Here is a 42,631-nt window from a genome sequence, read left to right as displayed (position 1 = left end):
CGCGCGGGCGAGCATCGCATCCGTCATGCCCTCGGAGAGGATGTTGAGGCAGAGGACGGTGATCAGGATCAGCAGGCCGGGGAAGAAGGTCGCCCACCAGTAGCCGCTCATGACCAGGTTGCGGCCGGCGGCGATGACGTTGCCCCACGACGGCTCGGGGTCGGGGACTCCGGCCTGGATGAACGACAGCGAGGCCTCGAACACGATCGCGTCGGCCACGAGGACGGTCGAGAAGACGAGCACCGGCGCGATGCTGTTGCGGGCGACGTGCCGCACGATGATGCGCGGCGTCGAGGCGCCCATGACCCGGACTGCCGAGACGTAGTCCTCGCCGTACTGATCGAGGATGTTCGCGCGGACGATCCGTGTGAGCTGCGGCGTGTAGAGGAACGCGATCACGAAGACGAGCACCGAAAGCGACTGGCCGAACACCGCGACGAACACGGCGGCGAGTGCGATGCCGGGGAACGACATGACGATGTCGAGAACGCGCATGAGGGTCTCGGAGATCCAGCGGGGGGCGGTCGCGGCGATCGTTCCGAGCACTGCTGCCGCGGCGAGCGCCGCGAGCGTCGCCGCGAGTCCAATGACGAGCGAGTACCGGGCACCGTGGATCAGCCGGGAGAGGATGTCGCGGCCTTGGCGGTCGGTGCCGAACCAGTGCTCGGCGCTCGGCGGGAGCACCGGGGTGCCCGACGCGAGAGGGTCGTATGGGGCGAGGACGGGAGCGAAGACCGCAGCGAGCGCGACGACGGCGAAAATCGCGAGGGCGATGCGGGATCCGAGCGGGAGGGCGCGGAGGCGGAGCCCGGGGGCGGAGAGTCGTTCAGTCAGTGAGCGTCGCATGTCATACCGATCGGATGCGCGGGTTGATGAGGACGTAGAGGAGGTCGACGATGACGTTGATCACGACGAAGGCGAGGGCCACGACGAGAGTCACGCCCTGCACGAGGTTCGGCTCGTTGTTCGTCACGCCGTTGAGGATGAGCGTGCCCATCCCGGGGAGGGCGAAGATGATCTCGATCACGACGGCGCCGCCGATGAGGTAGCCGATGCGGAGGCCGAGCACGGTGACGGGGGTGATGAGCGCGTTGCGGAGAACGTTGCGGCCGATCACGATGACGCGGGGCACACCAGCACCGAGGGCGGTGCGGACGTAGTCGCGATCGAGTTCCTCGACCATCGCGCTGCGCACCACCCGGGAGAGCTGCCCGATCACGGGCACTGCGAGCGCCAGTGCGGGGAGGGCCATGCGGGCGAGCCAGCCGCCCGGATCCTCCGTGAGCGGCGGCAGGGCGCCGGACGCCGGGAGGACGTTCAGCTGCAGCGTGAAGAGCTGGATGAGCAGGACGGCGAGCCAGAAGGACGGGGTCGACAGCGAAGCAATAGACACGAGCCGGATGAGCTGGTCGGGCCAGCGGTCGCGGAAGACCGCGGCGATGATGCCGAGGAGCGTGGCGCCGAGGACTGCGATGAGCAGGCCGAGGAAGGTGAGCTGGATGGTGATCGGGAAGGCGCGTGCGACCTCGTCGAGCACGGGGAGCTGGCGGGCCGAGTAGGTGCCGATGTCGCCCTGGAGGAGACCGCCGAGAAACGCGATGTAGCGGACGAGCAGCGGGTCGTCGAGTCCGAGGGCGTCGCGGTAGGCCTGGCGGTCTTCGAGGGAGGAGCTCTCGCCGAGCGCGGTGATCGCGGGGTCGACCTTCGAGAAAGACATGACGACGAAGACGAGGAACGTGATGCCCAGCACCATCACGGGGAGCTGGAGCAGTCGTCGCCCGACCAGCTGGAACGTGGCAGTCATCGTCGACTCCTTTCAGATGCGATCCGGTAGCGGATCAGCGAAGGGGACCCGGGGAGGACGGCGCTGCCGCCCTCCCCGGGGAGGTGCCTAGTCCGTGACGCCGACGTCGAGGAACGACAGTCCGGTTGTCGGGACCGGAGCGAAGCCGACGAGCCGTTCGGCATCCCACGCGGCGGGGAGCTGACGGTGGAACAGGGGGTAGAGCACCGCCTGCTCCGCGAGGATGTCGAAGGCCTCGCCCCACGCGGCCTTCTGCTCGTCGCCGGTCAGGCGGACGGCCTCATCGAGGGTCGCCGAGAGGGTGGCGTACTCATCGGAGCCCGCCCATTGCGTGCGGGTGTTGCTCCAGATGTTGTCGCCGTACCACCAGCGCATGAGGAGGTCGGGGTCGTTGCCGAACACCGAGGGGTCACCGGGGGCGACCATGACCTGGAAGTCGCCGGCGTCGACCTTCGCGTACTGGGCGGACGACTGGGCGATGTCGAGCGTCGTGTTCACGCCGACCGCGTCGAGCGACTCCTTGATGAGCGGGGCGACCTCGCGGACCCAGCCGGTGTCGGTCGTGAGCAGCGTGATGTCGATCTCACCGACGCCCGCCTCGTCGAGCAGCTCGCGCGCCCGCTCGGGGTCGTACTCGTAGACCGTCGACGCCTCCTGGTAATCGGGGTGCGTCTCCGGAAGGAACGAGGAGGCCGCGGTCGCGTTGCCGAGCATGCCCGTGTTGATGATCGTCTCCATGTCGAGCGCGTAGTGCAGCGCCTGACGCACGCGCGGGTCATCGAACGGAGCGAGCTGCGTGTTGAACATCATGAACAGGAGGCCGAAAGACTGGATGCTCTCCACCTCGGCCGAGGCGGCGAGGCTGTCGACGTCGATGTAGGGGACGTCCTCCATCGCGACGATCGAGCCCGAGCTCATCGCCGTGACGCGGGCGGCAGGGTCGGAGAGGAGGTTCCAGTTCATGCCAGCGGCAAGCGCGGGGCGCGCCCCGTTGTATTCGTCGAAGCGCTCGAAGACGAGTGAGTCATCGGGAACAGCCGAGATGAGGCGGTACGGACCCGATCCAATCGGAAGCGTGCCGAAGGCCTCGGCGTCGGCCTCCACCTCGGCCTGCGGGACGATCTTCACGACGCCGAGCCTCTCGTTGACGAGCGAGAAGGGGTAGTCGGTGGTGATGCGGACGGTGTCCTCATCGACGGCCTCGACGGTGTCGATGAAGTCGATGAAGCTCGTGAAGAATCCGCCGGTGTCGGGGTTCAGGACGCGCTCGAAGCTGAAGACCACGTCGTCGGTCGTGACGGGCTTGCCGTTGTGGAAGGTCGCGCCCTCACGGATGTCGATCTCGTAGGTGACGTCATCGATCTGCGCGGGCAGTTCGCTCGCGAGCGCGGCATACGGCTCGCGTGTCACGGGATCGAGGTCGACGAGGCCCTCGAAGATGTGCCAGTTGGCGGCGACCGTAACGGCTCCGGAGGCGACGAGCGGGTCGAAGCTGCCTCCGAGCGTGTAGGAGATGCCAGCCTCGATGATGGCGTCTGAATCGATGGCACCTGCATCGATGTCGGCGCCGTCGGTCGGACCGGCGGCGGGCTGACCGGAACACGCGGCGAGGAGCATCGCAGCAGCGGCCGAACCGGCCATCACCGCGGTAGCGCGACGTCGCTGTGCGCGCTGAGGGGTGTGTCGAATCATGGTTTCTCCATTCGGTGAAAGGGAGTCTGTCAGAGTGGGCAACTCATCGGACGTCTGACGTACTATAACCAGACACGAACCTCGGGCACAATAGGCTCGAGCGCCACGATGGAGTCTCAGTAATGGAGCGTCATGACCAGCACCCCGCCGCCCGCCCGGCCCCACAAGATGCGCCGCACGACCGTGGCGGACCAGATCAAGAACCTGATTCTCACCAACGGGCTGCGGTCGGGCGATGCCCTGCCTACCGAGGCGGAACTCTGCGCGACCCTCGACGTCTCGCGATCCTCCGTGCGCGAGGCGATCCGGAACCTCTCCACCCTCGACATCGTGGATGTGCGTCACGGCCACGGCACCTTCGTGAGCGGGATGTCGCTCGCGCCCATGGTTGAGGTTCTGGTCTTCCGAGGCGCGCTATCCCCCGGCGACTCTCTCCAGGCGCTGCGTGAGGTCGTGGAGATCCGCCGCGCGCTCGACCTTTCGATGTCGGAGAGGGTCGTCCAGGCGAACCACGGCGTCGAGTCGCCCGAGCTCGACGCGCTCGTCGCCGATATGGAGGAGCGTGCTCAGCGCGGGGAGTCCTTCCTCGAAGCCGACCGCGCCTTTCACGCCATGCTGCTGGACTCCACTGGGAACCGGCTCGCGGGGCAGTTGGTCGCCGCCTTCTGGGACGTACACACCGCGGTGATCCCGCAGCTGGGGCTGCCGGTGCCCGCGGAGATCCTCAAGACGGTGACGGCGCATGGCGACATGCTCGCCGCAGCACGCGCGGGTGACGCCGAGTCGTACCGCCGCGCAGTGGTCGAGCACTACGAGCCGCTCCAGCGCGTCCTCGACGAGCACCGCTGACGGCGAAGGAATCACCGGCTGTGAGGGACACCCTCATCCATTCGGCACGCCTGGTGACGGCCGCGAACGGTGACGGCATCATCGACCGACCGGATGCGTGGATCCATCTTCGCCACGGTCGAATCGCAGCCACGGGCTCGGGCTCGATGTGGCGCGATCGAATCGGCCCGCAGGTCGATGTCATCGATGCTGAGGCAGCTGTCGGCGAGAACGCGCTTCTCACCTCGGGCCTTATCGACATCCACTGCCATGGGGGCGGTGGAGCGTCATTCGATGGGTCGCTCGCCGAGATCGAGCGAGCGGTGGATCTGCACCGTCGCCACGGCGTGACGGGAATCGTCCTGTCTCTCGTCAGCGCCCCGTTCGAAGAACTCGAGGCGAGACTCGCCCGGATTCAGCACGCAATGGTCACGGTCCCCGGCGTGCTTGGGGCTCACCTCGAAGGCCCGTTCATCGCGGCCGGTCGCCGCGGCGCCCATGATCCGAGTGCCTTGCGGCTCCCCAGCGACGAGCATCTCCGCAGGTTGCTCTCACTCGGCGTCGTTCGGCAGGTGACCCTTGCTCCTGAGCTTCCCGGCGGAATGCGCGCCATCGAGCAGGTCGTGCGGGAGGGCGCGATCGCGGCGATCGGGCACACCGAAGCCGACTCGGCCGTCGTCGCCGAGGCGTTCGAGCAAGGCGCGACGCTTCTCACGCACGCCTTCAACGCGATGCACGGCTTGCACCACCGCGCCCCAGGGCCAGTCGGAGCGGCCATCGGCGATGATCGAGTGACCCTGGAGGTGATCCCCGACGGCGTGCACGTGGACGGCCAGCTCGTCCGCATCCTGTTCGCCGCGGCACCCGGGCGAGTCGCGATCGTCAGCGACGCCATGGCCGCTGCTGGCGCCCCCGATGGCAGGTACTCGCTCGGCGACGTCGCGGTCGTGGTGGCCAACGGTGCGGCGAAGGTCGAGGGGACCGACTCGCTCGCCGGCTCGACGCTGACGCTCGACGAAGGGATGCGCCGCTGCGTGGCGTTCGGCATACCTCTGGCTGATGCCGTGTTCGCGGCGACCGCGGCACCGGCGAGCGCCATCGGCCGCAGAGATCTCGGGTCGCTCGCTCCGGGCATGCCGGCGGACGTCGTCCTCTGGGACGACGACCTCGTCGTCTCGCACGTCTGGCAGAGCGGTGCTCTCATCGTGCCTGATTAACCCCAGAACAGGCCAGACAGCGCGGCGACTGACACGAGACGAGCGGGCGTTCGACTGGAGGTTCCCAGCCGAACGCCCACGCGGGCGGCTTGCGTGTTTCCCTTGAGTGCCTCGATCGCGTCGAACAGCGCGTGGGGCGCCCACCAGCTCGCGCCGGCGCCCTCGCGAGTCAGCGGGTCGCCAGACGCTCACGGTGAGTGCCGGATGCTCGTTGCGAGTCGGTGGCGTCCTCCTGCAGGGGGAGGAGTTCGACGACCGACGTCGTCGCCCCCGCCTCCAGTAGGCCGATAATGACGGCGCCGAGGCACACGTACGTGAGTCGCACGCTCCCGCTGGAGAATCGGTTAGGAACCGAATCGCCGACCCCCTACGGGCCCGTGACCACATCCCGACCGTCATCGCCCCGGGTCCCACCGATCGTCGCCGACAACACGCCGTCGCGCAGCGCGACGGCCGCACCGCGGTGCGAGAAGGTCGTTGTCGAGGACGTGCTGCTCATGGGCGCCGTCGTCATCGCGAACTCGGGGACGAACCACCCCCTGTCGATGTCCTCCTGCGTGAGGGTCACCCGTGGGGTGGTGCAGTTGTAGGCGCCGAACGCGGGCAGGTTGTTCCACCGGCACGCGGTGGGGAGGAACCCGCTCGTGAAGTTGGCCGAGAGCGGGGTCACCAGCGTCGGGAATCCCGACGTGCTGGTGACGCGGATCGTGTAGCTCAGCACGTCGCCCGCCGTGTACGGATTGACCGTCACGTCGCGCGCCGCGGAGGTCAGCGTCGAGGTGAGTGTGAGCCCCGCGGACGCGACCGGCAGGTCAACGACCGCGGTGGTCTGGCTCACCCGACCGTCCGCAGCCGTGAATGCGAGCTGCAGACGCTGCTGGCCCTGCAGACCGGCGGGTACGTTGAGTGCGAGGTCCACGACCGTGCTGCCTCCCGGCTGGATGGCCGGAACAGCGGTGGGCGTCGTCGTCCAGTCGGCTGGGCTGATCACCTCGAGCGACCCGGACAGCGTCGCCGACTCCTGGTTGGCGATCGTCACAGGCAGCGTGGCGGGTTGCCCCGCCTCAGCCGTCATGGGCTGCGCGGAGAGCGGGGCGCAAAGGTAGTTGATCCATTTCTCGTCGAAGGTCGTGAACTGCATGTCGTTGGTGTAGTTGCGCTCCCACAGCACGCCGAAGAGCCCGCCGTCGAGAACGGTCGCGCTCGAGTAGGCGAAGAAGCCCGGATCGATCGTGCGAAGCCCGGGCCAGGTCGCTCCGTCGTCGCATGACACGCGGACGGCGCCGTTCACGCGGTTGCCGTTCGCGCCGTTGTTGGAGTTGGTGAAGAGGAGCTTGCGGGCCTCCGCGGACCCGGCGGGAGCGTCGGGGTGCATCCGGATGATCGAGGCGTTGTTGGTCGGATCGGGCAGCTCGGCGTCCCGCGTGACGGGGCCGTAGCTGCGGCCTCCATCGGTCGAGATGGCCACCTTGCGCTGGCGCCCGTTGTCGCTGTCGCGCGAGTTCATCATGACGCGCCCGTCGGAGAGCTCGACGACCTTGTTCTCGTCCATCCCGGTACCCACCGGAACGCCTTTCTGCCAGGTAGTCCCGTTGTCGTCCGAGTAGACGGAGTACGCCTGGATGCGGGTCGTCCCGTCGGGCTGGAGGATCGATCCCGCGTACTGCTGAATGAGTCGGCCGGCGTACTGCCCGTAGCGGAGCTGGATGCCTTCGCCGGAGGTCGCGAAATTGGCGCGCACGTCGCCCGCGATGGGCTGGTAGACGCCCTGGGCATCCACGCTGCCGGCGGCCGTCTTCGTGACATCGGTGATGAGACGGGGCTCGCTCCAGGTCAGGCCGCCGTCGGTCGAGGAGATCACCGCCGAACTGATCACCTGACGGTTCTCGTCATCGTTGCCGTAGGCGCTGCCGAAGAAGCCCTGGTCCTTCGAGTAGACGAAGAAGTTGAACACGGTGCCCGTCTCGCGATCGACGACGTAGCTGGGGTCTGAGTACCCGAAGCGCGGTCCAGAGGCGTGCGCCTGCTTCCCAGCGGCGACAATGCGCGCCGGGCCCCAGGTGCGGCCGTTGTCGGTCGAGCGCCGTTCCATGATCGAGTTCGGGTTCGGCGCATCGGCGGCGCTGCCGGGCCGAGCGTCCCACGACGCGAGCACCACCCCGTTTCCGAGGTGCGCGAGCGCGGGAATGCGGTAGAAGAAGTTGTCCGCCGTTCTGTCGGCGGCGAGGTTGACGCTGGAGAAGGTGCCTGGCGGGTCGGTCGGCGCCGGCACGGCTAGCGCGACGGAGGTAGTGGGCGGGAGAGCGACGCCAGCGACCACGGCGGCCGCGAGAACGAGACGCCAGCGGCTCGCTCGTCGGACGGGCAACGGTCGTTGCGCAAGGAGGAGGGACATGGGAGACCTTTCGTCGTTCCTGGACACCAGACATCTGATGTAAGACATGACGATAGGCGGAGGGGCCGCGGCGATCAATACTTTTCGAAGGGTTCCGGGCTGAGAGAGCCCGCGACGCCACGTGGGCGGCGCCCGCGAGCAGCGCGATCGAGCGCGGAGAGCGCCTCGTCCACGATCGCGACGCGCACGTCGAGCGTTGCGGACCGGTCCGCGCACCCGACCTTGACTCCCGACCACGACCACGCGCGGGCGGCATCGAGGGCGGCCCCGACGGCCTCTTCGGTCAGGAGCGATGTCGGCTCGCCGTGCGGAGCAGACGTGCTCCGCTGAAGGGGGAGGTGGGCGTCCGTCCAGGCATCGCCGAACGCGGAGGGCTCGGCTGCGGCGCCCGAGAACATGAGGCCCCGAAGCCGGCCGGCTTCGCGCGCCGCCACGATGTGCTCGACCACTCGATCCCCATCGCGCAGCTCGAGCGCCGATCGACCCCAGTTGAGCGAGACCCCCCAGGATGCGGGCGCGTCCGCGAGCGCGCGGAGCTCGGCGTCAAGGCCGAGGAAGCCTTTCTCCCGCGGCCGCCCGGCGACCGCCGCGTCGCAGTGCTCGATCACGATCTCGGCCCCGTCCCACTCCGCCCGTGCGAGCTCGTCGAGCGACCGGGCCAGTGCGCCCGCGTCCGCACGATCGGCTCGCGGCCCAGCGTGCAGCTCGACCGCGGAGACGACGCGGCGCCCTTCGCGGTCGTTCCAGCGCCGGGCCGCCTCTCCGATCCGCCGCGCCTCGGCGACGGCCGCGCGGCGTCCCGACTCGTTCATCGACGCGAGTCCGTGATCAGGGTCGCCGGCGATCCGCGACATGAGACCCGGAATGCTCGTGATGATCCCCGTGAACCGCTCCGGGAAGTGCGCCGCGAGCCAGTCATCGTCATGGGGGTGGAGCCGACCCAGCCACGGCAGCTCGAGCCCGGCGATCCGGTCGTCGGTCGCAAGCCGGTCGTAGAGCGCCTCCTCCTCGCGCGCATCCCAGACGGAATGGGCGCGGGAGACGGCGTAGGCGCCGACGACGTAGCCGGGCGATTCGACGAGGTGGGGCATGCCTGCATTCTAGAGATAGGACGTCTTATGTCTAGAGTTCTCTCGGATCGCGTGCCGAGCGGCATTCCGAATCGTCTCCAGAGACGGGAAAAGCCCCCGCCGAAGCGAGGGCCTTCCGATCTGCGCGCCCGAAGGGACTCGAACCCCTAACCTTCTGAGAGGGGTTCGCCATGCTATTCACTGACAGAAAAGTCCCCAATGGACCCGCTGATCAGGGAGTTTCGGGTGAGCGGCGTTCCCGTCACATCCCGAATGTTCCCCCGCTTTCCCGAGCAATCCGTGTCGTATGCGTGACCTCCGCAATGGCTCGCGGTCGCGCGGTCCCGCCCACTCGAGCCGCAAGGCATCACTTGGGTGTGGCGGGATGCCTCCGGGTCGCGTCGGCCACGTCGGCATGGACGAGGTCGGTGAAAGGACTGCGCGGGCGTCAAATGCTTTCTCGGAGATGCCGCTTCCCAACCGGAACGCAAAATATGCCTCAGCAAAGACAGCAACTGCATCGCGTGGTCTGTCAGGATGCACCCATGACCGGGGCGAGGGCGATCTAACGTGTCGTTCCCCATTCCTCTTGCTTCCAAAATGAGTGGCGCCTCGATCCACCAGCTCGCGTACTGGCGAAACACGGGTGTGCTGGTCCCAGAGATCGAATCTGCAAAGCCGCCCTTCTTGTACTCCTTCCGCGACATCGTCGCGCTCCGCACCCTCGCTTGGCTCCGTGGGGACCACCCCCTGCAGTTGATTCGGCGGTCTCTGGACACGCTCCGTGAACTGGATATGGTCGAGCATCCATCCAGCTACAAGCTGATCAAGCTTGGGAAGAGCATCGGCGTCCATCTCGAGGGCGAGCATGCCGTCGACATTGCGAAACAACCCGGCCAGAGCACCGTTGGCACGCTCGCTGACGTGTTCGCTGAGTTCGAAACGATCCGCCAGCGCAAAGTGGACCCTCTTCTCAGGCCGCGAGAAGGGGTCGAGGTCAACCCCTCGCGCCTCGGCGGATGGCCAACAATCACCGGTACCCGTATTCCGTACGACCTTGTTGCAGCCCTCGTTGGGGACGGCTCGGTGCTGCCAGAGGACGTGGGCGACTTCTACCCTGGCGTGTCTGCACAGGCAGCCCGCGACGCCCTTGACTTCGATCAGTCCGTGAAGGGCAGTGTGGCTTGAAGGTCTATTTGGACGAGAACCTTCCGCCATTCGTGGTGGAACCGCTCCGAGTGGTGTACTCGCAGCACGTATTCAGAACCTGTGATGAGGAGCGACTACGGGGCATGGAGGACGTTCCGCTCCTCTCGACTCTCCGCGCCCGTGCGTTCGACGCCATCGTGACGCGTGACCGGGCGCAGCTGAAGAATCCCGAGGAACGTGAAGCTGTAGCAGCGTCAGGTCTGCGCTGGATCGGCGTGGCGGACAAAAAGCTACGAGGTCTCGAGCAGCTGACGATCACCGTCTCAACCCTCATCGCGGGCATGCGTTTCGTGTTTGAGCATGATCCGCAGGGCCCCACGTCCTATGCATTGCAGACGGTGCCACACGGCGAGACCCAAAGGATCAAGATCCGACTCCTGGCCGCCTGACAGGCGCTCGACGCTAGCGCGGTCGAGCTCAGCCACTCCATCGCCGTCAGCCAGCTACCATGACGCTTCAGCTCATCGCCGGAGTGCGGGTTGACCGACGGCGTGACGGAGTCCGCGACGGCGTCCTCGACGATGCTCACCGACGTCGATCAGCCATGCCCCTTTGGCGCCGGCCGCGACGCGGCCTACCGCCATCAGAGCGCCTGCAGGTCGCGGACGTCGATGTCGAGCATCACGAATGCGTTCTCGCCGGCGCGCCCGATGCGGGGACGACACGGATGGCGATGCCGTCGTCGAAATCTTCGCGGCCGAATCTCCTTGTCACCCTCGATGCGAGGTAGCGCGGAAAGGAGCAGGCGAAGTGCCGCATCGGGCTTCGTCTCACCAACGAGTTTGTTCTTCGCTACGGGAGCGTGCATTGTGGCCGTCTTTCGCGAGTAGACGCGGTGAAGGGCGACGTGGTGTGAGGATTGCTTCATGGACCTCCCCGCGAAACTGCTGGCCGAAATGAAGCGCCGCGTGCGCCCTCCGTTCAACGTCGTGATTGTGGTCGACGACTACGACGGGGTGGAGTTGGCTCACATCGGTGAGCTGCTCAGTGTGCGATTCACGGAGCCGAGCGTGGGCAAGGTTGACCACCGCGGCCAGCCAGGAGTGGAGGTGCGGGTGTCGTTCGGGGACGGTGAGACGTTCTTGGGCGAAACGGGTTGGACTCTCTACGCGCCGAAGAACGGATGGGTAGACGCTGCTATGACCACCCTCGGCCGCGACATCGTCCGACTTACCAAAGAGGTGTTCGAAGACGATGACGAGGATTGGGACCGAGAGCAGAAGGCAAAGATCGCGAAGCTACAGAAGCTCTACGCCAAGCCCCTCTTTGCCTGATCGCTGCAGACGGAGTGAGTGACAGCCCCCACTTGTGGTTTTCATGACGCGGACCATCGCCACGCCCGCCACTATCGAAGTTCAGGCCGTGGAGCCCGGGCCGCCGGGCTCTTCCGCCTCAAAGTTCAGGAGCGTCGCGAGCGAGATCGGCACGCCGTAGCCGCGGGCGTCCGAGTTCGGCAAGCGGTACTGCTTCCGGCTCCTCCCGAGCGCCGCGGTCGGGTGCCGGGGGTGGGTCAGTTTGAGCTCCCAGACGTTGCGCCAGGACGACTCGGACTTCGTGCCATGCGGGATGAGCCTCGGGTAGTGCTTCTGCGCGAGTTCGAACGCGTCATCAGGGGTGATCCAGATGAGGTCCGGCTCCTCCGCGTTCACGATCATGTGACCGATCGTCGTGCCGCGCGGGTGCCACTGGCCGTTGCTGTCCGCGCTCCATCCGAGAGCGATGTCGCTGTTGTCGCCAAGCGGCGGTTGACCGGGGATGGAGAGGTTCCCGATGTGCGCCACCCCAGAGAGGAGGAGGTTGCGGACGCACCGGAGAAGCACCCGTCCTGGCGCTGCGTCTGCCTTGTTCAGGTGACCAAGGCTGACCTGTTCGGTCAGCAGTCGCATCCACCGTCCACCGTCCCAGTCAAGGTCGCGCGCCTCACTCGTCAGCCCCGCCTGCCGAAGGAGCTTAGAAAGGGCGTACAAGCCGACTGAGAGGTCGGCTGCGGCCTGGGCGGGGCGGCTGGTGTCCTGCGTGGCGATGCCGTTCGAGCGCAGCACGTCACGGGCTGAGTCTGTAGCCAGCTCTTCGTACGTCCGAAGGTCGTCCGTTACGGCTGCCCAACCTTTCTGCTCGCCGTCTGTGATGAACATGCGGATCATGGCCGCAGTGACTCGGCTGGCAGTGGTGGACTTGTTGGCCAGCGCATCTGCACGCTGCATCTGCTCAAGCCGAAGGCCTTGGAACTCGACAGCGACGGATCGCTCGCGGACTGACTGCACCGACGGCTCGTTCTCAGCGGTCACAATGAGTAGCGCCATGGGCGTCGGGACTTCCCGCTCCCTCATGTTGCTGGTCATCCGACGCTTCCCCGCGCGGTTGTGAGTGGCACGGATGAGGTCCCCCACCATCGCTTCCTGACGGTTCGCGTGCTGGCGATCTGACGATGGAGCGAGGTCGTCGAGGACCCAGATGGGAGTCCGTCCGATGGCGGCCTCAGAAGTCGGGAAGGTGTCGTTCGCGCTTCCGGGGAGGGTGCTCCGCCACGTGCCCGGACGGCCCTGCCAGAAGCTCATGATCTGCCGCGCTGACCACGACTTGCCCTTCTGCGGCGCACCGACGAAGTAGGCCACGGCGGAAGTGGCGAGCGGGACGGCCGGTCGTAGGGCGATGGCCATCATGGTGACCGCGATTCTCAGGTCGCGCCACGGCGTGTCGGTGACGTAGGACTCGAGCAGGGTGCGGAGATCGTTGGCGAGGTCGTATTGACCCGTCGGATCCGTGAGGCCCGGACCGGTGTAGACGTCGTGAAGACCAAATCTCTCAGCGTTGCTGAGAACGTTGTCGACTGCTCCGGTTCGTGTCTGAGCGGTCACCTCCGGGTTCGCCGCGATGACGTCGCGCCCCGCGATGAACGCCTGTGACTTCGAGTTCGGTGCAGGCACCCACCCCATGGTCGACCAGACAGTTGACCGGCTGAGCTCTGCAGGCCGGTTGTCCTTCATGGCCTGCAGCCACTGGCGCCCGCGCTCCGGCGGCCAGCCTCGCCGAAGTCGAACGTCGTCGGGAATCTCCGCACCTTCACGCGCCCAGAAAGCGGGCGTTTGGTCCAGGATGCTTGCCGGACCATTGACGATGCACTGGCGCGTGTCGCCGGACTCGTCCTCCCAGGCGACCTCGACCCGCACCCGCGACGGATAGGTAATGCCTGCCGTGCCCGCCCCAAACGGCTGACCACCCTTTTCTTCCGCGGTAGGCGCTCGATGCGTCTCAAGACCGGTGATGCGCGCGCCGAACGGAATCCTGGTGACCCACTCGCCCCGACCCTTCTCGAAACGACCATCCGCAGTGCGGACAGCCACAAACTCCTGAGTCTCCGTTCCTCCCGGTGCCACTCGCCAGTCGCCGATCTCGATTGGCTCGACGCGCTTTGGTGCTGCGGGCAGGTCGATCTCCGTCATCTGCCCGAGGTCCGACCAGACGCCCCATCGCGCGAAGAAGTCATCGAAACCCACCCGTGAGCCGTCTGCCAGCTCCTGCAGGACCCGCGGGTGCGCTGCGAGGCGTACGACGCTCGGGTACGCACGCTTGCCGGAGTGCAGGAAGTGGTACAGCTCGTTGGCCCTGGACCAGGCATCATGACGAGTCTCGAGGTCCCCGTCGAGCGCCAGCAGAACGTCCTTGCCCGTCAGATCGATCGCGTCCCAGTCCGGGTTCGATCGGCTCCCTCCCGGACCACCCATCGCCAGAATGACCACGCGGTCTACGACGGGCATGTTGTCCAGCAGCTCGCGCAGCCGGTGAAGCGCGGCTCCCCGATCAGCCCGTTCCTCCGGCCGAACGGCGAGGGATGCATCGTCGTAGTGCGCGCGGAGAAGCGCCGATAGAGCCGAGTCCGCCTTCAGGAGGCCCTGAGTCACCATCACCTTCGACGCGGACCGCATCCAGCTTCGTGCGATCGCGGGGTGGACGTCGATCACCGATGCCGACCCGGTCACGAACTCGTACTTCACGAGCGAGCCGGCGTCGTCCGTCCGCGGGTTCGACGGCCTCACCTGCGTGCAGGTCGCCCGCGGAGGCGTGGGACCTTGTTCGGTAGAGGACATCTGCTCGATCGGAAACCACGGGAGCACGAGAGCGTCCCCACCATCCGCGAAGAGCTGTCGGAAGTTGCGGCCTTCGCGTGATCGCCGATCCGGCAGACCGCGCTTGCTGGCGAACTCCTCGGCGGACTCGGCGGTGATGCGCGCGTAGCCGCGAGCAGCGGCGACAAGAGGGGCGACAGCTGAGGATGCGAGCTTCGCGGCTGCGCGGCCCTCGACGAGGCCCACGTAGTCTCCCGAGGTCCACTCCGGCAGTCCAGGTGCGGGGTCGAGGTGCGGCCCCGGGTTCGCGGTGAAGTCGTAGCTGCTGGCAGGAGGTTCAGGATTCGTGCTGTCGAATGAGGAGGTCATACCCGTACCTATGCGGCGAAGTCTCGCGCAGCCGGAGTCTGACGGCCCCTAGGAGCCATCAGACCTGACCGGTCACAGCATGACCCCGTCTGTCACAAGACGCTCTGTGACAGGAAATCCGCACCGTTACTGGGATCCAGAGCCTGTGAGGGAGTTGTCACAGCTGTCAGCGCTTTCGGACGCGCCTCTATGGAGATGAGCGCGTATATATAGTTCGCCGCCCTCGGAGATATACACCTCAGAGGAGCCCATGTATCTATCTCTTTTGCTGTGACACTGTGACAGATAGAGATAGAGGGGCTCTTGCCCAGGTTCTAGGCGGAAGTTGCTGTCACAGCGAGGGCTTCGCGTCCTGATGACACCGATGACAAGCGAACGAGTGGCCTTGCCGCTGGCGCGCGGTAGAGGACTAGGACTCCAGGGGAGTGCCGTTGGTTCAGATGACAGCAGAGCAGGCACCCTTTGTCCACGACGACTTCTCAATGGGCCGGGACGAGTCAATGGTTACGGTGCCGGCTTCGAACTAGGCTCACATTGATTGACCTGGATCGCTACTGACGACTGGCACGAGACCAGGCATCGCCACGCGCATCCTCCTTACTAGATCGCGTCTCTACTGCGAATCTCGCATCTCAGACGCCAAAACGAAAGACACCTGCTCCTTGTCACTGACCTCGGCGGACGGCTCTCACCTCACTCAGCGCCAACTCGAAACCATCCTTTGGGCCGCGGCGAACGCATTGCGAGGCCCGGTCGACCCAGGCGACTTCAAGTCCTTCGTCTTCCCGGTGATGTTTTTCAAGTGGGTGAGCGATTCGTGGGATGCGAACCATGCGGAGGCTGTCGCTGACTTCGGCGGCGATCTGACGGATGAGATCGAGGCGACGTACCAGCCGTTCGTCATCCCGGATGGCTGCCACTGGGACGACGTGATGGACACGGCGTCGAACGTCGGCTCGAAGCTCGGCAAGTCGCTGCTGCGCATCCAGGAGGCCAACCCAGGAAAGCTCGACGGTGTCTTCGGTGATGTGAACTGGTCGAACAAGGAGCGCCTGCCGGAGTCCGCCCTCACCGCCCTGCTCGATGCGTTCGACAAGCTGACCTTGAACCGCACGAGCATCGACGGCGACATGCTCGGGGCTGCGTATGAGTACCTGCTTCGGGAGTTCGCGGAAGCGTCCGGCAAGAAGGCCGGCGAGTTCTTCACCCCTCGCCACGTCGTGCATCTGCTCGTCCGCCTCCTCGACCCGCAGCCCGGTGATTCCGTCTGCGACCCGGCGTGTGGGTCGGCCGGCATGCTCGTCGAAACGGTCAACGCCGTGAACGCTGCCGGCGGTGACGCGCGCACATTGAGCCTCTACGGCCAGGAGTACAACCTGACGACTTCGGCGATGGCGAAGATGAACCTCTACCTTCACGGGTTGGAGAACTTCCAGATCGTCCGCGGCGATACGTTCCGCGAACCGAAGCTGAAAGACGCCACCGGCAGGCTGCGGAAGCACGACGTGGTCATCGCGAACCCGCCGTTCTCGTTGCAGAACTGGGGCGCCGACTTCTGGGCCCGCGACCCGTTCGGCCGCGCGTTCGGCGGCGAGGTGCCGCCGGCGAAGAACGGCGACTACGCCTGGATCCAGCACATGATCTCGACGATGGATGAGAACGACGGACGTGTCGGCGTTGTCATGCCGCACGGCGTGCTCTTCCGAGGCGGCAAAGAGGCCGTCATTCGGGAGCAGCTGGTCCGCAGCAACCTTCTTGAAGCGGTCATCGGCCTGCCGAACAACCTCTTCTACTCGACCTCCATCCCCGTGTGCCTGCTCATCTTCCGTTCGAAGAAGGCCGCGGCTCGCATTGACAAGGTGCTGTTCGTCGACGCGAAAGCCCGTTACGCACCCGGCAAGAACCAGAACAGCATGTCGGACGACGACATCGACGTGATCACCACCGCCTACCAGGCCGGCGTCGACATTGACGGCGAAAACGGCTTGTCGCTGCGCCTCGTCGATCTGACCGAGATCGAAACGAACAGTTTCGACCTGAACATCGGTCGGTACATCAGGGGCGAAACGGCTGTCGAAGCGAACGTCGACGAAGCGATCGTGCTGATGCGCGAAGCACAGGAACGACTCGCAGCGGCACAGACTGCGCTCGACGAGCGGATGAAAGCGGCGGGGTTCGATGCGTGAGGGCGGCCGGAGGCTCGCGGATGTCCTCACGCAGGTTGATCGACCCGTGGCGGTGTCGAGCGTCGACTCTGTCCCGTACGCCGGCGTGCGTTGGTACGTGGGCGGGGTGTACGAACGCGAGGTTGTGCCTGCATCGATGGTGAAGTCTAAGTCCCTGTCGCGGATCGAGACGGGCGACATTGTCTACAACAGAATGTGGGCGACGAAAGCCTCTTTCGGCGTCGCGGGCGATGACGTCGATGGGTGTTTAGTCACCAACGACTTCCCGGCGTTTCGCGCTGACCCGAACCAGGCAGTGTCCGACTACATCGGTTTGTTGTTCGAATCGAAGAGCTTCCAGGAGAGCGCGGCGGCTCGAGCGACCGGCACGACCGAGCGCAGGCGGCTCAAGGAGGCCGACTTCCTGGACATCACCGTCTATCTCCCGCCCCTCGCCGAGCAGCGTCGCATCGTCGATCTGATCGGCGCGGTGGATGGCGCGATCGAGGCGGCGGATGAGGTGGCTGAGACCACGGCTGCCACCTACGAGGCCGCGCTACAAACGATCAGTAGCTCCCTATACCCGAGAGTGACGGTGGGTGACGTCCTGCTCGTCGCGAAGGCTGGAGGAACTCCATCGCGGAAGGCCGCGGACTACTTTGGCGCGGGAACGCCGTGGCTGAAGTCGGGCGAGGTGGACAACCCCGCCATCGTCTTCGCCGAGGAGTCCATCACTGAGGCGGGGCTGCGCAACTCGTCCGCCTGGATCGCCCCGGCGGGATCGACCGTCGTCGCGATGTACGGGCAGGGGAACACCAAGGGCACCGCGGGCTACCTCGAACGGCCCATGGCGATGAACCAGGCGGTGATCGCGCTCGTGCCCGACACCGAGCTCATCGACAGCCGGATGCTCTTCCACGCGATGCGGTCCCGCACGGTGTCCCTTCGGCAGAAGGCCATCGGCGCCGCCCAGCCCAACTTGAGCAAGTCACTTGTGATCGGCGAGGAGATCGGCCTCCCTGAGAGGGGCGCGCAATCCTCCCTCGCCGGCACACTTGACTCGATGCTGGACCAGTCCAGCGCCGCCACTGACCTCGCCACCTCCCTCCGCTCCCTGCGCTCGAATCTCCTCACCGCGCTGCTCACCAGCGAGCATGAGATTCCTGCGTCGTACGATGTTCTTCTGGAAGGCGCCGCCTGATGGTGTTCTCGGAAACCTCGACTGTGCAAGCGGCGATGATCGCCGATCTGGTGGCTGCCGGCTGGACTCACACGCCCAGCGCCGTACTCGCTCGCGAGCACGACAGCGTGCTGATCGAGTCCGAGTTGACGGATGCAATCAAGCGACTGAACCCGGCGTTCGCCGACGACGCTGATCGTGTTGATGCCGTCACGACGTCGCTGCGGCTGCTGCTAGTGAACTCGGGTGACTTCGGGCTGATGAACGCCAACGAGGAGTTCACCGCCTGGCTTCGCGGTCGGCGGACAATCCCATCCGCTGAGGGCGGGCTTGATGAGCCGGTTCGGCTGATCGACTTCGACAACCCGGGCGCGAACACGTTCGTCGTCTCCGACGAGGTCACCTACGGGATCCCGGGTAGCAAAGCACGATTCGACATCGTCCTGTGGGTGAACGGCATCCCGCTGGCCGTCGGTGAGACGAAGACTCCGGTCGATTCGAAGAAGTCGTGGGCACATGCCGCGAAGGACATCCGCGACAGGTACGAGGTGGAACGTCCGCGCTTCTTCGTGCCGAACGTGTTGTCGTTCGCCTCCGAGGGGCGCGAGTTCCGGTACGCGCCGATTCAGACGCCGCTGGACCGGTGGGAGCAGTGGGGCAGCACGCGAGTCGATGCGAATCTCGACGGCTGGCCGCGAGTGCAACTGTCCGTCGCCGGCCTGCTGAGCCCGACGGTGCTGCTATCGATTTTGGAGCACTACGTCGTCTACGAACGTGATGGCGCGGCAGCAGTGAAGATCGTCCCCCGTTACTTCCAGCATGAAACAGTCGAAGCAATCGTCGGCCGGGTCGTTACCGCATCGCCTCGCCGCGGGCTGATTTACCACACGCAAGGTTCGGGGAAGACGTTGGCGATGTCGTGGGCTGCTGCTCGCCTCATCCACGAGCCGGCGCTGAACAACCCGACGATCGTTGTAATCGCCGACCGGTCCCAGCTGGTGCGGCAGACGTACGACCAGTTCCTGTCTACCGGCACACCACGGCTGAACGAAGTGGCGTCATCCGCGCAACTGAGGGAGCTGCTGCGGTCCGAGCAACGCGGCGTGCTCTTCACCACCATCCACAAGTTCCGCGACGCCGCCCTGCTGTCCGAGCGGGACAACATTGTGGTCCTCATCGACGAAGCGCACCGCACCCAGGAAGGGCTGCTCGGAGAGCAGATGCGCGCCGCCCTGCCGAACGCCTATCTGTTCGGCTTCACCGGAACGCCCATCGCAGACCTGGACCGGAACACGTTCAAACTTTTCGGCTTCGAAGGCGACCCCGACTACTCACTGAACACCTACAACTCGGACCGGTCGATCGCCGACGGCACGACCGTGCCGATGCGGGTCTCTTCCCGCATGGTGGAGTTTCGGATCGACAAGGCGGCACTCGATGCGGAGTTCGACGCTCTGGCGGAAGCCGAGGGGCTCGACGACGTCGATAAGGAAAAGGTGGCTTCGAAGCTGTCGAACGTCGCCACCCTCCTGTCGAACCCGGAACGTATCCGCGCCGTCTGCCGCGACATCCTCGACCACTTCTACACAACCATCGATCCGCTGGGTATGAAGGCGCAGATCGTCGTCTACAACCGGGAGATGTGCGTCTCGTACCATCGCGAGCTCGTCACGTTGCTTGCCGAACGCGGCGAAGATGAAGCGGCGGTCATCATGAGCGCCCAGGGCAAGGATGACCCGGCGGACTGGGACGAGTATCGGCTGAACGAATCGCAGGAGGAGTCGATCCTGAATCGATTCCGCGCGTTCGGTGACCCGATGAAGTTCCTGATCGTCACCTCGAAGCTTGGCACTGGGTTCAACGCCCCCATCGAAGGGGTGCTGTACCTCGACAAGCCGATGAAGCTCCACACGCTGTTCCAGACGATCACCCGTACCAACCGGCCCTGGTCGAACCCCGTCACTGGTCAGAAGAAGGCGTACGGTCTCGTCGTCGATTACATCGGCCTCGGCGACGGGTTCGCGCGTGCGATGACGCCCGGCAACCCCGACGCAGCACAACGCGACATCGACCTTCATGGGCTTATCGACGTGTTCAACGCGGAGCTCGACAACATGCTCGACCGGTTCGCCGGCATCGACCGGGACGACATGAGTATGGAGTCGCTCCAGGCCTCTCTGAGCCGTGTACCCCCGGGTGAGACCCGTGAGCGCTTTGCGGCGCAGTTCATGCTGTTGCAGAGCCTGTGGGAGACCATCTCGCCGAACACTCGGCTCGAACCCCGAAAGGCTGAGTATCGCTGGCTGGCCAAGGTCTATCAGGCCGTAACTCCAACCGACGACTCAGCGCTGCTCTGGGATCGAATCGGCTACAAGACTCTCGAACTTGTCTACTCGAACATCGCAGGCGTCGCGGTCCGGAACCCCAAGGTGACGGTCCAAATCGCCGATTCCCGAACGATCGAGCGGCTCGTCGAGGAAGGCCTTCTCGACCCCGACGACACCGAGACGATCACGAAGCCTGCGGCGGAGGTCGTCGACGGAATCATGTCCCGGCTCCGCAGTCGCCTGGCCGGGCCAAACGGTCGACACGTCATCTATCGAGGTCTCGCCGAACGCCTCGAACGGCTCCGCGCTTCAGAGCTGGCGCGCGCGACGGACTCGATCGAGTTCCTTCGCGAGCTGTTCTCTCTGGCGAAGGATGTACGGGTGGCGGAACTCGCGGAAGATTCAGGCGGAGCCGCTGGACTCGACCTGCTCCCGGACCCGAACATCGGCGCTCTCACGCAGATTTTCGAGGAGTTCAAGCCTGCGGACACGCCAGTCATCGTCGGCGACATCGTGGCGGAGATTGACCGAATCGTCCGGCAGGTCAGGTATCCGGGATGGGTTGCACATGACGCCGGGAAGCGAAATGTGCGCAAGGCGATCCTTCAGGTTTTCCGGACATTCCGACTTCCGCTTACGGGGGAGCCGCTCGAGAGCGCATACCGCTACGTCGAAAGTCATTACTAGTCGAGATGGGAATGCTCCCGCCGACGACGGGCGGCGGCACGATAGAGGACATCGTCCGCATGCTTGGCGATGGAGATTGGGCAAGATCCGGCCAGATTGATGCCACTCGGAGCGGGTGTCTAGGCCCCTCGGGCCGGCAGGGCCTCAGATGACTAAGCCGAATAGTTCCGGAGCACAGCAATGGGAGGCACCATCTCTCCGCTCGACTCAGCTCGATGTCCTGGCCCACGTCTACAGCAACGCAGTCGACTGCGGCGTCGCGCCGATCAACGTGCCTAGCTCAGCGCTGTAGACGAAAAGGAGCATCTCCGTCGCAACTGCGAACGAGATTGCTTCGGGGGTATACCCGGCGCTCGTGAAGAAGTACCCGCGCTTCCCTCTGGAGGTCGCGACGCCGAACAACTCGCGTACCTCAACGACGCCTACTTTGCCCTTGTAGTGCTTTACCTGCGCCACAGTGGACGCGGAAGTCACGTCAATGCCACCATCGGAACGCTCGGGTGTCACCTCGGCGTCCAATACGCCAAGGTGGCGCATCCAGTCGACAACGAGCAGTTCCGCGCCGCGAGGTGACACTCCGAAGGGCAGCGGCTTCGGGGCGGGGTTCGGTCGGCTGCGAGCTAGCGCTGTGCGGGCCTGTATCGCAGCCTCCTGCTGGGCCGCTTGCTCTGCGAAGTGGCGCTTGCGGTCTTGTTCCATGCGGTGTTCGAAGGGTGCTAGGAACGAGTCGATCCTCTCGAGGATCTCGTTCCTGAGCTGATCCTCGTCAAGCGGGAGTAGAACAGTGCCATCCGCGGGGCTGTTGCCGTCGCCCTGTCGCCACTCATCAGCCATTTTGAGCATAGTTGCGGCAAAAATGTCGTCGACTGGGCGGCTATAACCGCTGAGTTCACGAGGTAGCTTGACGCTGGAATAACCAGAAGGATCGTGTCGCCGGTGAACTACAAGCTCCCAGCTCATGAGGTGTTGCTGGATCCGCCTCCAGCGCCTGTTGAGGGTGTAGAGGCTGAGCAGATCAAGAGCCTCGAAAGTAGGCTTGTGAATGGCGCCACTTCGATACGCGTCGACCGCAATGGTCGCCAGCTCGTCAACGGCGACGTCAATCTCTTTGGGCGTAAGTAGCGTTCTCCGAAGATTCGTCATTGCTGCGTGCGCAAACAGCGCCGATCCCTTCACCCTCGTCCTACTCATCAATGGTATCCAGTCACCTAGCCTCAGACCCCCTGCCCCGGCGACGGGACTCGGGAGTGGACCACAACCTGGGAAAGAAGCCCAGTCAATGTCCGCAAACCTTCGATAGCGGACGCCCCCGCGGGTGCCGCGGACGACTTGCGCCGTCCCGGTCATGTTGAGTCCCAGAACTCGGGTCCAAAAGCAGTGTGGCGTGAGGACCGATTGCGGACGCATCGTCATAGCTCCAACAGGGGCATCGGTGGGGCCGGCGGGCGCGGTTGGGGTCACTGCGAGCGCCACCCCGGCCCATGCCTCGGGGAGAGGACGCCGCGGTTCCGCGCGCACCGCGTGTGACGGACAGCACCGGCCGCTTGGACCTCGTCTTCGAGCGGTTGTTCGCGGAGGTCGCACCAGCCAGCGCGGGTCCGCGTCGATGGCGTCGTGACGTCCGGGGTGTCGGGAGGGCCGACGTATCGAACCTCCTCGGGCGCGGGTGGCGCGGGCACGAATGGCGGTGTCGGACCCATGGGCGAACGCCACACTGTCCGGTCCGAGAGAGGCTCGCTACGGGGCTTCGGCTCCGAGGCGGCCCGAGCCCTGCGCTCGGCCGTCCGTGCCGCGCACAAGGCCCTCGGCCTAGTGGCCTCATCGTCGGCGCGGACGCTCGTAATGTCCGCGCTGCCTTCGCGGCCAGACCCGCCGGAGGATCTCCGGTGCCAGAGTTCTTCTACAGAGAGGCCGCCCCTTCACTGTGCAGACATGGTCTGCGGATGCGATGGAGCGGCGGTACTCACCCAACGTTCTCATCGAGCCGTTGCTCCCAGTAGGCAAGCGTTGACAGATCGAGGTGGAGCGCTCGAGCCGCCTGGGACCGAGTGGCCCCTCGCGAAATCATTCGTCGAGCTTCGAGAACCTCCCCGAATCGCCGCGACTGGAGCGCCAGGCGCTTCCGCTCCCTTTCGGCGAACCTGCTCCGCTGGCGCACCTGAGCCGAGAGTGAACTGTCGACGGAGAACGTCGAGTCGGGTATGTCGCCCGGATCGACCTCGACGAACAGCGACGACAACCGGAGGATCGGGTGACTGGGGTCGAGCTCTCGGATGACTGCTTCGAGGGCGCCGATCCGCTTGTACAACCCGTTCCGCACGAAAGCTTCGACAGCGTTCGCTCGAGCGCCGATTCCCGCCAGATGGGATGGCTCGGCGCATGCGCGGTTTTGGCATCTGTGGTGCACTGCAGGGAAGTCGCTGAGGTCCCCTGGAAAGTCCGCGGCGCCCCACGCAACCAGGCGATGGATGGAAACGATCGGTCCGCGTAGTGCCCTGCCGTACCCCAGTTCAGAGCGAGCGCCGTTCCACACAAGGCAGCCGGAGGACAGTCGGGTGCTGCGGCCGTGCACAGCTTCCATGAGCAGGTCGAAGTCCCGGGAGACCATGGCGCGGCGCAAGGGCGACCATCGGGCCGGCGTGTGGGGGTAGGCGGAGTTCTGCATACCGGCTCTATGCGCGGCATCTTCGATGCGAGCGGAGTGAGCCGGTGCCGCGCATAGAAGAGGCATGGACAACAACTGCCTCACCGAATGCACGCCGGAGCCCTGCCCCACGCCTCGCGAGCAGATATTTGCGATGGATCCGGGAGCTCGCTTCGGGCACGCTCAGATGCCCGGACAGGTCGATCGGATGGTCGTCGTGATGAGTACCAAAGTCAGCGTTCTCGACCTGGTAGCGCTGCGCCGTATCGCAGCCTCCATCGGCTACGAAATGCACTTGGCGGGGAGCGCGATCGCGGCTCCGGGGACCGCGCGATCGGCTGCATGGTTCGTGCAAGAAGAAGGGCTCGAGGATCACGCACTAGACGGCTCGGACGGTGCTGTTTCCTCGGCTGCGGAAGAGGTGCTTCAGATCGCCGCGTGAGGTGATCACTTGCGCGTTCGCATCCCGCACGAAGCGTCGGAACGAGGGTCACGGCTCCGGGCATCTGGCGGCGCAGTATGCGCCTGGCGGTGGCGCCCAACTGGCCCGCGGAAAAGACTCGACTGGGTGGAGACTCGTCTTGGGGGCAGCGCCCAATATCGCCCATCCCTGTTCCGGCCGCGCTCCGATCTCACTGGTCACATTCCTCACCCCCGTCGGGGCTTGGTTGTGCCTGCGTTCTCCTGAACGCTTCGCGTTCAGCCCTTCACGTCTGCGGTGCAGCCGTTCAGGGGCTCCGCCCACAAGGTGTGGGCGTCGCGCAGCCGGGGCCACTTGAGGTGTCCTTGTCCGGCTGCCGGCGTGCGACGGTGTCGCCCGCCGCGCGCGTGGTCCGGCGGCCGTCCATCGCGATGCGATGCCCGCCCGCCTCAGTCCTCGACGACGTCACCTCAGCCGTCACGCTTCGCAGTGCCCGCAGGGTGTCTCCGCCGCGTCGAGCTCGCATCGAATCCGCACCGTCTGCGATGCGTTCCCGCGGCGTGCATGCGGGTGTCGTCGATGACCGAGCTTCGCCTGCACACCGCACCACTTCCGAGTCGAAGACGTGACGACCTTCGTGGCGGCTTCGGCTCGGGCGGCACCGTCATCGACGGGGACGCAGCGTGTGGACCACTCGTCGGATGCGCTTCGCCTACAGGTCGGCTTCGATCCGTGCGCGCCGCCACCGCAGGTGGCGGGACACCATCCCGGCGACGCTGCAGACATCGCATCGGACACGCCGCGCGCAGCGCGGGACGTGAGCATGACGGACACCTCGAGACATCGCACCGGCCACGCCGCCGCGAAGCGGCGGGCATCACGGCTGCGAAACGTGAGCGTGCAGGACACGAGGAGGGGACGCCGTCGACGCCGCAGGCGGAGACGGGAGAACACGGATCGGCACCACGAAGAGCGCGCCTCGCGCACGCCGCCGCGCAGCGGCGGTCCGGCATCGCTACGCTCCCGTCCCGCCTCGCGCGTCGACGACGCGGCCGCAACCGCAGGGCGCGGCCGGAGGGCGTGGAGACACCGTCGAGATCACACACCGTGCGCGCGCCGCAGGCGGCGAGCGGCCCGAAGGGCCGCGAGCTCTTCTAATGGCCCACGCCCGCCAACCCCCACCTCGGCTCGCGGCTACCGCCGGGGGCAGGTCGCTACCGCGACCGACGCTGCGCGGGCCGACGTCCGTCGGGCGCTACCGCGCGGGGACAGGCACACGGCGGCGGACATGACGGCGGCGCACGTCAGGACTTGATGGTCGGACATTTCCCGTCGTGGAATGTCCCGGTGTCCGAGGCCGATGTCTCGAGACAGATGTCCCGCCCGGACAGTGTCCCGGGTATAGCGGGACGGCCCGTAGATGAAGGCGCCCGTCTCCCGGTTGACTGTGGTGATCCAGACGTAGCCGGTGCCGGACCTGTCGTCGAGGAAGCAGGTCAGCCGGCCTTGACCGTCGCCGCGGTCGCCGAGACTGGGGCAGGTGACCGCCTTTTCGCTTACGTCGCCGACGGCAACAGTGAAATCGAGGACTGTCGTTGCGCGGGTCAGGCTGTTCACCTCGACGAAGGCGACGTCAACGACTACGGCTGAGGTGACCTGTTCGGAGTCGCGTACTGCGGCGACCTCGACCGTCCGGCTGCCAGCCGACGGACACATCGCGCTTGTAGAGCAGGGAGGGGGGCATGGGTAGTCCACGCCCAGGATTTGGGCGGCGTCAAGACTTCCCGAGCTCGATGACCGCGATAATCAGCTGTAGCGCGCTGAAGCCGATGACGAGCCAGACGCTGGCCCAGGCCGCCCTTGCGCTGTTTTCCGCCGTGCGCTGACTCTCCCGAGCTTGTGCGGCGGTTGCCTTCGCGGCTTCCGTGGCCTCCCGCGAGATCGCGACCGACTCGACCATCACCTCGAGTATCGACTTCAGGTGAACCGCCTGAGTCTCCGCCCGGTCGTTGAGTTCAGCGAGTTGGTCGGCAGTGGGCGGCAAAGCTGGATCGAAGTCAAGGTCCGCCATCCGCTGAAGCGCAGGGTCGACCGGCGGCACGAGCGCCGCACTCTTCTCTGCAATATCGGAGAACAACGACCGGTCAAAAACGTTCTTCGGCATCAGGTCCTTGAACAGCTTTTCGGCGCCGATCGCCTTGGAGAGCACTTCCTCCACGCCGGACTTCATCGACAGCCCGGCGAAGGCATTCCTGATTACCTCGTCGCGCTCGGCGTCGGTGCGCCTTGGCTTGGCCTCGCCGTCGATGATGATCGTGGATGCGTCGCCCTCCGGCGCGTCTTCGACGTCTCCGTTCTCGGCGTCGCTCACTTCGCCGTCAGTGTCGCTCACTTCGCCGCCAATGACGCGCGCGTCGTCGACCAGGTCGTCTTCGCTGTGGTCTGGCCGATCGTCGCGCTCGCTCATTTGCTCATTCTGCCTGCCCGTTCCGACGCCGCCGCGTTACCAGTCTCAGTGCACCTCGAACGCCTGCAGCCGAGAGGCAGGAGCGCCAGTGGACACATTGGCGTCCAAGTGCTCATCGACATCGGTGGTGTCGACCTTCCAGTCGAGTGCGACGACGCGGAGCGCGTTGTCGACGAGCCGCAACTGCGAGCTAGGAACGTCCTCGACGGCGCGCTTTTCCAAGCACCTCGACTCTCTGAAGATCTCCGCCGTTGTGTCGCTCCGCAGGCTGAGCAAATGCGGGGCATGTCCGAGAGTCCGGCCAAAACCGAAGTGCCCGCATAGAGGCAACGTGGGCGCGCTAAACGGCGCACCTTGCACCCGCGGAAGCGGGGCACCTCACAACCGGAAGGTCTCTACAGATGCACACCATCGCCATCGCCGCTCACGGCGCCACCCGCGACAAGTCCTCGATCATGCCGATGCTGCGGACGTCGAGCGCGGACGCGCTCACCGAGCTCCTCGCCGCTACCCTCACCGCCAACGGCCTGTCGAGCCTGGCCATCGAGGGCGACGACGTCATCGAGGTCTACGGCAAGGGCTTCGAGCTCGACCTCAAGCACCTCCGGGCGAGCGGGCCGAGCTCGGTGACCTCGATCAAGCTCGAGCTCCTCCCCGACAACCAGCGCAAGACGGTCGAGCTCCGCGACGCCGTGTTCGTCGCGTCCGTGAAGATCGCCGTCACGCTGAGCCGCTTCTTCGGCGTGCCCGTCGAGATCCGATCGGTGCCTCACTGGACCTAGCGCCCATAGAGGGGGCTCCTCGGGCGCGAGGAGCCCCCGCGTCCGCCGTGTCCGCGCGGATGCACTAGCGGATGGTCTGGGCCGATCGGTCGAAGTTTGGCTTGCTTCGGGACCGACTCCCTTGCCGGCTCGACGCTGACGCTCGACGAAGGGATGCGCCGCTGCGTGGCTTTCGGTATACCTCTGGCTGATGCCGTGTTCGCGGCGACCGCGGCACCGGCGAGAGCCATCGGCCGCCGAGATCTCGGGTCGCTCGCTCCAGGCATGCCTGCGGACGTCGTCCTCTGGGACGACGACCTCGTCGTCTCGTACGTCTGGCAGGGCGGCTCTCTCACCGAGCCTGCCTAAGCCCCACCACGGGCCGAGTGCGCGGCGGTTTACCTCGAGACGCGCGGACGCTCAGCTAGAGATACCCCGCCGGACTCCCGCGCGGGCCGCTCTTCACTCATGCTCGCCCCCACGTGTGAGATCCACCAACCGGAGCAACCCAACTCGGACCATGCAACTCAGCATGTGGTCGATGCGGGCGGGGTAACCACGAACGCCGCTGACGACTCGTGCGATCTTGTCGGACTGACCTCGAAGAGCGCGTCGAGCTCATCGCCACGGAGTGCTCTCGTGACCAGGAAGATCGGCGGCAATGAGTCAGGAAGCGCCGGCAGGGACGAGGGCGATCGCGCCCAGACGTCCAAGCTCAAGAGTCCTGACCGTGCAAGGAGCGGCCAGTGACGCATCCGAAGATGGAACACGGCGCACAGGCCCACCGCGACAGCTTTATCGCGGATGCTCCCGCGCGTCTGCCCGACCGCTGCCGCGACTGCCGTCACGACGGCGCTCGGCGTCGACGCGAGTCGCGGTTCGCTATCGGCGCCGGGAAGCAGCACCTCCACCGCGAAGACACTCATGGCATGGACCAATCCCCGCCCACCTCCCACGTCGTCCAGGTCGCGAGACCCTCGCGGCGGAGTAGGCGTAGGAGAAGATCGGGGCACGCTGCAGGGAGCAACACCCTTGTGTCCGTATATCTCGGCCTCGCCAGTCGTCTCAGCCGCTCGAACTCATCTCCACGCGGTGGGTCGGTGATGGCGAAGATCACCGGCAGCTCAGAGGGCAACTCAGGTACCTCGGCGAGCGATCCAACAGCGAGCGGCACCTCATCCGGGTACGGCAGCGCGCCGGGTCGACCGTCCCAGCTGTCCCGGAGATAGCGCGCCGCCTCAATCGCGACGTGACGGAACGCCTCCAGGTGTCCAGAGAGGTGCGGGCTCGTTCGTTGACCGGCCCGCGCCGCGAAGTAGCGGAGCAGCCCGATCTCGCTGCCGTCCTCTAGCCAGACAAGTTCCTCCTGGTCACCGGACTGCAACGCGAAGTCCTCGATGACTGCGGCGGGCTTCTTCATGACACGCCTATGCGCGGCAAGAGCCATTGGAGTGACCCGTCCGCCGCTCCGGCTGCCCGACCGATGCCCGCATAGAGGGCTGGTGCGGGCGGAAACAGCCCGCCGTAAGCCAGCCCCGAGCTGTGCCGCGCATAGACGGGAAGCCGGAAAGGACCCACCATGACCAGCATGACCATCACCTCCGAGGTGACGCCGAAGTTCCTCAAGCTGAAGGACCTCGCGGACCGCTGGAGATGCTCACCGAAGACCCTGCACAACCACCTGTCGGACCGTCGGCCGATGCCCGTCGCCGTGCGCCTTCCCGGCGGGCTGCGCTTCGCGCTCGAGGACGTGGAGCGGTTCGAGATCGACCAGAGGGGAGCCTGACGATGGCCCGACCTCGACTTCAACCAGGCGAGCACGGGTCGATCAGCGTCCGTCTCAACCCTTCCTCGGCCAGTTCATCGACGAAGTGGAAGGCGTCCGCGCGCCACCGCGATGGGATGACAGGCGTCGTCGCCCAGCGGTCCGCCACCGGACCGACGCAGGCCGAGGCGCGTCGTCGACTGCTTGCACGCCTGGAGGAGTCGGCTGGCGCTCGCAATGAGGCCAGGACGATGACGTTGCAGGCTGCGGCGCGTGAGTGGCTGGAAGCTACCGCGAAGCTCGGTCGATGGCAGCCGACAACGCTCGGCACCTACCGCCGGGCGATCGAGTCGGGGCTCTCACCTGTCGCGGGGCTCAGCCTCGCCGAAGCTTCCGCGAACCCCCGAGCGATTCGCACATTCATCCGCGACCTGGCGCTTGAATCGAAGACGCGGGGCCGCCGCATGCGAACGATCCTGCGGCAGACGTTCGCCTGGGCGGTGGATGAGGGTCTGATCTCGGGCACAAACCCCGTCGCGAGCGTCGCGATGCCTCGCACTGACCCGACTACGGCCAAGATCGTGGAAGCTGTCGACCTCGCCGAACTGCTGCGGGTTGCAGACCTCGGCCCTTGGTACGTGTCCGCTGGGGTGCGCGTGATGGTGGGTGCCGGGCTCCGCATCGGAGAGACGCTCGCGTTGCGAGTCGGCGATGTCGCCTTCGTCGATGGCGGGTTGGTCCTTTCCGTCGCCGGGTCCGTGATCGAGCCTGACGGCGAGCCCGTCACGCTTCGCGATGGTCGTGCGAAGTCGAACTCTTCGCTGCGCCGGCTGTACGTCGGCGGCGTGGCAGCCGAGGCGCTGCTCGCGCTCGTCAGCCGAGCCGGCAGCGACCCTTCCGCGCTGCTGTTCGCTGGCCGCGGCGGGGTCGTGAAGAGCCCGAGGAACTGGCGACGTGCTTGGCGCGCCGTACGGTCCCAGAGCCCGGTGACAGAGAAGGTTCACCCACACCAGCTGCGGGCAACCTACGCCACCCTGTCTATCCGGGAGGGCGGATGGTCCGCCGAGACGACGGCGGGGGCCCTCGGGCACGCCGGCACGGCGGTGCTGTTCGCGCACTACTTTCGGCAGGCGCCCATCCGCGGCCTGCCGAGCCCGAGCTCCGCTCCCTCGGCGCCACAGGCAGAAATCACTTCCTGAACTGGCGCGAGAATCCCAAAGGAGCACTCCCCGGGCAAGACCAACGGTCGCAGTTCGCGGACAAACATCACCTGCGTGGATGGCCCGCGCTCACCGCACTACGAGATCGGCCTCGATCGCGCCCGTCGCGCGGCGCAAGGCGGGGAGGACCCGCTCCAGCTCCGACTCGACGTCGTCGGTTCGAGCCGTCGACACGTTGACCGCAGCGAGAACCGTGCCGTGTGCGTCTCGGACGGGTGCTGCAATGGAGCGAAGCCCCTCCTCCAACTCGCCATCAACGACGGCATAGTCGGCAGCGCGAACCTTCCGGATCTCATCGAATAGCGCTGAGCGATCAATGATCGTGCTGCGCGTGTATGCGCGAATCTGAGTGCCGGCGAGAGCGGCGGACATGTCGTCATCGGACTGCGCGGCGAGCAGCACGCGCCCCAGTGATGTCGCCCATGCGGGGAATCGCGTGCCGATCGTGATGTTGACGCTCATGATGCGGCGCGTGGGCACCCGGGCGACGTAGACGACGTTCGTGCCGTCGAGAACCGCGAGCGACGTCGACTCGTCGACCTCGCGCGAGAGCCGTTCGAGGTGCGGCTGCGCGATCGCGGGCAGCGACAGTGACGAGAGGTAGCTGTAGCCGAGCTCGAGCACGCGGGGCGTAAGCGCGAATGTGCGGTCGCTCGTCCGCACGTAGCCGAGCGAGACGAGCGTCATGAGGAAGCGGCGGGCGGCGGCGCGCGGTACGTCGGCACGCGCGGCGACTTCGCTCAGCGTGAGCTCGGCGTGGTCGGCGTCGAAGGCGCGAATGACCGCGAGGCCGCGAGCGAACGACTGGACGAAGTCGCCGCTAGGCTCGCCATCCGCCGCCCCGCCCGCGTCTGAGGGGTCAGCGGCGGCGGCGGGCTCGGCGGTCATGCGCTCATCTTTCCAGAACGACCGCGAGGCCCTGGCCGACGCCGATACACAGGGCGATGACCGCGACGCCGCCGCCGCGACGCTTCAGCTCATGGGCTGCGTGGCCGATGATGCGGCCGCCCGAGGCTCCGAGCGGGTGGCCGATGGCGATCGCGCCGCCGTGGATGTTCACGCGCTCGGGGTCGAGCTCGGGCCAAAGGCGGATGCACGCGAGCGACTGCGACGAGAAGGCCTCGTTGAGCTCGACGAGGTCGACATCGGCCCACGTGCGACCGGCCCGGGCGAGCGCCCGGTTGGCGGCCTCGACGGGGGCGACGCCGAACACGTCGGGGTCGTTGCCGAACGCGGCGCGGCTGGCGATGCGCGCAAGGGGCTCGGCATCGAGCGCACCCTCGCCGCCCAGCAGCACGGCCGACGCGCCGTCGTTGATCGATGAGGCGTTGCCCGCCGTCACGGTGCCATCGGCCGCGAAGAGGGCCTTGAGCCCCGCGAGGCGCTCGAGCGTCGTGTCGGCGCGGATTCCCTCGTCGCGCGTCAGCTCGTGGCCGGGCACCTGCACGGTCTCGCCGTCGTAGGCGCCGGTCTCCCACGCCGCGGCTGCGAGGGCGTGGCTGCGCAGGGCGAAGGCGTCCTGGTCGTCGCGGCTGATGCCGTAGATCGTGGCGAGCTTCTCGGCGGACTCGCCGTTCGAGATGGTCCACTCCTTCGGCAGCGCACGGTTGATCATGCGCCAGCCGATGGCCGTGTTCCAGAGGGTCGGATTGCCAATCGCGGGGTACGGCTTCGGCGACTTCTCGAGCACGTAGGGCGCGCGGCTCATCGACTCGACGCCGCCGGCGAGAATCACGTCGGCGTCACCCGACTCGATCGCGCGCGAGCCCTGGATGACCGCGTCGAGCGACGAGCCGCACAGGCGGTTGATCGTCGTGCCGGTGACGGACGTCGGGAAGCCCGCGAGCAGCGCGCCGAAGCGTGCGACGTTTCGGTTGTCCTCGCCTGCCTGGTTCGCGTCGCCGAAGACGACGTCGTCGATGCGAGCGGGGTCTAGGCCCGTGCGCTCGACGGAGGCGCGCATCACGGTCGCGGCGAGGTCGTCGGGGCGCACGTCGGCGAGCGCCCCTCCGGCCCGGCCGAACGGGGTGCGTACGGCGTCGTACACGAAGCTCGCGGTCATCGGGACTCCTCGTCGGTGGTGGCCTCGTCGACCATGGTCAGGGTCAGGCCGGTCAGCTGGCGCAGCTCGTCGAGCGTCGTCGTGCAGAACAGCTCCCGCACGGCGAAGCCGTCGGGCGTCACGTCGAACACGGCTCGGTCGGTGTACACGCGCGTGACGCAGCCGACCCCGGTGAGCGGGTACGTGCAGGTCTCGACGAGCTTTGACTCGCCGCCCCTGGTGAGGAGGTCGGTCATGACGTAGACGTCTTTCGCGCCGATCGCCAGATCCATCGCGCCGCCGACCGCGGGGATCGCGTCGGGCGTACCCGTCGACCAGTTGGCGAGGTCGCCCGTCTGCGACACCTGGAAGGCGCCGAGGATGCAGAGGTCGAGGTGCCCGCCGCGCATCATGCCGAACGAGTCGGCGTGGTGGAAGTACGCCGCCCCCGGCAGCTCGGTGACGGCGAGCTTGCCGGCGTTGATGAGGTCGGGGTCGACGTGGCCCGGTGCCGGCGCGGGGCCCATGCCGAGCATCCCGTTCTCGGTGTGGAGGATGACCTCCGAGCCGAGCGGCAGGTGGTCGGCGACGAGCGTCGGCGCCCCGATGCCGAGGTTGACGTACGCGCCGTCGGGGATGTCCGCGGCGACGCGACGAGCGAGGCCGTCGCGATCGAGACGATCGGTCATCGGTGGCCTCCAACGGTGTCGGTGGCGGCGGAGTCGACGAGCGGCTCCCCCTGCAGGTCGACGCCGCCGACGAACCTTCCGTCGCGCAGCCAGCGGCGATTGCCGACTGCGACGACGCGATCGACGAAGATTCCCGGCGTCACGATCGCCTCGGGGTCGAGGGTGCCGAGCGGCACGATCTCATCGACCTGCACGACCGTGGTGCGCGCGGCGGTCGCCATGATGGGGCCGAAGTTGCGCGCGGTGCGGCGGTAGACCACGTTGCCCCAGCGGTCGGCGCGCAGCCCGCCGATGAGGGCGACGTCGGCGCGGAGGGGGTGCTCGAGCAGGTAGGTGCGGCCGTCGATCTCGCGATGCTCCTTGCCCTCGGCGAGGGGCGTGCCGACGGCGGTGGGCGAGTAGAAGGCGCCGATCCCGGCTCCCGCGGCGCGGATGCGCTCGGCGAGGTTGCCCTGCGGCACGAGCTCGAGCTCGAGGCGGCCCTCGCGGTAGGCGCGGTCGAAGTGCCACGAGTCGGTCTGGCGCGGGAACGAGCAGACGACCTTGCGCACGCGGCCCTCGGCGATGAGTCGCGCGAGACCGAGGTCGCCGCCACCCGCGTTGTTGCTGATGATCGTGAGCTCGCTCGCCCCCACGTCGATGAGGGCGTCGATGAGCTCCACGGGCTGGCCGGCGCGGCCGAAGCCGCCGATCATCACCGTGGCTCCGTGGGTGATGTAGGCGACGGCGTCGCGGATGTCGGCGGCGGTCTTATCAATCATCAGTCGGCCGCTCCTTTCGCGTGTTCGCTCTGCGAACAGTCGTTCGTTATGCGTACATCCTAGCGGTACCGCCACTACGCCGGAAGGGATCAATGGGCGCGAAGCCGGTAGGTGGCCCTGCAACAGCGCGCATGGCCGATAGCGCTCCCCGAGAGCCGTCAATCGAAGTCGCGCGCTTGATCGAGGATCGGCCGCGCGAGTCGGAACGCGGTGTTGGCCGCCGGTACGCCCGCGTAGATCGCGCTCTGCAGGATCACCTCAACGATCTCGTCGGGAGTGAGGCCGTTGCGCAGGGCGGCGTGCACGTGCATCTCGAACTCCTCCTCGTGGCCGAGGGCGATCATCGAGCTGAGCACGGCGATCGAGCGCGAGCGACGGTCGAGGCCGGGGCGCGTCCAGATCTCGCCCCACGCGTAGCGCGTGATGAGGTCCTGGAAGTCGGCCGTCGACGGCGTCGTGCCGGCGATCGCGCGGTCGACGTGCGAGTCGGAGAGCACCTCGCGGCGCACGCGCATGCCCTGGTCGTAGCGCTCGCCGTCGCTCCGGCCGTCGCCGGCGGGGCGCGGGGGTGAGGTCGTCATGTCAGTCCTTCCGCACGGAACCGAAGAAGTCGAGCAGCGCGGCCGCGGTCGCGGCGGCGTCCTCGGCGGGGGGCAGGTGCGCCGCGCCGGGCACCATGACGGCTCGGCCTCCGGCGACGCCCCGCGCGATCTCGTCGGCCTTCGCCTCGGGCGCGACGGCGTCGTGCTCACCCCAGAGCGCGAGCACGGGCATCCGGATCTCGCCGAGCCGGCCGCGCACGTCGTAGGCGGCGAGCGCTTCGCAGCAGCGGGCATAGCTCTCGTCGTCGGCGTCCTGCAGCACGTGCAGCAGGCGGCCGCTCAGGTCGGGCGCGCGCTCCATCGAGCCGGGCGCGAACCAGCGCTGCGCGGAGGGGATGATCACCGCCGATGTCGACTGCGCGCGTACCGTCGCTGCCCGCTCGTGCCAGGCCTCGGGCGTGCCGAGCTGAGCGCCCGAGGCGACGATCGCGGCCGCGGCGACGAGGTCGGGGTGGCGCAATGCGAGCTCGAGGCCCGTCGCGCCGCCGAGCGAGACGCCCGCATAGAGGATGCGCTGCTCGCCCCGGTCGCGCAGCGCGCCGGCGAGACCGTCCGCGAGCTCGCCGACCGTGAAGGGCTCGGTCGTCGCGTGGCCGGCGCCGTGGCCGGGGAGATCCCACGCGCACACGCGATAGCGCTCGGCGAGCAGCGGCAGCGCGGTCTCCCACAGGATGGTCGAGGTGCCGAGCGACGGCCCGAGCACGAGCAGCGGGGCGCCGTCGGGCCCGACGGCCGGGGTGAGGTGGATGCTCGGGGTCGTCATCGCTGCTGGCCTCCGTCGAGCACGCGGTCGATCATGATGCCCGTCGCGCCGAGATACGCGCCCGGGTCGAGGAGCGCGGCGATGTCGACCTCGGCGAGCGCCGGCTCGGCGCGCAGCAGGCGCTCGAGGTCGGCGGCGTCGGTCGCGCGGCCGAGCAGGGCACGGGCGCGGTCGTCGCCCAGGTGCGGGGCGAGGGCGATCGCCAGGCGCTCGGCGACGAGCATGCCGCCCGAGAGCGCGAGGGTGCGCTCGATCGCGGCGCCGTCGATGACGAGCCCGGCCGTCAGAGCGCGCGCGGTGCTCGCCGCGCCGAGCGCGAGTCGCAGCAGCTCGCGCAGCGTCGACCACTCGGCGTGCCACGCGCCGTCTGGGCGCTCGTCGACCGCGAGGGCCGAGGCGGAGTGCAGCGTCGCGCCCAGCTGGGGCGCGCGCATCGCCGCCGAGCGCAGCAGCACTGCACCGACGGGATTGCGCTTCTGCGGCATCGCCGACGAGCCGCCGGGCGACGACTCGGCGAGCTCGCCGATCTCGGTGCGCGTGAGAGTCGCGATGTCGGCGCCCACGACGCCGAGCGCGTCGACGGCCTGCACGAGCGCGTCGCCGAGCTCGGTGATGGGCCAGCGAACGGTGTGCCAGGGCAGCTCGGGCGCGGCGAGATCGAGCTCGTCCGCGAAGGCGGCGACGAGACGCAGGGCGGCGGCCTCGGCGTCGGCCGGGTGGGCGGCGCGGGCGTGCTCCACGAACGCGGCGAGGGTGCCGGCGGCGCCGCCGAGCTGGGCCGGGAGCTGCTCGAGCACGACGGCGAGACGACCCCGCGCCCGCCGCACGCCGACCAGCCAGGTCGCGACGCGCATCCCCATCGTCGTCGGCACGGCGTGCTGGCCGAGCGTTCGGGCGACGACGACGCGATCGCGCTCGGTGCCCGCGAGGCCGGCGAGGGCCGCGTCGACTACGTCGAGCTCGACGATGATGCGGCCGCCCGCGCGCCGGGCGACGAGCATGAGCGCCGAGTCGACGATGTCCTGACTCGTCGCGCCCCGGTGCAGCCACTCGCGGTCGGACTCGTCGAGCAGGCCGCGCAGTCGGCTGACGAGGGGGATGACGGGATTGCCGCCCGAGACCGCAGCCTCGGCGAGGTCGTCGGCATCGATGCCGTGTCCGCTCGCGGGGTGGCCCGCCCCGAGCCACCCGAGGCGGTCGGAGACGCGCTCGGCCGCGGCCGAGGGGGCCACGTCGAGCGTGGCCCAGGCGCGCGTCAGCGCGATCTCGGCGGCGACGAGCGCGTCGAGCACGACGTCATCGCCGACGGCATCGGCCGCGCCGATCGATACGGGTGAGAGCAGACCGCGGTCGACGGCCCCGTCAGTAGGCAAAGAACACGGTCTCCTTCTCGCCCTGCAGGCGGACGTCGAAGTGGAGTCCGCCCTCGGGGGTCCGCGATGCGATGAGCGTAGCGCGCTCCTCGGGCGCGAGACCGGCCAGCAGCGGGTCAGCGGCGAGCGCCGCCTCGTCCTCCGGCAGGTACGCACGAGTATGGAGCTTGTCGGGCAGGCCGCGCGCGTAGACGACGAAGGCGAAGAAGGGCGCCTTGCCCGGCTCGGCGCCGGGGTTGCGAGTCCAGAACTCGTATCGACCCTCGTCGGTCGTGAACGCGCGGCCGAACCCGGTGAAGGTGTGGCCGTCGCGGCGGCAGGCGCCGCGAGCGCGCGGGATCGTGCCGTCGGTGTCGGCCTGCCAGATCTCGATGAGCGCGTCGGGGATGGCCGCGCCGTTGCCGTCGGTGACGGTGCCGCCGAGCACGAGCGAGCCCGGCGAGTGCGGGTGCACGATCTGGTTCATGTCGGGGTACTGCAGGCCGAAGGCGTAGAACGGGCCGACCGTCTGGCCGGGGGTCGGCGTGTGGGTGCGCGGCGGAACGTCGGTAATCAGTTCTCCTCCTCGGGCTCGAACCAGGTGGCGTCGGGGCCGTCGACGACGATGTCGAAGCGGTAGCCCATCGAGAACTCGGGGCTCGTTAGGTCGTGGTCGTAGACGCCGATGAGTCGGTCGCGATCCTTCTGGCTGCGGATCGACTGGTAGATCGGGTCGAGCGCGAAGAGCGGATCGCCCGGGAAGTACATCTGCGTGATGATGCGCTGCGTGAACGACGAGCCGAAGATCGAGAAGTGGATGTGCGCGGGCCGCCACGCATTGACGTGGTTGCGCCACGGGTACGGCCCCGGCTTGATCGTCGTGAAGCGGTAGTGTCCCTGGCCGTCGGTGACCGTGCGGCCCGCGCCCGTGAAGTTGGGGTCGAGCGGTGCGGGGTGCTGGTCGCGCTGGTGGATGTATCGGCCGGCGGAGTTCGCCTGCCAGATCTCGACGAGCTGATTGCGCAACGGGCGGCCCCACGAGTCGAGCAGGCGGCCCTCGACGGTCATGCGCTCGCCGATCGGCTCGCCCATGTGCTGCAAAGTGAGGTCTGATTCGATTGCGGCGACGTCGCGCTGACCGAAGGCCGGCGAGAGCAGCTCGATCGTTTCGGGGTCAACCAGGCGCGGGTTCTTCGTGGGGTGGCGCAGGATGCTCGAGCGGTAGGCAGGGAAGTCGTAGAGCGTGGCCGGCAACGTCTCGCCGGCGGCGATGCGGCGCTCGGCCTCTGCGTGTGCCGCGACGATCTCGGCGGTGATATCCGACTGCGGGGCCTGGTCGGGCGCGGCGAGCAGCGACTCGGGCGCGGGCGCGACCGCGGTCGGGGACGTCTGCGTCGTCATGGGGTCTCCTCGGAAGACATTGGAGCGATGTCGCGATTGTCGTCATGCGCACAGTGCGCTCGCCCCTGCTTTCCCACTCAATGGGAATCAGTGTCATTCTCAGTACATGGCCAACTCCCCCACAGGCGATTCCGTCACCGACCGCCTCGTGCGGGTCCTTGAGACCTTCACCCCGAGCCGCACCGTGCAGACGGCCGCCGAGATCGGGCGCCGGTCGGGGCTGCCGCGCTCGTCGGCGCATCGCATCGTCGGCGAACTCATCGATGCGGGGTTGCTCGAGCGCGACGATGACCGCCGCATCCGCATCGGCATGCGGCTGTGGGAGCTCGCCACGCGCTCGTCGCAGGCGCTGCGTCTGCGGCAGGCCGCGTTGCCCGCGATGGAGAGAGTGCAGGCGCGCATTCGCGAGCACACCCAGCTCGCCGTGCTCGAGCAGGATGAGGCGCTCTTCCTCGAACGACTCAGCGGCCCGACGTCGGGCTCGAACGTCACGCGCATCGCCGGGCGCCTGCCGCTGCACGCCTCGTCCTCCGGCCTTGTGCTGCTCGCCTACGGCACGCGCGACCTGCAGGAGCGGATGCTCGCCGGCAGGCTGCCCCGCCTGACGGCCGAGACCATCGCCGACCCGACGGCCCTGCGGCGCAAGCTCGCCGAGGTGCGCACGCTCGGCCACGCCGTGGCACAGGGTTCCATCGAGCTCGTGTCGACGGGGGTCGCGGTTCCCGTGCGCGACGAGACGGGCACGGTCGTCGCGGCGCTCTCGGTCGTGCTGCCGCGCGACGCCCCGACTGCAGCCGCGCTCGACGAGCTGCATCGCGGGCGGCGCGAGATCGAGCGGACCCTCGGGGTGCGCTCGTGACGCGTCGACCCTGACGGCACAGTTCGTCGACGGGCATCCCGATCAATGAGACGGATGCGCTACACGAGCGGCGCGCCGTCGCACACTGAGCGCGACCGCTCCCGTGGCCCCGTCGAAGGAGACCCCATGACCACGACCCTCCGCACGCCCGTCGCCATCGTCGGCGCGGGCCCCGCCGGCTTGCTGCTCGCGCACCTTCTGGACGAGGCGGGCATCGACTCGATCGTCGTCGATCTGCGCACGCAAGGTGAGATCGAGAGCACCATCCGCGCGGGCATCCTCGAGCAGGGCACCGTCGAGCTGCTCGACCGCCTCGGCGAGCACAGCCGCGCCCGCATCGTCGGCCACCGCCACGACGGCATCGAGCTGCGCTTCGACGGCGAGGGCCACCGCATCGACTTCCCCTCGCTCACCGGCCGCAGCGCCTGGCTCTACCCGCAGCATGAGGTGCTCAAGGATCTCATCGCAGCGCGAGTCGCCGCTGGGCAGGACCTCCGCTTCGGCGTCACCGTCACTGGGATCGATGAGTCCGACCAGGAGCACCCCCGCGTGCTCGCGGTAGACGCCGACGGGAAAGAGCTCGTCATCGAGGCCGATTTCGTTGTCGGGGCCGATGGCTCTCGTAGCGTTGTCCGTCCCTCGGTCGTCGGGTCGATGCAGGGCGGCTACTTCCGCGAGTACCCGTTTGCGTGGTTTGGCATCCTGTGCGAGGCGCCCCCGAGTTCGAACGAGCTCATCTACAGCAACTCCCCCGACGGCTTCGCTCTCATCAGCCAGCGCAGCGAGACCGTGCAGCGGATGTATTTCCAGTGCGACCCGAAACTCGATCCGAGCTCGCTCAGCGAGACCGAGGTCTGGGAAAACATTCAGAAGCGGGTGCCGGGCACCGATTTGATCGAGGGGCCAATCTTTCAGCGCGACGTTCTGCGTTTCCGCAGCTTCGTGTCGCACGGCATGCGAAAGCACCGTATTGCGATCATCGGTGACGCCGCGCACACCGTGCCGCCGACGGGGGCCAAAGGCATGAACCTCGCCGTGGCCGATGTCGCCTTGCTCCACGAAGCTCTGCGAGCACTTCTACAGGAGAACGACTCGCGCCTCATCGACACGTTCGAGCAGCGCGCAATGCAGCGCATCTGGAAGGCGCAGCACTTTTCCTGGTGGATGACATCCATGCTGCATGTCACCGACGACGCGTCCGACTTCGACCGCCGCCGCCAGCTCGGCGAACTGCGCTCGATCGCGCAGTCGACGGCGGGCCAGACCTATCTTGCCGAGGCGTATACGGGGTGGCCGATCTGACCCGGAATCAATCCAGCCTGAACACGCGGATGCAGACGAGTCCCTCTTCGGGTCGGGCGTACCCCACAAACTGAGCCTCGGTTAGCCATCGATAGTCGGCTGCGCCTGTCTGGAAAACGAAGGCTGTCCGGTAATACAACTCGTCCTCGGCGAGCGGCTCCCCCGAACGGAGCCGCTCCTCGAGTTCGGGCCCGGCGTGCCAATAGCCTCTGTTCACGACATCGATGGCGGCACCATCCGCCGACTCGATGAGATAACGCGCATCGAGTTGCGTTGTGGATCCTCGGGTCACCCACCAATCGGCGCCGACCCCCAGGACCCGGCCATTCAGTCGCGGGCCTTCCACGACGCCCCCGGTAATCGGAGTGACGTTGAGGCTCTCGGATTCCGTACGACCGACCCGTACCGGTGCCGCGACTTCCACTCTGAGCTCGAATACGAACTGGAGCGAGGGCTTGAGGAGGCTCATCGGGCGACCGCTGTGAGCTCGGGTCGCACGTGGCCGAGAACCGCTTCGACATCGCGGGCGGCGGCGAGCGCGATGTGGTCCCCGTTACGCGGACCGATCAGTTGAACTCCGGTGGGAAGGCCCTCGACGTCCAGTCCAGCGGGGACCGCGACTGCCGGTAGACCCAGCAGGTTGACCGCGACGAGCAAGGCGTGCGACCGCCATAGCGTTGTAGCGGCAGCCGGCCCTTCCAGATCGAAGCCGACCGCGGGCATCCGAGACGTGGATACGGGCCCGAGAATGACGGGGTTCTCGACCTGGAACGCATGCCATGCCGCCGCAACCGTGATTCTCCGCGCCCACGCCATGCCGTAATCTTCGACGGCCGCGAACGGTTCGGTCTCGCTTGCTGCATCGAGAAAGTACTGAGTAGCGCCGTCGCTGAGCGGCTGGGGTAGACCGCCTGGGAGAAACGCACCCAGCATTTCTGCGGTCGACAGTCTGCGCCAGAGGACGGCGGCCTCCTCAAGCATCGGCGGTTCGGCGTCAACGATCTGCCACCCGCGTTCGGCGAGCGCTTCGGCCGCGCGTTCAATCCCGAGCGCCACGGAGGACTCGACTCCCCAACCGAGAGGGTTCCGGACGACCGCCGCCCGGCGCGGACCCTCGTACGTCCTCGGATGCGGGAGCGTTACCGCCAGTGGGTCTCGCTCGTCAGCTCCGTGCATGATCGAGAAGGCTGCGTCTAGGTCGTCGACGGTGCGCGCGATCGGGCCGTTGACTGCGAAGTGCTGGAGCGTGAGCGGGACCGGCTCATTGCTTACCGCCACTGGAGAAGGGATTCTGCCCTCCGAGGGACGAAGCGCACACACTCCCGCCGCGTACGCCGGCAAACGAAGGGATCCCCCGTAATCGTTGCCGAGTCCGAGCGGCGCCATGCCCGCCGCCACTGCGACTGCATCTCCGCCGCTCGAGCCTCCCGCTGTCCGATCCTCATCCCACGGATTGAGTGTGCGGCCGAATAGATCGTTTACGGTGTCCCATCGAAGTCCGAAGTCGGGCATGTTTCCCCGACCGATCGGAATAGCCCCGGCGGAAAGGAGGCGACGCACCATCGTTGCGTCCGCCGAAGGCACCGCGTCGGCGAGGAAGGTCCACCCGCTGGTGCTGGCGGACCACGTGAGGTCGATATTCTCCTTGACGGTGAATGGCACGCCGGCGAAGGTGCCGGTGACGCGACCAGCATCCACTTCGTCCGCGAGTGCACGAGCGCGATCGTGGAAGACGACGGTGAGAGCGTTCAGGTGAGGATTCACCTCATCGATCCGATCGAGGTGGGCGTCGATGACCTCGCGCGCGGACGTGCGTCCGAGCCTGATCGACTCGGCAAGCTCGAGAGTGCTCAGTTGCCAGAGCGGAGTGGCGTTCATCGTTCTCCTTGAGGATCGAGGATGGGGAGGTTCGAGGTGGCGATCGTCGGCAGCGCTGCGGTCCTGGTCGGAATCCGGCGTTGCGGGACCCAGCCTTCGTGTGGGACGGAAGCAAGAAGCAAACGGGTGTAATCGGCTCGCGGACGATCGAGCACCTCAGCAATAGGGCCCGATTCTTCGATCCGGCCACCGCGCATCACCACGACGTGGTCGCAGACGCGACGCACAGCGGAGAGGTCGTGCGAGATCATGAGGAGCGCGACCCCCGTTTCCCGTCGGATTCGGTCGAGAAGCGTGAGGATCTCGACCTGGGTGGTGACGTCGAGGGCCGAGACGGCTTCGTCCAGCACCAGAATCTCGGGCTCGGCCGCGAGCGCCCGTGCTATTGCGACACGCTGACGCTGACCCCCCGAAAGCGAGCGGGGCCGCCGGTCGGCGAGGTCCGGAGTGAGTAGGACAGCTTCCAACAGCTCATCAACGCGCGCATCGAGCGCAGGCCTCGACTCGCGTGGGCGGTGGACGGAAATCGCTTCGCGCAGGCACTGCCGAGCTGTCTGTCTGCGGTCGAGGGACTGGTACGGATCCTGGAAGACCATCTGCGCGATCCGAGCTCGTCGGCGCCACCCGGTTGTCGAGCGTGGCACGCGGGTCCAGTCCTCACCCTTCACCAGGATGATGCCGGAGTCGGCGCGCTC

General features: G+C 67.2%; 41 protein-coding genes (1 of these 41 running past the window's edge). 16 read left to right on the top strand and 25 right to left on the bottom strand.

Annotated features, from left to right (window positions below):
* From FHX53_RS11725 to FHX53_RS11715, 3 genes are all read right to left on the bottom strand, one after another.
* A partial coding sequence (locus tag FHX53_RS11725) for an ABC transporter permease (protein WP_182491517.1) occupies positions 1–846 on the bottom strand: 846 nt, incomplete at its 3' end.
* Between the two features lies 1 nt (position 847).
* Positions 848–1,804 carry an ABC transporter permease gene (locus FHX53_RS11720; protein WP_182491516.1) on the bottom strand — a complete coding sequence of 319 codons (957 nt, stop codon included), beginning with the start codon at positions 1,802–1,804 and terminating at the stop codon, positions 848–850.
* 87 nt (positions 1,805–1,891) lie between these two features.
* Entirely contained in the window at positions 1,892–3,421 is a 1,530-nt protein-coding gene (locus FHX53_RS11715; RefSeq protein ID WP_220476399.1) for an ABC transporter substrate-binding protein, read from the bottom strand.
* A 207-nt stretch (positions 3,422–3,628) separates the two neighbouring features.
* Here FHX53_RS11715 and FHX53_RS11710 point away from each other — a divergent pair, with 207 nt between their 5' ends.
* Positions 3,629–4,345, top strand: a complete 717-nt coding sequence (locus FHX53_RS11710) for a FadR/GntR family transcriptional regulator (RefSeq protein WP_246335675.1) — start codon at positions 3,629–3,631, stop codon at positions 4,343–4,345.
* A gap of 20 nt (positions 4,346–4,365) precedes the next feature.
* The gene (locus tag FHX53_RS11705; RefSeq protein ID WP_182491514.1) at positions 4,366–5,541 is read left to right on the top strand and encodes an amidohydrolase family protein; all 1,176 of its coding nucleotides are present in this window, start codon (positions 4,366–4,368) and stop codon (positions 5,539–5,541) included.
* Positions 5,542–5,710: 169 nt separating this feature from the next.
* On the opposite strand, the gene FHX53_RS11700 is transcribed toward FHX53_RS11705, so the two are convergent.
* From FHX53_RS11700 to FHX53_RS11690, 3 genes are all read right to left on the bottom strand, one after another.
* Positions 5,711–5,866 (bottom strand): hypothetical protein, encoded by a 156-nt coding sequence (locus FHX53_RS11700; RefSeq protein ID WP_182491513.1) that lies wholly within the window; start codon positions 5,864–5,866, stop codon positions 5,711–5,713.
* A gap of 42 nt (positions 5,867–5,908) precedes the next feature.
* Positions 5,909–7,936 (bottom strand): exo-alpha-sialidase, encoded by a 2,028-nt coding sequence (locus tag FHX53_RS11695; RefSeq protein ID WP_182491512.1) that lies wholly within the window; start codon positions 7,934–7,936, stop codon positions 5,909–5,911.
* A gap of 74 nt (positions 7,937–8,010) precedes the next feature.
* The gene (locus FHX53_RS11690; RefSeq protein ID WP_182491511.1) at positions 8,011–9,027 is read right to left on the bottom strand and encodes a DUF4862 family protein; all 1,017 of its coding nucleotides are present in this window, start codon (positions 9,025–9,027) and stop codon (positions 8,011–8,013) included.
* 549 nt (positions 9,028–9,576) lie between these two features.
* Between FHX53_RS11690 and FHX53_RS11685 the strand changes: the two genes are divergently transcribed.
* Both FHX53_RS11685 and FHX53_RS11680 read left to right on the top strand, forming a co-directional pair.
* Entirely contained in the window at positions 9,577–10,194 is a 618-nt protein-coding gene (locus FHX53_RS11685; protein ID WP_182491510.1) for a DUF433 domain-containing protein, read from the top strand.
* Entirely contained in the window at positions 10,191–10,604 is a 414-nt protein-coding gene (locus FHX53_RS11680; RefSeq protein ID WP_182491509.1) for a PIN-like domain-containing protein, read from the top strand. The genes FHX53_RS11685 and FHX53_RS11680 overlap by 4 nt, the downstream gene beginning before the upstream one ends.
* A gap of 194 nt (positions 10,605–10,798) precedes the next feature.
* Here the strand turns inward: FHX53_RS11680 and FHX53_RS11675 are convergent, their stop codons facing one another.
* Entirely contained in the window at positions 10,799–11,023 is a 225-nt protein-coding gene (locus FHX53_RS11675) for a hypothetical protein (protein ID WP_182491508.1), read from the bottom strand.
* A 58-nt stretch (positions 11,024–11,081) separates the two neighbouring features.
* Here FHX53_RS11675 and FHX53_RS11670 point away from each other — a divergent pair, with 58 nt between their 5' ends.
* Positions 11,082–11,489 carry a hypothetical protein gene (locus FHX53_RS11670; protein WP_182491507.1) on the top strand — a complete coding sequence of 136 codons (408 nt, stop codon included), beginning with the start codon at positions 11,082–11,084 and terminating at the stop codon, positions 11,487–11,489.
* A gap of 81 nt (positions 11,490–11,570) precedes the next feature.
* On the opposite strand, the gene FHX53_RS11665 is transcribed toward FHX53_RS11670, so the two are convergent.
* Complete coding sequence (locus FHX53_RS11665) at positions 11,571–14,651, bottom strand: hypothetical protein (RefSeq protein WP_182491506.1); 3,081 nt, start codon at positions 14,649–14,651, stop codon at positions 11,571–11,573.
* Between the two features lie 662 nt (positions 14,652–15,313).
* Here FHX53_RS11665 and FHX53_RS11660 point away from each other — a divergent pair.
* The 3 genes from FHX53_RS11660 to FHX53_RS11650 are packed head-to-tail and all read left to right on the top strand — an operon-like array spanning position 15,314 to position 21,010.
* The gene (locus FHX53_RS11660) at positions 15,314–16,837 is read left to right on the top strand and encodes a type I restriction-modification system subunit M (RefSeq protein ID WP_182491505.1); all 1,524 of its coding nucleotides are present in this window, start codon (positions 15,314–15,316) and stop codon (positions 16,835–16,837) included.
* 46 nt (positions 16,838–16,883) lie between these two features.
* Positions 16,884–18,017, top strand: coding sequence for a restriction endonuclease subunit S (locus tag FHX53_RS11655; RefSeq protein WP_182491504.1), 1,134 nt, complete (start codon positions 16,884–16,886; stop codon positions 18,015–18,017).
* Positions 18,017–21,010, top strand: coding sequence for a type I restriction endonuclease subunit R (locus tag FHX53_RS11650; RefSeq protein ID WP_182491503.1), 2,994 nt, complete (start codon positions 18,017–18,019; stop codon positions 21,008–21,010). Before FHX53_RS11655 ends, FHX53_RS11650 begins: the two co-directional genes overlap by 1 nt.
* A 231-nt stretch (positions 21,011–21,241) precedes the next feature.
* On the opposite strand, the gene FHX53_RS14085 is transcribed toward FHX53_RS11650, so the two are convergent.
* Positions 21,242–22,186, bottom strand: a complete 945-nt coding sequence (locus FHX53_RS14085; protein ID WP_182491502.1) for a restriction endonuclease — start codon at positions 22,184–22,186, stop codon at positions 21,242–21,244.
* Positions 22,187–22,973: 787 nt separating this feature from the next.
* The gene (locus FHX53_RS11640; protein ID WP_182491501.1) at positions 22,974–23,318 is read right to left on the bottom strand and encodes a hypothetical protein; all 345 of its coding nucleotides are present in this window, start codon (positions 23,316–23,318) and stop codon (positions 22,974–22,976) included.
* A gap of 421 nt (positions 23,319–23,739) precedes the next feature.
* Here FHX53_RS11640 and FHX53_RS11635 point away from each other — a divergent pair, with 421 nt between their 5' ends.
* The gene (locus FHX53_RS11635) at positions 23,740–24,096 is read left to right on the top strand and encodes a hypothetical protein (protein WP_182491500.1); all 357 of its coding nucleotides are present in this window, start codon (positions 23,740–23,742) and stop codon (positions 24,094–24,096) included.
* 1,485 nt (positions 24,097–25,581) lie between these two features.
* A complete protein-coding gene (locus FHX53_RS11630; protein ID WP_182491499.1) occupies positions 25,582–25,725 on the top strand; it encodes a hypothetical protein in 144 nt (47 codons plus the stop codon).
* Positions 25,726–25,849: 124 nt separating this feature from the next.
* Here the strand turns inward: FHX53_RS11630 and FHX53_RS11625 are convergent, their stop codons facing one another.
* Positions 25,850–26,542 carry a hypothetical protein gene (locus FHX53_RS11625; RefSeq protein WP_182491498.1) on the bottom strand — a complete coding sequence of 231 codons (693 nt, stop codon included), beginning with the start codon at positions 26,540–26,542 and terminating at the stop codon, positions 25,850–25,852.
* Positions 26,543–26,587: 45 nt separating this feature from the next.
* Complete coding sequence (locus FHX53_RS11620) at positions 26,588–26,764, bottom strand: hypothetical protein (RefSeq protein WP_182491497.1); 177 nt, start codon at positions 26,762–26,764, stop codon at positions 26,588–26,590.
* Between the two features lie 179 nt (positions 26,765–26,943).
* Here FHX53_RS11620 and FHX53_RS11615 point away from each other — a divergent pair, with 179 nt between their 5' ends.
* Entirely contained in the window at positions 26,944–27,324 is a 381-nt protein-coding gene (locus tag FHX53_RS11615; RefSeq protein ID WP_182491496.1) for a hypothetical protein, read from the top strand.
* A 96-nt stretch (positions 27,325–27,420) separates the two neighbouring features.
* A complete protein-coding gene (locus FHX53_RS11610) occupies positions 27,421–27,672 on the top strand; it encodes an amidohydrolase family protein (RefSeq protein ID WP_220476398.1) in 252 nt (83 codons plus the stop codon).
* 553 nt (positions 27,673–28,225) lie between these two features.
* On the opposite strand, the gene FHX53_RS11605 is transcribed toward FHX53_RS11610, so the two are convergent.
* Positions 28,226–28,723, bottom strand: coding sequence for a hypothetical protein (locus tag FHX53_RS11605; RefSeq protein ID WP_182491495.1), 498 nt, complete (start codon positions 28,721–28,723; stop codon positions 28,226–28,228).
* A gap of 159 nt (positions 28,724–28,882) precedes the next feature.
* Between FHX53_RS11605 and FHX53_RS11600 the strand changes: the two genes are divergently transcribed.
* A complete protein-coding gene (locus FHX53_RS11600; protein ID WP_182491494.1) occupies positions 28,883–29,089 on the top strand; it encodes a MerR family transcriptional regulator in 207 nt (68 codons plus the stop codon).
* Positions 29,090–29,319: 230 nt separating this feature from the next.
* Positions 29,320–30,267, top strand: coding sequence for a tyrosine-type recombinase/integrase (locus FHX53_RS11595; RefSeq protein ID WP_182491493.1), 948 nt, complete (start codon positions 29,320–29,322; stop codon positions 30,265–30,267).
* Between the two features lie 90 nt (positions 30,268–30,357).
* Here FHX53_RS11595 and FHX53_RS11590 read toward each other — a convergent pair whose 3' ends face one another.
* From FHX53_RS11590 to pcaH, 9 genes are all read right to left on the bottom strand, one after another.
* Complete coding sequence (locus tag FHX53_RS11590) at positions 30,358–31,176, bottom strand: IclR family transcriptional regulator domain-containing protein (protein WP_182491492.1); 819 nt, start codon at positions 31,174–31,176, stop codon at positions 30,358–30,360.
* A gap of 4 nt (positions 31,177–31,180) precedes the next feature.
* A complete protein-coding gene (locus tag FHX53_RS11585; RefSeq protein ID WP_182491491.1) occupies positions 31,181–32,350 on the bottom strand; it encodes a thiolase family protein in 1,170 nt (389 codons plus the stop codon).
* Positions 32,347–33,018, bottom strand: coding sequence for a 3-oxoacid CoA-transferase subunit B (locus FHX53_RS11580; RefSeq protein ID WP_182491490.1), 672 nt, complete (start codon positions 33,016–33,018; stop codon positions 32,347–32,349). The genes FHX53_RS11585 and FHX53_RS11580 overlap by 4 nt, the downstream gene beginning before the upstream one ends.
* On the bottom strand, positions 33,015–33,779 hold the full coding sequence (locus FHX53_RS11575; RefSeq protein ID WP_182491489.1) for a 3-oxoacid CoA-transferase subunit A: 765 nt from the start codon (positions 33,777–33,779) through the stop codon (positions 33,015–33,017). Before FHX53_RS11575 ends, FHX53_RS11580 begins: the two co-directional genes overlap by 4 nt.
* Before the next feature lie 158 nt (positions 33,780–33,937).
* A complete protein-coding gene (gene pcaC / locus FHX53_RS11570; protein WP_182491488.1) occupies positions 33,938–34,360 on the bottom strand; it encodes a 4-carboxymuconolactone decarboxylase in 423 nt (140 codons plus the stop codon).
* Between the two features lies 1 nt (position 34,361).
* On the bottom strand, positions 34,362–35,144 hold the full coding sequence (locus FHX53_RS11565) for an alpha/beta fold hydrolase (protein ID WP_182491487.1): 783 nt from the start codon (positions 35,142–35,144) through the stop codon (positions 34,362–34,364).
* A complete protein-coding gene (locus FHX53_RS11560) occupies positions 35,141–36,517 on the bottom strand; it encodes a lyase family protein (RefSeq protein ID WP_182491486.1) in 1,377 nt (458 codons plus the stop codon). The genes FHX53_RS11565 and FHX53_RS11560 overlap by 4 nt, the downstream gene beginning before the upstream one ends.
* Positions 36,507–36,983 carry a protocatechuate 3,4-dioxygenase subunit alpha gene (gene pcaG / locus FHX53_RS11555; protein WP_246335674.1) on the bottom strand — a complete coding sequence of 159 codons (477 nt, stop codon included), beginning with the start codon at positions 36,981–36,983 and terminating at the stop codon, positions 36,507–36,509. Before pcaG ends, FHX53_RS11560 begins: the two co-directional genes overlap by 11 nt.
* Before the next feature lie 86 nt (positions 36,984–37,069).
* Positions 37,070–37,897 (bottom strand): protocatechuate 3,4-dioxygenase subunit beta, encoded by an 828-nt coding sequence (gene pcaH, locus FHX53_RS11550; RefSeq protein WP_182491485.1) that lies wholly within the window; start codon positions 37,895–37,897, stop codon positions 37,070–37,072.
* 106 nt (positions 37,898–38,003) lie between these two features.
* On the opposite strand from pcaH, the gene FHX53_RS11545 reads away from it, so the two are divergent.
* Both FHX53_RS11545 and FHX53_RS11540 read left to right on the top strand, forming a co-directional pair.
* Positions 38,004–38,756: an IclR family transcriptional regulator gene (locus FHX53_RS11545; RefSeq protein WP_182491484.1), complete on the top strand. Its 753-nt coding sequence runs from the start codon at positions 38,004–38,006 to the stop codon at positions 38,754–38,756.
* A gap of 126 nt (positions 38,757–38,882) precedes the next feature.
* Entirely contained in the window at positions 38,883–40,058 is a 1,176-nt protein-coding gene (locus tag FHX53_RS11540) for a 4-hydroxybenzoate 3-monooxygenase (RefSeq protein WP_182491483.1), read from the top strand.
* Positions 40,059–40,065: 7 nt separating this feature from the next.
* Here the strand turns inward: FHX53_RS11540 and FHX53_RS11535 are convergent, their stop codons facing one another.
* The 3 genes in view from FHX53_RS11535 to nikE are tightly spaced (each overlapping or abutting the next) and all read right to left on the bottom strand, a layout consistent with a single transcriptional unit that may run on beyond the window.
* Positions 40,066–40,527 carry a DUF3237 domain-containing protein gene (locus FHX53_RS11535; RefSeq protein ID WP_182491482.1) on the bottom strand — a complete coding sequence of 154 codons (462 nt, stop codon included), beginning with the start codon at positions 40,525–40,527 and terminating at the stop codon, positions 40,066–40,068.
* Entirely contained in the window at positions 40,524–41,936 is a 1,413-nt protein-coding gene (locus FHX53_RS11530; protein WP_182491481.1) for an amidase, read from the bottom strand. Before FHX53_RS11530 ends, FHX53_RS11535 begins: the two co-directional genes overlap by 4 nt.
* On the bottom strand, positions 41,933–42,631 hold the end of the coding sequence (gene nikE, locus FHX53_RS11525) for a nickel ABC transporter ATP-binding protein NikE (protein WP_182491480.1). It continues 987 nt past the right edge of the window; 699 of the gene's 1,686 nt are visible here — the last part of the coding sequence; its start codon lies off the right edge, out of view; it ends in the stop codon at positions 41,933–41,935. The genes FHX53_RS11530 and nikE overlap by 4 nt, the downstream gene beginning before the upstream one ends.

It is taken from the genome of Microcella alkalica, from assembly GCF_014137945.1.
Taxonomy (GTDB): domain Bacteria; phylum Actinomycetota; class Actinomycetes; order Actinomycetales; family Microbacteriaceae; genus Microcella; species Microcella alkalica.
Note: the sequence above shows the minus strand (reverse complement) of the source record. Positions and strands in the feature narration are given on the sequence as shown.

Excerpts from the sequence above, each read along its gene's own strand:
- FHX53_RS11580 (WP_182491490.1), bottom strand. The coding sequence starts at position 33,018 with ATGACCGATCGTCTCGATCGCGACGGCCTCGCTCGTCGCGTCGCCGCG.
- FHX53_RS11675 (WP_182491508.1), bottom strand. The coding sequence starts at position 11,023 with ATGCACGCTCCCGTAGCGAAGAACAAACTCGTTGGTGAGACGAAGCCC.
- FHX53_RS11650 (WP_182491503.1), top strand. The coding sequence starts at position 18,017 with ATGGTGTTCTCGGAAACCTCGACTGTGCAAGCGGCGATGATCGCCGAT.
- FHX53_RS11535 (WP_182491482.1), bottom strand. The coding sequence starts at position 40,527 with ATGAGCCTCCTCAAGCCCTCGCTCCAGTTCGTATTCGAGCTCAGAGTG.
- FHX53_RS11530 (WP_182491481.1), bottom strand. The coding sequence starts at position 41,936 with ATGAACGCCACTCCGCTCTGGCAACTGAGCACTCTCGAGCTTGCCGAG.
- FHX53_RS11540 (WP_182491483.1), top strand. The coding sequence starts at position 38,883 with ATGACCACGACCCTCCGCACGCCCGTCGCCATCGTCGGCGCGGGCCCC.
- FHX53_RS11715 (WP_220476399.1), bottom strand. The coding sequence starts at position 3,421 with ATGCTCCTCGCCGCGTGTTCCGGTCAGCCCGCCGCCGGTCCGACCGAC.
- FHX53_RS11595 (WP_182491493.1), top strand. The coding sequence starts at position 29,320 with ATGACGTTGCAGGCTGCGGCGCGTGAGTGGCTGGAAGCTACCGCGAAG.
- FHX53_RS11690 (WP_182491511.1), bottom strand. The coding sequence starts at position 9,027 with ATGCCCCACCTCGTCGAATCGCCCGGCTACGTCGTCGGCGCCTACGCC.
- FHX53_RS11670 (WP_182491507.1), top strand. The coding sequence starts at position 11,082 with ATGGACCTCCCCGCGAAACTGCTGGCCGAAATGAAGCGCCGCGTGCGC.
- FHX53_RS11615 (WP_182491496.1), top strand. The coding sequence starts at position 26,944 with ATGCACACCATCGCCATCGCCGCTCACGGCGCCACCCGCGACAAGTCC.
- FHX53_RS11600 (WP_182491494.1), top strand. The coding sequence starts at position 28,883 with ATGACCAGCATGACCATCACCTCCGAGGTGACGCCGAAGTTCCTCAAG.
- FHX53_RS11545 (WP_182491484.1), top strand. The coding sequence starts at position 38,004 with ATGGCCAACTCCCCCACAGGCGATTCCGTCACCGACCGCCTCGTGCGG.
- pcaH (WP_182491485.1), bottom strand. The coding sequence starts at position 37,897 with ATGACGACGCAGACGTCCCCGACCGCGGTCGCGCCCGCGCCCGAGTCG.
- FHX53_RS11710 (WP_246335675.1), top strand. The coding sequence starts at position 3,629 with ATGACCAGCACCCCGCCGCCCGCCCGGCCCCACAAGATGCGCCGCACG.
- FHX53_RS11585 (WP_182491491.1), bottom strand. The coding sequence starts at position 32,350 with ATGACCGCGAGCTTCGTGTACGACGCCGTACGCACCCCGTTCGGCCGG.
- FHX53_RS11625 (WP_182491498.1), bottom strand. The coding sequence starts at position 26,542 with ATGAGCGAGCGCGACGATCGGCCAGACCACAGCGAAGACGACCTGGTC.
- FHX53_RS11575 (WP_182491489.1), bottom strand. The coding sequence starts at position 33,779 with ATGATTGATAAGACCGCCGCCGACATCCGCGACGCCGTCGCCTACATC.
- FHX53_RS11605 (WP_182491495.1), bottom strand. The coding sequence starts at position 28,723 with ATGAAGAAGCCCGCCGCAGTCATCGAGGACTTCGCGTTGCAGTCCGGT.
- FHX53_RS11720 (WP_182491516.1), bottom strand. The coding sequence starts at position 1,804 with ATGACTGCCACGTTCCAGCTGGTCGGGCGACGACTGCTCCAGCTCCCC.
- FHX53_RS11695 (WP_182491512.1), bottom strand. The coding sequence starts at position 7,936 with ATGTCCCTCCTCCTTGCGCAACGACCGTTGCCCGTCCGACGAGCGAGC.
- FHX53_RS11635 (WP_182491500.1), top strand. The coding sequence starts at position 23,740 with ATGGACAACAACTGCCTCACCGAATGCACGCCGGAGCCCTGCCCCACG.
- pcaC (WP_182491488.1), bottom strand. The coding sequence starts at position 34,360 with ATGACGACCTCACCCCCGCGCCCCGCCGGCGACGGCCGGAGCGACGGC.
- FHX53_RS11665 (WP_182491506.1), bottom strand. The coding sequence starts at position 14,651 with ATGACCTCCTCATTCGACAGCACGAATCCTGAACCTCCTGCCAGCAGC.
- pcaG (WP_246335674.1), bottom strand. The coding sequence starts at position 36,983 with ATGAACCAGATCGTGCACCCGCACTCGCCGGGCTCGCTCGTGCTCGGC.
- FHX53_RS11565 (WP_182491487.1), bottom strand. The coding sequence starts at position 35,144 with ATGACGACCCCGAGCATCCACCTCACCCCGGCCGTCGGGCCCGACGGC.
- FHX53_RS11590 (WP_182491492.1), bottom strand. The coding sequence starts at position 31,176 with ATGACCGCCGAGCCCGCCGCCGCCGCTGACCCCTCAGACGCGGGCGGG.